Here is a 57671-nt window from a genome sequence, read left to right on the forward strand (position 1 = left end):
AATAAAATGAGTATTTTAAATGCTATCAGAAATAAAATTATTCATAGAATTTTTGCCTTAATAAATAATGAAACTATTTATCAAAAAGATTTTGTAATATCATAGAAATCGAACTGACGAAAAATTTCATTAAAAACTAATTACATCTAAAGATTATTGTTTGATAATTTTTGACGTTACGCTATTTCCAGTTTGGGTTTCAACTGTTACAAAATACATTCCTTTTGATAAATTAGAAATGTTTATCGAACTCAATTGTGAGTTTTGATAGGCAACTGTTTTTCCAGTTAAATCGGTTATTTTTATAGCAGATAATTCGATGCTGTTTTCATTTTTTACAAATAATTCATCCGAAGCTGGATTAGGATAAACAGCAATTCCGCTTTTTTGAAATTCATTTGTATTTAAAGAAGTATCGATTACTCTGTATAAAATTCCGCTACTTGCTACATATAATTCGCCATTTACATCTTCGCCAAAAGTGGTTATAAATCCAGGTGAATCATACGACCAAACAACTTGATTCGCATCGTTGATATAACCAACTTCACCCGAACAATAATCGGCAAAAACATATTTGTTTTGTAAATTTGGATACGTTGTTCCTGTATAGAAAAATCCGCCAGTTATAGAACATCTTCCCGAAGCATGAGTATATTGTGCTTGAGGAAAAGTCATAGTATTCATTGGTTCACAACCCGAAGTTAAGTAAGAAACATTTCCTTCATAACATCTCCAACCGAAGTTTAAACCTGTATTTGGAAACGGATAAGCAATTTTATTGATTTCTTCAATGTCATATTGACCAACATCGGCAATCCATAAATCGCCATTTACTTTACTAAATGAAAACTTCCACGGATTTCGTAAACCTCTTGCCCAAATTTCTTCTTTTCCAGCTTGACCAATATAAGGATTAGTTGAAGGAATTCCATAAAGTGTTCCTGAATCAACATCAATTCTAAGCATTTTTCCTAGGAAAACTCTAGAAGGAAATGACGCATCGATTGTCATGTTTTGAGCATAACCTTGTGGATCATCACCTGAACCGCCATCGCCCATTCCAATATAAAGATAACCATCGGGACCAAATTTTAAAGTTCCACCATTGTGATTGGAATATGGTTGATCGATTGTCATTAAAATCGTTCCTGTTGGATTGGCAACATCTGGATTGGAAGAAACAGAATATCGAGCAATTACCGTATCGCCGTCAGTATTGGTATAATTTATAAAAAACAAACCGTTTGAAGCATAATTTGGGTGAAATGCTAAACCAAGCAATCCTTGTTCGTTTCCGCCGCTTAAACCCGAAACGGTTAAAAAAGGTGTTGCATTCACGGTTCCATTTGCATTCACAATTCGGATTAAACCGCCTTTTTGAACCACAAATAATCGAGAGTCATTTGGCGCATGAGTAATTTCTACCGGAGATGAAAATCCGGTGGCAAAGCTTTGTAAATTCAAGGTTTGGGACTGTGAAACGCTACAAAGTAATAATGAGAATGAGAGTAAAATTTTTTTCATAGTAGGTTGATTTTCTTGTAAAGTTAGAAATAAAAACTTTATAATCAAATGGTTGTAAATTAAAAACGCAATCGGTTAGGATTGCGTTTTGTGTTTAAAGATTATCGATAACTTTGTCTTTTGGATATTTGACTTTATAACTTATTCGGATTTTTTTTGTCTCGTTTGGATTGAGTTTTAAATCCCATGTTAGAATTCCGGTTTCTTTGTTTTCTTTGGCGTTATTGCTTTCGAGTAATTCCACTTCAATTTCTTTATCGGTGCTTAACGGATATTGATCTTTCAACAACATGTTAACCATTTCTTTTTTGTTATTTCTAACCGTAATGTCAAACGTAAAAGTTTGTTCTTTTTTGGACGATAAAAATTTAGTTCCTGATTTATCGACTACTTTTTCACGCTTGATAGAAACTTTTTTGTCTCTTCCCATGCTTAAATTTAGCGTATCCGAAGTTTGATTAGGATTGATATTTGTTTTACCCACATACATGCCTTCAAAAATGATATTGGCTTCGCCTGGCAACAAATTATACTTAGAATAATCATTGATTTCAGCCAATAAAAACGCTTCTTTTTCTACTCTTGGCGCAGCATAATATTTATACGTAGCCGGAAGTTTGATGTCTTTTAACGCAACGCTATGCGGTTTACTATTCGATAAGATATCATACGGAATGTCGATATCGAAAGAAACATTGAGTTGGTTTTCTTGGATTGTGGTATAACCAGAAACAGAAGCAACATTGTAAACAGCATTATCTTCTTCAACAACAACTCCTGCTGCACTTCCTTGAATTTGATTATAAACGTTTTGTTTATCACCATCTTTATATTTAGAATTAACATTTCCGCGATAATAATTAAAATTTCCATACCTCAAAAACCACGGACTCAAAATCGGTGCTTGATTATTTTGATTAGGATTTCCCGATGATAATGTTAGGTTTACTTTTTTCCAATCAATTCCTGTCCATTGGGTTACTTGTGCTTTATACATCATATTGATGGGTGAATTTACATTGTCTGCACGCAAATCATAAAACGGTTGCCACGAAGCATTATTGGTAATATAATTGATGTCTAAATTCACTAATCCAGCCACTTCATTCATTACTTGGATGATTAACTTTCCTTTGGAATTTTTCTCTTCTTTTTGCGTATTGATTTCCAGTTTGGACTTCAACGCACTTAATTTTTGACCAAGTTTTGTTTCTTTTTCTTTTAAGGCAACGATATTGTTGTCCAATTCGGTTCTTTTGGCTTTGTAGTAATCAACGAGTTTCATCAATTCGGCTACATTCAAACCTGAATTTGCGCCAGCTACATTTTGATTTCCATCTAATAATGCAATGGTTTGCTGATGCGAATAAGCATCAATTTGAGTTTTCTTGATTTCTTTTTCGGTCCAAGAAATGCTGTCACGCACTTTTTTAATCGCAGGATTGGTTTCGTCAATTTCGTATTCTGAAATATAATTTTGGGTAAATTGAACAGACAAAACAGTTACAGAATTTGGTGCGCCAATTTGAACTGTATTTTCATTCAAATAATCGGCTACGTTTTTAATCACGATTTCGCTCGTTCCAGCAGGAAGATTGACCGATGTAGTTTGTGATAACTCGGCAGCATTAAAATAAACCGTTGCCGATTTGACTTTGGCAGTCGTGAAAATTGGTTTTTGAGCAAAAGCAATTGCTGAAAACAAAACAAAAAGGAGGGTTATTTTTTTCATACGAAGTAATTTATATCCTAATAGATAACAAATAACGAAAAAAGGTTGGAAATAGTATGAAAAATTATTCTAATGTTGCTAAAAGTTGTTCAATTTCAACTTTTTGCGAAGCGTATTTTCGTTGTAATTCGCCGTCTTTTTCCATTCGATTATAATACTCAAAAGCTTTGTTGGCAAAGAATTTTCTATGAAAAGTACTTGCATTTGGAACTTGCGGATAGACTTTGTGAAACAACATTTCATAATAGGCTTGCCATTCGCGTTCGTTTCTGTCTGGGAATTTGTTGAGATAGCTTTTTTGCTCCACGTGTATCATTTCATGTGCAATCAGGTTGAGCATTAAAATCAATTCAAATTGAAAGGTGTTTTCGGGAATTCTAATGATTTGTTTTTCGCCAAAATTTCCTTCGGCAGTCATCATAATGTAATCGGGTTTGGCTTTTTCCCGAAGTTCAAAACCTTTCAAATTAGGATGTTTGATGCCATATTCTTCGATTAAAAATTCTGCCGCTTGAATGGTTTCACCCAATTCGTGGTAGGTTTCTATTTTTTGGATGATTTCGGAATAAGGTTTCATCTACAATTTATTCAGAAAGTGTAACTTCTAAACCTAAACTTGAAATATTTGGCAAATAACTGTTGTTGAAATCATGCGCTACAGAAATGACATAATTTCCTTTTATAAGATTTACATTTTTCTTGAAAGTTTGTTTCAAGTCGCAAATATCACCAAGACAATCACCTTTGTCTTTTCCAGCAGAGTCTTTTAGAATCAAATCAATATTTATAATTTCAGTTTCTCCTTTAGGATTTTTGACACTAATAATAACAGGAACTTGGTCAAATTGATAGTCATAAACGTGACTTAAAATTAATGTCAAATCATGGTTCTTGCTTTCATCATCAATGGTTATATCAAATGATTTGACGTCACTTTTTTGCCATTGATTTGATTTGAAATCGGTTTTATACTCAGAAAAAACTTTTTTGTCATTACAAGAAATGAATACTAACATCAATCCTAATAAAAATATTTTTTTTGTTTTCATGCGATTTAATTTTAACCAAACAATTGTTCTACAACTTCTTCAATTTTAGAGACCAAAATCACTTTTATTCCAGGAAATTGAGTTGCAATTTTATTATATTTTGAAACAAAAATGGTTGAAAACCCTAGTTTTTCGGCTTCTTGAATGCGTTGTTCTACTCGATTTACCGGACGAATTTCTCCCGAAAGACCAACTTCTCCGGCAAAACAAACGTCTTTGCCAACGGCAATATCTTCATTAGAAGAAAGAATGGCAGCAACAACGGCTAAATCAATAGCTGGATCATCAACCGAGATTCCGCCAGTAACATTCAAGAAAACGTCTTTTGTACCTAATCTGAAACCAGCGCGTTTTTCTAAAACTGCCAAAATCATGTTTAATCGTTTGGCATTATAACCGGTTGTGCTTCGTTGCGGTGTTCCATAAACTGCGGTGGAAACCAATGCCTGAATTTCTATCATTAGCGGTCGCATGCCTTCGAGTGTTGAAGCAATTGCCGTTCCCGAAAGTTCTTCTTCTCGATGTGAAATCAATATTTCTGATGGATTGGAAACTTCTCTTAAACCTGAACCTTGCATTTCATAAATTCCGAGTTCGGCAGTGGAACCAAAACGGTTTTTTAAACTGCGTAAAATTCGATACACGTGATTTCTATCGCCTTCAAATTGCAAAACGGTATCGACCATGTGTTCCAAAATTTTCGGTCCGGCAATGTTTCCGTCTTTGGTAATATGTCCAATTAAAATAACGGGAACGTTGGTTTCTTTGGCAAATTTTATCAACTCGGCAGTACATTCTCGAATTTGAGAAATACTTCCAGCAGTTGATTCAATATAATCGGTATGAAGCGTTTGAATGGAATCGATGATGACAATATCGGGTTCGGTTTCGAGAATATGACGAAAAATATTTTGCGTTTTGGTTTCGGTTAGGATTAGACAGTTGTCGCTGTTTGGATTTATTCTTTCGGCACGCATTTTTATTTGCTTCTGGCTTTCTTCGCCCGAAACGTATAAGGTTTTATAGGGTAATTTTAGAGAAATTTGAAGTAATAATGTACTTTTTCCAATGCCAGGTTCGCCGCCAAGAAGAATTAACGAACCAGGAACAATTCCGCCACCAAGAACTCGATTGAGCTCGCCATCGGTTGAATCCATTCGAACTTCTTCGGCAGAATCAATTTCTTTTATTTTTAATGGTTTGGAAATGCGTTTTACTTCAGAAGTGGCAGGTTTCCAAGCCGTTTTTTCTTCTTTTTGAATAATTTCTTCGGCAATAGTATTCCACTGTTTACATGAATTACATTGTCCTTGCCATTTGGCATATTGAGTGCCGCAATTTTGACAAAAAAAAGTAGTTTTTAGTTTGGACATTTATCCGTAATCTTTGTTTTATTATTCTTGTTTTTTTTCTTCGGTTGGTGTTTCGGTTGGTACTTCTTCTACAGGAGTTTCTTCAATTACTGGTTCTTCTACTTTTTGACCTTTTTTAGGTAGAGTAGCTTTCAATTCATCGGCACGATTAATCATCATATCTTTAGTCAAATCGCCAATTTCTTGCATTTGAAAAGCTTTCATATACGATTTAACGGCTCGAGCGTTGTCGCCTTTTTTCTCATACATTTGTGCCATGTGATAATCCGCCAACATTGTTTTTGGATAATCTTTACTAGCTAATTGTGCTAATTGATCAAACTCATTGTAGGCTTTATTTTTAATAATAGCTGCTTCAATAGCTTTAAAATCATTCATTCTAATTTGAAGTTTTAAGCCTAATTCTTTTTCTAAAACATCATATTTTGCAATTAAATAATCTACATATCCCGAAGGCAAAACGGCAATTTTCTCTTGAAATTCGGTTGTTGAAATAGGTTGATATACTGAAAATATTTGATACAAAGCACTTGGAATGGCGTGTGGAACCAACGAATAATGTGACGCACCTTTAAAATCTTCGTAGCGGTAATTCAAGTTGGGTTTGTTGATTTTTTTTATTTCTTCATCCATCGCTTGAATGCGAGCTCTCATTTTTTTTAAATCGCCATCGGCTGTACAATGATAATAGAAAATATTTTTTGTTATGGCAGCCAATCTTTCTGGAATTTGTTCTTCCATTCCAACAGGAAGTTCAGGACTTAACGAAATATAAGCGTTAAAAATTGGATCGTCTTTGTAGAGATAACAATTCATAAATCCGGCTGTTACATCTAATCCAGCAACGATTCTAAATGGTGCTGTTCTAAAGTTTTTTTGAATTGTTGGGATCAATTCCATCCCAATGAATTCAAAGAATTTTTCTCCTTTCTCAGTTGGTAATCCAGTTACGCCATCAGTAGCAGAATCATATTCGCGTTCGCCATTTTTATTTTGACTAATGGCTACAATGATTACTTCGGGTAAATCATCCCAATAGTAACCATAGCTTAATGTTCCATAAAATGGATCAAAAAGAAAATCGCCATCCAATAAAATTAGTAATGGATATTTTTGGGCTTTATTTTTGGAATATGATGGCGGAAGTGAGATTTTTATTTCTCGTTCTTCACCTAATTTTTGAGAATTTATGGTGTCAGTAATCGTTTTTTGGGCAAATAAACTGTTAGAGCAAAGGAATATCACTAAAAGGAAAAACAGTTTTTTCATGTATATTGGTTTTTGGTTAAATAGAAATGTTGCTAAAATAATCAGCAAGATAGTAAATTATTTATTTCTATTTAAAATAGGTAATAAAACATAGGAAATCAAACCAAGAAGTATGGTTAAAATGGTTTGCGATGTCCAAACTAGCCAACCAAAAGCAGTTCCAACATTATTTGAAATTCCGTAAAGCGAAAAAATTAATGCGATAGAAAACGGAAATGCGCCCAAACCACCGTTTGAAAACCCGATAGCTAAACTACCAAAAACAAATCCCATAATGATGATGTCAAAATTAATGTCATAAGTTTCGGGTAAAGCAAATTTGGCAACATAAAACATCAAAAGATAGGAAAACCAAATGAAGAACGAATGAAATAAATATTTCCATCGATCTTTCATTTTGTAAATAGTTGTCATTCCTTCTATTAATCCAGCTAGTTTTTTCTTGAGTTTTTTGATGATTTTCCATTCGGCATAAATCCAAATTAGAATAAAAATAATCATCATCACTATTCCAGCTATTCCAAGATAAACGAGTGATTTTACAGGAACTTTTTTGTCAATTAAAAATTGGTAAATCGTATTGTATTGTGAAATAAATCCAATAAAAACAAAGAGAAGGAAAATTGCTAAGTCAACAATTCTTTCGGCTACGATGGTTCCAAAAGCTTTGTCAAAAGGAACATCTTCATATTTTTTTAAAAGTGCTGCTCTAGAAATTTCTCCCGAACGTGGAACGGTTAAATTCACCAAATAGGAAACACAAACGGTAAAGAAATTATTGTAGAGTTTGGTTTGATAACCCAAATGATTGAGCGCATATTTCCATCGATACGCTCGTGACCAATGACCAATACAAGCAATAACAAGCGTTAACAAAATGTAGTTGTAATTGGCTTTTTGAAAACTGACTTTTATTTTGGCTATTTCTTCGCTGGTTAACGTGGTGAATTGATAATAAATAATTCCAATCCCGATTAAAAGCGGAATAAGAATCGTTAGCCATTTTCGAAGTTGTTTTTTCAAAATTTTAGGTCAGAGAATTGTCTTTTTCGTTAGGAAAAACCAACCAAGGTTTGAAGGTTTTTGCTTCTTCAAAATCCATAATGGCATACGACATGATGATGATAATATCGTCTTTTTGAACTCTTCGAGCTGCTGGACCATTCAATGTAATTTCGCCTGAATTTTTTGCGCCTTTGATAGCATAGGTTTCAAAACGCTCGCCGTTATTAATGTTAACGATATATACTTTTTCACCTTCGATAAGATTAGCGGCATCCATTAATGTTTCGTCAATGGTTATGCTGCCAATATAATTCAAATCGGCGCCAGTTACTTTTACTCGGTGAATTTTAGATTTTACTATTTGTATTTGCATGGGGCAAAGTTAAATTAATTTACTGAAATGGTATCAATCAATCGAATTTTGTTGACAAAAACAGCAATGAATATTCGATAGTTTTTATTTTTATTTTTTCTGATGCAAGGCAATAATGTTGCTTCGTCGGCAATTTGAAAATATTCTAGTTCAAATCGGCTTTGTTTGGCAAAAGTTTTTTCTACCCATTTGGTTACTTCACTAGCAGATTTTGTGCCAAATTGTTTTTTTGCTTCCAAAATGGTTTGATAAATCATTGCTGCTTCTTTTCGTTCTTCGGCAGAAAGTCTTTCGTTGCGCGAACTCATCGCTAAACCATTTGCTTCTCTGTATATAGGACAACCAACGATGTTGACAGGAATTTTGTATTTAGAAACCAATTTTTTTACAATTTGAAGTTGTTGAAAATCTTTTTCCCCAAAATAAGCATTGGTTGGTTTCACAATTTCAAACAAGCGTTTTACAACTGTTCCAACGCCGTCAAAATGTCCTGGACGAAATTTTCCTTCCATTTGATTTTCAATTCCATCATAATCAAAATGTTGAGAAACGGTTTTTCCATTATAAATATCATCAACTGTTGGAGCATAAACGATGATTTCGGGAGAAACGGTTTTTATTTTTTCAACATCGGCATCAAGTGTTCTTGGATATTTGGCTAAATCTTCGGGATTGTTAAACTGAGTTGGGTTAACAAAAATACTCATTACCACAATCTCATTTTGTTCCAAAGCTGTTTTTAATAATGACAAATGACCTTGATGAAGCGCGCCCATTGTTGGCACAAAACCTATGGTTTTTTTATCGTTTGAAATCGATTTTAAAAAAGCGGTTAGTTCGCTTTGTTTGTTAAAAATGCGCATACGCTTTTGTAAATGAGATGCAAACTTACTATTTTCATACATAACTGCATAAAATTTTGTACTTTTGCATGCTTTTTATTGCCAATAAATAAATTAGATTAAATTATGGAAGATAAGAGGATATTGTATGTATCATCTGAAGTTGTGCCTTATTTGGCTGAAAATGAGGTTTCTTTAATGTCTTATGATGTGCCAAAAATGATTAATGATCAAGGTGGACAAATAAGAATATTCATGCCAAGATATGGCAATATTAACGAGAGAAGACATCAGCTACATGAAGTTATCCGTTTATCTGGGATGAATTTGGTGGTAAATGATTTGGATATGCCTTTGATTATAAAAGTAGCATCTATTCCAAAAGAGCGAATTCAGGTTTATTTTATAGATAACGATGAATACTTCAAAAGAAAAGCCACTTTTACAGATGAAGATGGAGTTTTATATCCAGATAATGATGAAAGAGCTATTTTCTTTGCCAAAGGAGTTGTTGAAACAGTAAAGAAATTGAATTGGGTTCCAGATATTATCCATGTTCATGGATGGATGGCAAGTTTGTTGCCAGTTTACATGAAACATTTCTATAAAAACGAGGCGTTATTTTCTGAAACAAAGATAATAACTTCAGTTTACAGTCAATCATTTGATGGTAATTTAGACCTTGAAATGATTAACAAAGTTAAATTTGATGGTGTTCCTCATGAAGCAATTCAAGAATTGGAAACTCCTAATTATGAAAACTTAATCAAGTCGGCGGTTAATCATTCTGATGGGGTAATTATCGCTTCGTCGACTATTTCTGCAAGTTTAACAAAATTTATAGAATCTTCACAAAAACCTTTTCTACCTTTCACCACGAAAGAAAATTTTGCTTCGGCATACACAGAGTTTTATAAAAAATTGCTTTAATATTTTTAAAATAAATGAATTTAAATTCTATTACAAAACAGATTATATTATTATTTGTTATTGTTTCATTAGTGTCTTGTGATAAAGACTTTAATGAAATTGGAACCGATATCGTTGGTGGTGATAACAACCATTACCTTGGAGATAAAACAACAGAATATACTGTGCAAGCCTACAATCAAAAGCTTGGACCAGTTGCTACTAATAATTTACCTATTAATCCGTTAGGAATTTTTAGTAATCCTGCTTTTGGAACTACCACGGCAAATTTTGTTACGCAATTAGAGATTGCTTCTGCCTCTTTAAACAGAACTTTTAACAATGTTGATCCTACGCTTTATCAAACATTACCTATTGTGGATAGTGTGATTTTGAACATCCCTTATTTTAGTAAGTTAAAAGAAACTACAACCAATGAGGATGGTGAAATATTGAAAACATATCGATTAGATTCAATATATGGGGAAAGTGGTTCTAAGTTCAGATTAAGTATTCATGAGTCTAATTATTTTTTAAGAAATTTAGATCCTGAAACTCAATTTACTGAGCAACAATCTTTTTATAATGACAATCAAAGTGTTGAAAACAATATAACTCCAGGTCGTTTGAACAATGCACCATTAGTAAACACAGAGTATATAAAAAATGCTGATGGTCGCGAAAACGAAGCGTTTTATTTTAATAAAAAAGAACAAATTACAAAGACAAAAAATGATGACAATGAAGATGTTTTAGCAAGAAGCGTTCCATCTATGCGATTACACCTTGATAATAACTTTTTCTTAAACAAAATTATTAATGCACCATCTGGACAATTGGTTAATAATGATGTCTTCAAAAATTACTTCAGAGGATTGTATTTTAAAGTTGAAAGTTTAGGAAATTCAAATAGTTTGGCGATGATGAATTTTGCTGGCGGAACCGTTACAGTATATTATAGAGAAGATAGCAAAGTAACCGATGCTCAAGGGGTTGTTACTTTTAATAAGGTTGACAAGTCTTTTGTTATGAATCTTACTGGAAACACCATCAGTTTGCAATCAAATTCTAATGAAAATGCTGACTATATAACTGCGACAAATTCAACTACCGAAGCAACAAGTCTTTATCTTAAAGGCGGACAAGGTTCAATGGCAGTTATAGATTTATTTGGTCCAGATACTGATGGAAATGGAATAGCAGATGAGCTAGAAGAAATTAGAACTAGAGGTTGGTTAATCAATGAAGCAAATCTTATATTTAATATTGATAAAGTTAAAATGGGAAATGCACAAACTGTTGAACCAAACAGAATTTTCTTGTATGACTTAAACAATAAAACAGTTTTAGTTGATTATATCTTTGACCAAACTACTTTTCCAGGTTATTCAAAACAAAATAAGTATGTCCACGGCGGCTACATTTTGGATGAAAACAATAAACATCTTTCTCAAGCTAAAAACGATGATGGAGTGATTACAAAAAAAGGGACTAAATATAAAATTAGAATTACCGATCATATTAAAAATTTAATTCGAAAAGATTCTACTAACGTTCGTTTAGGATTAGTAGTTACCGAAACTATTACAAATGTTGGTTTTACTAAATTAAAGACACCAATTGGAATCATTGACAAAATTCCAACAATGTCAGCGTTAAACCCATTAGGAACGGTGCTTTATGGTTCACATTCAAGTGTAGCAGATGATAAAAGATTAAAACTAGAAATTTATTATACCAAACCAGATTAATACTTATAAATTATGTGTGGAATTGTTGGCTATATAGGATATCGAGAAGCATATCCTATAGTTATAAAAGGATTGAAAAGATTGGAATATAGAGGTTACGATAGTGCTGGAATTATGTTGTATGAAGGCAATGAATTAAAAGTGTCTAAAACCAAAGGAAAAGTTAGTGACTTAGAAGAAAAATCAAAAGAATTAGCTTCTTTAAAAGCAACTATCGGAATGGGACATACACGTTGGGCAACTCACGGAGTTCCAAATGATGTTAACTCACATCCGCATTTGTCAAATTCAGGAAAGTTGGCAATTATCCATAATGGAATCATCGAGAATTATGAACCATTAAAGAAAGAACTAATTAAAAGAGGTTATTCTTTTCAATCAGATACTGATACTGAAGTATTGGTAAATTTAATTGAAGAAGTACAAAAGAAAGAAAACTTAAAATTAGGAAAAGCGGTTCAGGTAGCATTAAACCAAGTAGTTGGAGCTTATGCTATTTGTGTTTTTGACGTTCAAAAACCCGATGAAATTGTGGTGGCAAGATTAGGAAGTCCATTAGCAATTGGTGTTGGAAAAGATGAGTTTTTCATCGCTTCAGATGCTTCACCATTTATAGAATATACTTCAAATGCTATTTATTTAGAAGATGAAGAAATGGCAATTGTTCGTTTAAACAAAGGATTAAAAATCAGAAAAATTAAAGACGATACTTTGGTTGATCCTTATATTCAAGAACTTCAAATGAATTTGGAGCAAATTGAAAAAGGAGGTTATGACCATTTTATGCTTAAAGAAATCTACGAACAACCAAGCGTTATCAAAGATACATATAGAGGTAGACTTCATGCTAATGAAGGAATTATTCAAATGGCAGGTGTTGAAGACAATTTAGAAAAATTCCTTAACGCTGATAGAATATTAATTGTGGCTTGTGGAACATCTTGGCATGCAGGTTTGGTTGCTGAATATGTAATTGAAGAATTTGCAAGAATACCAGTTGAGGTTGAATATGCATCTGAATTTAGATATAGAAATCCAATTATTACTCCAAAAGATGTGGTAATCGCCATTTCACAATCAGGAGAAACAGCCGATACATTAGCTGCAATTAAGTTAGCAAAAGAAAAAGGAGCATTTGTTTTTGGGGTTTGTAACGTAGTTGGTTCATCTATTTCAAGGGAAACTCACGCTGGTGCTTATACACATGCTGGTCCAGAAATTGGAGTGGCTTCGACAAAAGCATTTACTACACAAATCACGGTATTGACAATGATTGCGCTTCGTTTAGCAAAAGCAAAAGGAACTTTGTCAAACTCTGATTTCTTTAGATATTTACAAGAATTAGAAATTATTCCAGAAAAAGTTCAAGAGGCGTTGGCAACTAATGAAGTTTCAAAAGAAATTGCAGCAAAATTTAAAGATTCCTCAAACTGCTTGTATTTAGGAAGAGGTTACAATTTCCCTGTTGCACTAGAAGGCGCATTGAAACTAAAAGAGATATCCTATATTCATGCAGAAGGTTATCCTGCTGCCGAAATGAAACATGGACCAATTGCTTTAATCGATGAGCAGATGCCAGTTATTGTTATTGCGCCAAAGCAAGGACATTATGATAAAGTAGTAAGTAATATTCAAGAAATTAAATCACGTAGTGGTAAAATCATTGCAGTTGTTACCAAAGGTGATACACAAGTAAAAGAATTAGCCGATCACGTGATTGAAATTCCAGAAACTTCTGATGCTTTATCGCCATTAATCACTACAATTCCGCTGCAATTATTGTCTTATCACATTGCTGTAATGAGAGATTGTAATGTAGATCAACCAAGAAATTTAGCAAAATCGGTTACGGTAGAATAAAAATTTGAAAAAATAATTTGAAAAAGGCGAGATTTTTTATCTCGCTTTTTTTGTGCAAAAAATTAAGATTAATGTAAAGAAAGTTCGAATTTTATATGTAAGCATACTATTTTTTAAAAATAATTGCAAAAACGTTAATAAAAACACAAAAAATAATAAATATTGAATTATCAAATAATTGGCTTAAAATTAAATAATTATGAAAAATCGATATGTTTTTTTGAAAATGTAAAAGAAATATTTGTACATTGGCTACATAAACCAACAAAATCAAAGACCAAATGAAGATTTATTTATGTATCTTGTCATTGTTTATTTGTAGCATAACTTTTGCTCAAACAACAGTTTCAGGTTCGGTAAAAGACAGTAAAAACGAACCTATTCCTGGTGCAAATATCAAAGTTGAAGGTGAGTCAACAGGAACCATTTCTGATGGAGATGGAAAATTTACACTTTCAACATCCAAAAAACCACCTTTTACTCTTGAAATTTCCAGCATTGGTTTTGGAACTCAAAAAGTAAGCGTAACTTCTAATAATCAAAATGTAACAGCTGTTTTGGCAGATGAAGAGACACAATTGGACGAGATTGTAGTTTCCGCTTCAAGAACGCCTGAGCGTTTAAGAGAATCGCCAGTAACAGTTGAAAGATTTACCACTGCTGACGTAAAAAGAACAGCTTCTCCAACTTTTTATGATGGTTTAGAAAATTTAAAAGAAGTTCAAATGAACACCAGTAGTATGTCGTTTAAATCGATAAATACTCGTGGATTTGCAACCGTTGCTAATACTCGTTTTATGCAATTGGTTGATGGCATGGATAACTCATCACCGTTATTAAACTTCGTTCTAGGAAACTTAATTGGAGTTTCAGATATTGATGTAGCTAGTGTAGAATTACTTCCAGGAGCATCATCTGCATTATATGGAGCAAATGCTTTTAATGGTATTTTATTCATGAAAAGTAAAAGTCCATTCATTAACGAAGGAATTTCTGCGTATGCTAAATATGGTCAAACTAGTCAAAAAGCGGCAGGAAACAACGAATATTATGATTATGGAGTTAGAGCTGCAAAAAAATTCAATGATTACTTCGCGGCAAAAGCCAACTTTACCTATATGAAAGGAACAGAATGGCATGCAACAGATTATAGCGACAAAACGGTTGAAGGACGTGATAGAAGTCATCATAACTACAATGGTATGAACGTTTATGGAGATGAAGCTTCAACCAATATTAGAGGTGTTGGACAAACACTTGCAGGAATGGGATTAATTCCAGCATCAGCTGTAAATTTACTTCCAAATGAAAACGTTTCGAGAACAGGTTATAATGAAGTTGATTTAACAGACAACGTTGTAAGAAATGCTAAAATCGATTTTTCATTACACGCAAGACCTTTTGGAAATGAGAACTTTGAAATTATTTGGCAAAGTAAATTCGGTTTTGGAAATTCAGTGTACCAAGGAGCAAATCGTTACTATTTGAATGGTTTCGAAATGCAACAGCACAAATTAGAATTAACGGGTAAAAACTTTTTCATTAGGGGTTATGTAACATCAGAAGATGGTGGAAATTCATACGATATGTTATTTACGGGGTTAAATATTAATAAAGCTTGGAAATCAAATGAAACTTGGTTTGGAGAATATGCTGGTGCATACATTCAATCTACTTTAGGTGGTGCAACTCCTACCCAAGCTCATGCTACAGCAAGAAATGTTGCCGATACAGGAAGATTAATTCCTGGAACACCTGAATTTAAAAATGCATTTAATCAAGTAACTTCAAATTCTGATGTTATAGTTGGTTCAAAATTAGTTGATAATTCAAAAATTTATCATTCAGATGCCAATTATAACTTTAAAGATCAAATCAAGTTTGCTGAAATTCAAGTTGGAGGTTCATACAGAAGATATGATTTGAATTCTTTTGGAAGAATTTATACTGATACACCACAGTTTGGCGGAATTAAATATGACGAATATGGTGTATATACACAAGTTCAGAAAAAATTCATGGACGACCGATTGAAATTTACAGGATCGATTCGTTATGATAAAGCTGATAATTTCGATGGAAATTATTCGCCAAGAGTTTCCTTAGTATATTCTGCAGGTGAAGCAAAGAATCATATTTTCAGAGGTTCGTTCCAAACAGGTTTCCGTAACCCAACCACGCAAGATCAATATATTGGATTTAATGTTGGTAACGCAATATTATTAGGTTCAGCTCCAGATAATTTAACTAGATATAATGAAACACTTCCTGTAACATCGGCTCTTGGTCAAGCTTTAGTAGGTGGAACAACAACAACTATTGACGGAAATAATGCATATTTTAATTCTTACACAAAAGAATCGGTTGACGCATTTGCTGCTTTGGCTTCATCTAATCCAGTTGCTGCATCAGCCTTATTAAGAAGAACAAATGTTGATTTGGTAAAACCAGAAACGGTAAAAGCATTTGAATTAGGATATAGAGGACAATACGAAGGTTTTAATATTGATATTAATGGATATTATAACATTTATAATGACTTTATTGGAAATCTAACGGTTGTTGCGCCATTGTATGGTACAGCACAAGATTCTCCAGATCCATTACTTGGACCAACTAACCCAGGAGCGCAATCTGTAGACGCACTTGCATCTGGAAACGTTAGAGCTTTCCAATTATATACCAATACTGATATAGAAATTAAATCATTAGGTTTTGGAGTTGGTTTATCTAAAAAATTACCAAAAAACTTTGAAGTATCGGCTAATTACAACTATGCTCAATTTGATTTTGATCAATCAAAAGATCCAAGCTTTGAAGCAGGTTTTAACACTCCAAAACACAGAGTTAAAGCATCTATCAGCAATGATAATTTATTCAAAAACTTTGGATTTAATGTTAGTGCAAGATGGAGTGATGAATATATGTGGGAATCAAGTTTTGCTGATGGTATGATTGACGAAGTAACCGTTATTGATGCTCAAATTAGTTATGGAATTCCAAGCTTAAAATCAATTTTAAAAGTGGGAGCAACTAATCTTGGTGGAACAGAATACAGACAATTACTTGGACCTGGATTGATTGGTCAACAATATTTCGTTTCATTAACGATTAATCCATAATTCTAACGATTAAAAATATACACTATGATAAAAAATATAAAATGGTTACTTATGGCTTCGTTAGTCATAGTATCTTGTAACAGCGATGATGAAGCGACTGTAGATCCAAATTCTACCGATGGAACACCGCTAACAGCTGGATCAGCAGATTTTTCAAAATATGTTGCCCTTGGAGATTCGTTTGCGGCAGGTTTTTCAGATAATGCACTATTTGCAGAAGGACAAAAAAATGCTTACCCAAATATTATAGCAACACAGTTTGCTCTAGTTGGCGGCGGAGAATTTACAACGCCTTTTATGGCTGATAACATTGGCGGATTATTGTTAAATGGTAACGTTATAAATGGGGTTAGACTATATTTTAACGGTTCTACACCAGTACCAGTTACTGGAACTCCTACAACAGAAGTTACTAATCACTTAAGTGGCTCTTTTAATAATTTTGGAATTCCTGGTGCAAAAAGCTTCCACTTAATTGCTCCAAATTATGGAAATATTGCTGGTTTGGCGGCTTCTCCTGCTACAGCAAACCCATACTTTGTTAGATTTTCTTCAAGCTCTTCTGTATCAGTTTTGGATGATGCTTTAGCACAAAATCCAACATTTTTCTCACTTTGGATTGGAGGAAATGATGAATTAGGTTATGCTACTGCTGGTGGCGACCCTTTGGTAAATCCTTTAACGCCTCAAGCTACTTTTGATTATGCTTACAATATGATTGTTTCTGGATTAGCTACAAATGGAAGAAAAGGAGTAATAGCAAATTTACCTTCTGTAACTACACTTCCACATTTTCATGTTATTCAATATAATCAATTAACCCAAGCAAACTTAACCATAAACGGAGTTAATATGATTTCTGGCTTGAATGCACAATTATATGGACCATTACACAATGCGCTTGCTTTCTTGGGACAAGGAGATAGAATTAATTTATTATCAACTACCGGAAACAATCCTATGCTTATGGTAGATGAAACCTTACCTAATCTTGCTACTCAACTAACAGCTGTTTTACAAGGCGGTGGCTTAGATGCTACAACTGCTACAGTACTAGGTCAGGTTTTTGGTCAAGCAAGACAAACTAAATCAACAGATTTAATTCCTTTGTCTGCATCTTCTAGAATTGGTCAATTACCTTCAGTTGCAGCAGATGGTGTCGCTTCACCTGTTCCAAGTTTATTAGGACAATTAGGAATTACGTTTCCATTACCAGATAGATATGTATTAATTCCCAGTGAAGTTGCAGAAATTGAAGCTGCTACAGAAGGATATAACGCAACTATTGAAGCTGCTGCAAATACACATGGTTTAGCTCTAGTTAATGCGAAAGAACTAATGAATCAATTAAACACTATAGGAATTACCGCTAATAACTATACACTAACAACAACTTTTGTTACCGGCGGAATGTTCTCTTTAGATGGAATTCATCCAAGTCCAAGAGGTTATGCCTTAATTGCAAATGAGTTTTTAAAAGCTATTAACGCAAAATACGGTTCAAACTTCAAAGGTGTAAATGTTGGAACATATAGAATTTTATACCCAAAAAATCCTGATAATTTCTAACAACTAAAATTTACATATAATGTAAAACCACCAATATTTTTTGGTGGTTTTTTTGTTTTGTGGCAATCCAAAGTTGCTTTAACTGTATTTTTTACAAAAAACAAAGAAAAAAACAAACTTAAATATTGATTATTATAATTTTAAAATTTACCTTTGCACTCTGAAAAAAGAGGTGTCTTTTTCAAACCTAAGTAGCTATTTAATAAAAACATAAACAATGTCAAAAGCAATAGGAAAAGTTTCGCAAATCATCGGTCCAGTAGTTGACGTAGTATTTGATACTAAAGATGTTGAATTACCTAAAATTTATGATTCATTAGAAATCGTTAACCCAAACGGCACAAAATTAATCCTTGAAGTTCAATCACATATTGGAGAAAATACAGTACGTACTATCTCGATGGAGGCTACTGACGGATTAAGCAGAGGAACAGAAGTTCATATGACTGGTGCTCCAATTCAAATGCCAATTGGTGCTGATATCTATGGTAGATTATTTAATGTAGTAGGTGATGCTATCGATGGTTTAGGAGATTTACCAAAAGAAGGTGCAAATGGAATGCCAATCCACAAACAAGCACCAAAATTCGAAGATTTATCAACTTCAACTGAAGTTTTATTTACAGGTATCAAAGTAATCGATTTGATTGAGCCTTATGCAAAAGGTGGTAAAATTGGATTGTTCGGTGGTGCAGGTGTTGGTAAAACAGTATTGATTCAGGAGTTGATTAACAATATTGCAAAAGGTCACGGTGGACTTTCTGTATTCGCAGGAGTTGGTGAAAGAACACGTGAAGGAAATGACTTATTGCGTGAGATGTTAGAATCAGGTATCATTAAATATGGTGAAGATTTTATGCATTCAATGGAAAATGGCGGATGGGATTTATCTAAAGTTGACAAACTTGGAATGAGAGATTCTAAAGCTACTTTCGTATTTGGACAAATGAACGAACCACCTGGAGCAAGAGCTCGTGTAGCTTTGTCTGGACTTTCTATCGCTGAATATTTCCGTGATGGTGCAGGTTCTGATCAAGGTAAAGACGTACTTTTCTTTGTTGATAATATCTTCCGTTTTACACAAGCAGGTTCAGAGGTTTCGGCTCTTTTAGGTCGTATGCCTTCTGCGGTAGGTTACCAACCAACATTGGCAACAGAAATGGGTGCAATGCAAGAAAGAATTACATCTACTAAAAAAGGTTCGATTACATCAGTACAAGCGGTTTACGTTCCTGCGGATGACTTAACCGATCCAGCACCAGCAACAACGTTTGCTCACTTAGATGCAACAACGGTATTGTCTCGTAAAATTGCTGAGCTTGGTATTTATCCAGCGGTTGATCCACTAGATTCAACTTCTCGTATCTTAACACCACTTATTTTAGGTGACGAACATTATAATTGTGCTCAAAGAGTAAAAGAAATTCTTCAAAAATACAAACAACTTCAAGATATCATCGCAATCCTTGGTATGGAAGAGTTGTCAGAAGAAGATAAATTAGCGGTATCACGCGCACGTCGTGTTCAACGTTTCTTATCTCAGCCATTCCACGTAGCGGAGCAATTTACAGGTATTCCTGGAGTATTGGTTGACATTAAAGACACTATCAAAGGATTCAACATGATTATCGATGGTGAATTAGACCACTTGCCAGAAGCAGCTTTCAACCTTAAAGGAACAATTGAAGATGTTATCGAAGCAGGACAAAAAATGTTAGCAGAAGCTTAATCAGTTAGCAGTTGGTAGTTGGCAGTTTTCAGGGCTAATTACTAATTACTAATTACTAATCACTAAAAAAAATGATTTTAGAAATAGTATCACCAGAAGCTACATTATTCAAAGGCGAAGTTACTTCGGTATCATTGCCAGGTGTTGACGGTTCATTCCAAATATTGAACAATCACGCACCAATAGTTTCTATTTTAAAACAAGGAACAGTAAAAATTGCTGCCACTAGTTTTAAATTTGAAAAAGACGTAGTAGAAAAGTTTACCAAAGTAAACGACCAAAACTACACTTTGGAAATCAATTCAGGAACTATTGAAATGAAAGATAACAAAGTAATCGTATTAGCTGACTAATCACGATAAAATGATAAGAAAAAGCCCGATAAAATTTTATCGGGCTTTTTTATTTATACTAAATTCATTTCAGTTTTGTTGAAGCTAATCCAACTATTCGTTTCAAGATTTTTAATTTCATCCCTTTTTATTACTTTTTAAAAGAGCTTCCGTTGGTCGCTTTTTAAAAAGTATAAAAATTGGTCTTCAATTTTAAAAATGCTTTCACTACTATCTGGGCTAAAATCAGTAGAAGTAAGATTTAAAATCCTAAGATTAACTTGGCGATAGAAAAGTAAATCAAAATTCCACAAATATCATTACTTGTTGTGATAAATGGACCAGTTGCTAACGCTGGATCAATTCCAAATTTGTTTAAAAGTAACGGAATAGAAGTGCCTATCAATGATGCAATGATAATTACGGAAACCAAAGCAATGGTAACAATTATACCAATATTGGTTTCAACACCAAGTAAAAAATGACTTCCTAAGAATAGTATAGAAGCTAAAATAACACCATTTAACAAACTCAAAGAAATTTCTTTTAATAATCGATTTACGATTGAACCACTAATGGAATGATTAGCTAAACCTTGAACAATAATTGCCGAAGATTGTACGCCAACATTTCCTGCCATAGCGGCAATTAACGGTGTAAAGAAAAATAATTTGTAATGTTCTTTCATTGCGCCTTCAAATAATCCGAGCATTTCTACCGAAATAAATCCGCCCAAAAGAGCCAAAACCAACCAAGGCAAACGCGCTTTGGTCAGTTCAAGAATGCTATCATCAGCTTCAACGTCTTGCGAGATACCGGCAGCTAACTGATAATCTTTATCGGCTTCATCCTTAATTACATCAACGATATCATCAATGGTAATTCGACCAACCAATCGTCCCATTTCGTCCACAACAGGAATGGCTTCAAGGTCATATTTTTGCATAATTCGAGCTACTTCAACATTGGAGTCGTTTACTCGAACGGAATCTACTTTTTTAATATAAACTTCACTGATGGGTGTTTTGGTAGAAGTTGTCAATAAATCTTTAAGCGATAATCTTCCTTTCAATCGGTTTTCATCATCAACAACATAAATTGAATGCACTCTAGTAACATTTTCGGCTTGAATACGCATTTCTTTTACGCAAGTCAAAACATTCCAGTTTTCGTTAACTTTTACTAACTCTTTTCCCATCAAACCACCGGCAGAATCTTCATCGTAGCGTAATAAATCAACGATGTCCTTAGCGTGTTCAACGTCTTCAAGCTCCGAGATTACTTCTTCTTTTTTACTTTGAGGAAGTTCCGCAATAATATCGGCAGCATCATCAGTATCTAGTTCATCAAGCTCTTCAGCAATCTCTTTGGCAGAAAGTCCACGAAGAATTTTTTCACGAACATCTTCTTCTAACTCGGTTAGAATTTCAGCCGTTTTTTCGCTATCTAAAATTTTGAAAATATAGATAGCTTCTTCGGCTTCTAATTCGTCAAAAATCTCGGCAATATCAGCATGGTGTAAGTCATTCAATAGAATCTCAAGCTCATTATCATTTTTAGCATGAATGAGTTGCTCGATTTGTTCTAAGAGTTCTTTGCTGATTTTAAACTGCATTGGCTTCTATTTTTTGAGTTAAATCAATAAATTGTTCTACCGAAAGTTGTTCCGGACGCAGGTCAAAGATAGCATCTTCTTTTAAATTATCCGATAAGGCAAACGATTTTAAACTATTTCTTAACGTCTTTCTTCTTTGTTGGAAAGCCGTTTTTACAACGTTGAAAAACAATTTTTCGTCACAGGGTAACTGGAAATTCTCTTTTCGTTTCATTCGCATTACACCCGATTTTACTTTTGGCGGAGGATTAAAAACATTTTCATGAACCGTAAAAAGATAGTCAACTTCATAAAATGCTTGTGCTAAAACCGAAAGAATACCATAGGTTTTACTTCCTTTTTTTTCACAAATGCGTTCGGCTACTTCTTTTTGAAACATACCTGAGAATTCAGGAATTTGATTTCGCATTTCAAGACATTTGAACACAATTTGTGATGAAATATTATAAGGATAATTGCCAATCAAAGCAAAAGGTTTTCCATTGAAAACTTCGTTGAGATTGTATTTTAAGAAATCTTTGGAAATGATTTTTCCATGTAATTTTGGATAATATGCATTCAAATATTCCACCGATTCGGTATCGATTTCAATCACATAGGTTTCGATGTCTTTTTCTAAAAGATATTTGGTTAAAACTCCCATTCCTGGACCAATTTCTAAAACCAAATCATAGCCTTCCAATTGTAAAGTGTCGGCTATTTTTTTTGCTATATTTTCATCGATCAAAAAATGTTGCCCAAGGTGTTTTTTTGCTTTTACTTTTTCCATTTTTCTTTCCATTTGTCATTCCCGCGAAGGCGGGAATCCATTCCAATCCGAAGAAAGGTCTTTCCATTCTTTGTTTTCTTCTTCGATCAGATTTATTTTCCACTGTCGGTTCCATTTTTTGAGTTGTTTTTCTCTGTCAATGGCATCATTTATATATTGAAACGTTTCATAATAAACTAAGATATTGACATTATATCTCGATGTAAAACTTTGTGGATTTAATTTGCTTTTATGTTCTTTAATTCTTCTTTCAATATTATTGGTAACACCTATGTAAAGCGTTCCATTTTTCTTACTCGCTACTATGTAAACAAAATATTGTCGGAACTGTTGCATAAGTTATCTATTTATGGATTCCCGCCTTCGCGAGAATGACAAATGCAGTGACAAATTACAATACGATTAATGTTCACTAATCAATTCCAATTCCGTTCTAAACGCAAGCATTTTTTCGCCAAATAATCGATAACCTTCATCACGAAGTCTTGGTGCATCTTCGTCGTAATATTTTTGTAGCGTTTCTTTGCTGTCGGTTGTATATTGAATGGAATAAGTCGTTCCGCCCATTTCTTCTTCGACTAAAACTTTCACCATTCGAGCAGATGAAAATTTTCCGGTTGCTAAAACGTCTTTAATATGTTTTTCTTGCATCCATTGCATCCATTGGTCGTGAACGCTTTCGTGTATATTGATGGTTACGTTGTATAATATCATGAGAAATTTGATTGTTTTTTGTAGTTTTTAAACTGCCAACTGTTACTGCTAACTGAACACTATAAATTATTGTCTCCACGAAGTTGACGGTATTTTTTCCTCGCTTCAACCGAGTAAATACTGTCTTCGTGGTTCAGAATTACCTTTTCATATAGCTGTTTGGCTTTTTCGTTGTCTTTTAAATGATCAGCATAGATTTCGGCAGAAAAATAAAGTGCTTCGTCTATATAAATTCCTTCTTTATGGTTGTTAATTATGGCTTCATAATTTTCTAATGCTTTACTGAAATCACTCAGTTTTTCGTAGATTTTTCCAATTCGAAGTAGCGTTACAGCTTCAATTTCTTCGCCTTTGTGTTCTTTTAGAATTTGCTGAAATTGAGCTAACGATTCTTGCTTTTTATTTTGATACAACAAGAAATCAGCGCGAGCAAATTTCTTCAAAGCTGTTTGTGTTGAATCTTCAACGGTATTATCACTAATTAGTAGAAATAAGTCCAGAGCATCGTTGGCAATCAATTGGGTTGAAGCTGATTTTAATACTTTCAATTGATGATTTGCCCATTCAAAATCGGCTTTATAATAGCTGGTTTTTGCCGTTTTTAAACTGGCTTCTTGACCGAGAATATCGCCACTCATATCATTTTCAACCTGCGAATAATAAATCAACGCCTGATTGAATTTTTCTTCAAATAAAAGAATGTCGGCTAATTCCATTTTAACTTCGGCAGTTTGATTTCGGCTTAAATCCATTTCCATTACATTTTTCAAAATGGTTTTGGCTTGTTCTGGTTTTTTCAGTTGAAATGCCGAAAAATTAGCTTGCAATCGAAGTAACGGCAACGTATATGGGCTAACGCCAAATTCGGTAATCAGTTTGTCTAATTCTTGCGAAATAGCAACATAATCTATTTCCTGACTGTTTTCAATTTTCATTTCCATCAAATAGGAATTGGCTTGAATAATCAAATCGATGTCGTTAGTATTTTGCAATACAAAAGTTAAGATTTCTGTTGCCGCTTCTTGGTCGTTATCTTCAATTGCCATTTGTCCTAAATTGACAATATTGGAAAACGATTCAGGTTCACGCTTGTAAATGGCTTTTTGCTGAATAAATGCTTTTCCGTATTCTTTCTGTTGAATAAAAAACCAACTTAAAAAATCATTCCAAAAAATATCTTGCGTTTTTTGCGCACGAATCAATAGCGATTTTCTAAGATTATCGTTAAAAGTTTCATCGGCATCTTCGTTCATAAATCGCGATAATTGACTTTGAATTAGCGGAAGATTTTGCGGATTTTGATAGGCTTCAATCAAATAGGTTTCAATCATCAAATCGGTTTTACCTTGCTGACCATAAATTACCGCCATTTGCGAATTAAAAGTCAGTCGTGGTTCAATTTCAGTGGCGGTTTTATAGGCTAACAAAGCATAATCTAACAATGATTTTCGTTCAAAAGTATAGCCAATTCCATAAGCTTCGTTGACATTTTTGGCTATTTTATCAATGGCTTGTTCGTAGTATTTTTTGGCTTTTGCTTCGTCTTTTTGCAGTTGATAGTTGTAACCTAATTCGATTAAAAGATTACTTTGTTTGAATTTTTCTAATCGAGCTTGCAGTGCTTTTTCGGCTTTGTCAAATTGTTGTAACTGCTGATAACATTCTACGGTTCGTTGAAAAAACAAAGAATTCCCGGGATTATTTTTTAACAGTTCTTCATAGCTTACTACTGCTTTTTCAAATTCGCCACGGTCGTAATAATTTTGCGCCAATTGTTCGTTTTGAGCATTTGCCCAAAGCGAAAGGAAAAGAAAAACAAAAGCGATGATTTTTTTCATGAATTTCTGTTAAAAGAACAATGTACTAAAGTAACACTTTTTGTGCCAAATTAGTACATCGTTTACTAAAGATTAACTTTTTTAGTTAATGATATCGAAACCAGTATATTTACGCAATACTTCTGGAACCACAATTCCTTCTGGTGTTTGATAATTTTCTAAAATTCCGGCTAAAACTCTAGGCAAAGCCAATGAACTTCCGTTTAACGTATGTGCCAATTGTGTTTTGCCATCTTTTCCTTTGAAACGCAATTTTAAACGATTGGCTTGGAAAGTCTCAAAATTAGAAACTGATGAAATTTCCAACCAACGATCTTGTGCGGTTGAAAACACTTCGAAATCATAAGTCAATGCCGAAGCAAAACTCATATCGCCACCACAAAGGCGTAAAATTCTATAAGGTAATTTTAATTCGTCCAAAATAGTTTTTACGTGGTCAACCATTCCGTCCAATGCTTCATACGATTTATCAGGATGTTCAACACGAACGATTTCTACTTTGTCAAATTGATGCAAACGGTTCAATCCGCGAACGTGTGCACCATAACTTCCAGCTTCTCTGCGGAAACATGGCGTGTAACCTGTACAAAGAATTGGCAATTCGTTTTCTTGCAAAATCACATCACGGAATAAATTTGTTACCGGAACTTCGGCAGTTGGAATTAAATATAAATCGTCAATGCCTACATGATACATTTGTCCTTCTTTGTCTGGCAATTGTCCTGTTCCATATCCAGAAGCTTCATTTACCAAATGTGGCACTTGCACTTCTTGATAACCAGCTTCGGTATTTTTGTCTAAGAAATAAGAAATCAAAGCGCGTTGTAATTTGGCACCTTTTCCTTTATAAACTGGAAATCCTGCGCCAGTAATTTTTACCCCTAATTCAAAATCGATGATGTCGTATTTTTTTACCAATTCCCAATGAGGTTGCGCGCCTTCATGCAAAACAGGGATTTCTCCAGCTTGAAATACATTTAGGTTTTCTTCTGGAGTTTTTCCTTCGGGAACAATCTCGGCAGGAAGATTAGGTAACAAATACATTTTCTGGGTAAGTTCTGAGGCAAAACCATCTAATTTCTCCGAAAGTTCTTTACTCGTTTCCTTTAACTGCGCTGTTTTTTGTTTTAATATTTCGGCTTTAGCTTTTTCGCCATTTTTCATCATTTCGCCAATAGATGACGAAAGTTTGTTGGCTTCTGCTAAAGTATTATCAAGCGCAACTTGTGTGCTTCTTCTATTTTCGTCTAGTTGGATTACTTCTTCTACAATTTGTTTGGCATCCATATGTTTTTTTGCCAAAGCAGTAATCACTTGCTCTTTATTTTCTCTGATGTAACCTATTTGTAACATGGCTTTTTCTTTATAAGTCCGCAAATTTAGTGAAATGTTTGTAATAAACTTTAGATATTTTTAAACTTATAAAGGCAAGTAAATATGTAGCTTCCAAGGGAATAAATCAGTTTTTTACCATTTGTTTATCATTAAAATCATATCGGAATTAGTATATTCGCAAAAAAATAGGCTAAACACAATGAAAAAGATATATTTTGTTTTGTTTCTTTTCAATATATCAATGCTTTTTGCTCAAGAAGATATTTTGGAAATCGAAAAAATTGCTGAATCCGAAATGAAATCAGCCTCAAGAACGATGGAGTTTCAAGCCAATCCTAACACGGCAAACTATGATGTTACTTATCATAAACTAGAATTTACGGTTGATCCGGCGGTTTATTTTATCACAGGAAAAGTTACAACTACCTTCAAAGCATTGAGTGACATGACTACCGTAACGTTTGATTTAACCAATGAATTAACGGTTAGTTCCGTAAAAATTGGCGTTACTAATTTGTCTTTTGTACAAAATTCAAATAACGAATTGGTGATTACTTTGCCGTCAACGGTAACAACGGGAAGTTTCGCAACGGTAGAAATTAATTATTCTGGTCAACCTGCAGCAGGCGAAGATGCTTTTTCTCAAAGTGCACATAACGGAACGCCAATAATTTGGACATTATCTGAACCTTTTGGTGCTCGAGATTGGTGGCCTTGTAAACAGGATTTGAACGATAAAATTGAAACTATTGATGTTTATATTACTGCACCATCACAATATGTTAGCGTGTCAAATGGTGTTGAAATAAGCGCTATTACTTTGGGTTCCAATAAAACGACACATTTTAAACACGAATATCCAATTCCAGCCTACTTAGTTGCGATTGCGGTTACTAATTATCAAATTTTTACCCAAACTGCTGGAACTGCACCAAATACTTTTCCTATTGTAAATTATATTTATCCTGAAAATTATACGTCTGCGGTGAATTCATTGGCACAAACTTTGCCTATTATGAATTTCTTTGAATCTACTTTTGAAACCTATCCATTCAGCAATGAAAAATATGGTCATGCCCAATGTGGATTTGGCGGTGGAATGGAACATACAACGGTTTCCTTTATGGGAAGTTTCAGTCGAGGATTGATTGCTCATGAGTTGGCACATCAATGGTTTGGAGACAAAATCACTTGCGGAACATGGAAAGATATTTGGTTAAACGAAGGTTTTGCTACTTATCTATCGGCAATGGTTATTGAGCATTTAGATGGTGCGCAACCATTTGTAAATCACAAAAGAAGTTTGACGAATAATATTACCTCAAGTCCTTCGGGCAATGTATATTTGACTGATGCTCAAGCAACTAATGTAAGTCGAATATTTAGCAGTAGATTGAGTTATAATAAAGGTGCAATGGTTCTGGAAATGCTACGATTTAAAATGGGCGATACTGCTTTTATTCAAGCACTTAAAAATTATCTAGCCGATACCGATTTGGCTTATGGCTATGCCGTAACAACCGATTTAAAAGAACATCTTGAAGTAGTTTATGGACAAGATTTAACGGAGTTTTTCAATGATTGGGTTTATAACCAAGGTTACCCAACCTATTCAATAACGGCTCAAAATTGGGGTTCAGGACAAGTTCGTTTTGTAATCAATCAATCCCAATCGGATGCTTCGGTAAGCTTTTTTGAAATGCCAGTTCCCGTTCGAGTATTTGGTGCCAATGGCGAACAGCAAGATTTTATCCTTGAAAATACTACCAATGGACAAGTTTTTATAGAAAATATAGCATTTCCTGTTGTAGATATAGAATTTGATCCCAACGCAAATTTAATCTCTAGAAATTCAACAGCAAACTTAGCTTCAGAAGTTTTTACAACCGAAAAAGCAATTGTTTTATATCCAAATCCAACAAAAGATGTTTTCTTCATCCAAAAGCCAACTTCAACCGAAGTACAGTCTGTAACAATATTCAACTCGTTAGGACAAATGGTTCAGGAAAGTTTTTCAACCGAAATGAATGTTAGTCCGTTGCCAACAGGAATTTATGCAGTAGCTATCAAAACATCGGAAGGAACTTTTTATAAAAAAATCATAAAAGAATAAGCACTTATAAAATAATTTAAAAAAGGCAAAGTGGAAAACCTTACTTTTGCCGCTTTCAAATAAAATACAATTTAATAATGATTCAAGTCGCTCAAATATTATTCATATTATCAGTACTAGTTATTTTACATGAATTTGGTCACTATATAACGGCCAGATGGTTTAAGGTTAGAGTAGAAAAATTCTATCTTTTTATGGATGCTGGTTTCTCGTTGTTCAAAAAGAAAATCAAAGATACCGAATGGGGAATTGGCTGGTTGCCTCTTGGCGGATATGTAAAACTTGCTGGAATGATTGACGAAAGTATGGATACAGAACAAATGAATCAAGAACCACAACCTTGGGAGTTTCGTTCAAAACCAGCTTGGCAACGATTAATTATAATGTTGGGTGGAATTATTGTAAATATTATTCTTGCAATAGCTATTTATACCATAATGTTTTCTACAGTTGGACAAAAATATACTTCTCTAGAAAAAGTTCAGGAAAATGGATTGGCTTATGGCGATGTTGGACAAAAAGTAGGTTTCAAGAATGGAGACAAAATAGTTTCTATTGATGGAGAATTTATTCCAGATTTAAAATATGCTGTTATGGGCGTTTTATTCGGGGATAATGTACAAGTAAATAGAGATGGAAAAATCATTAATCTTCATTTAACCGATGCTCAGAAAGGTGAAATTATTAAAAAAGAAGGTAAGAGTTTTATACAGGCAAGAATTAAGTTAAATGAAATTTTTATCGACTCTATTACAAATCCAAAAATAACCGATTTAAAAAGATTTGATAAAATTGTAGGGATTGATAGTTCTAGATATACCTATTATGATGAGATTCAAAGTAAATCAAAATTGCATAAAAATAGTTTTGTAAATCTTTTGATTAACAGAGATGGTAAAGACATGCAAGTCAAAGTGAAAACAGACTCTTTAGGAGTTTTCACAGGAGATAACGTTTATATTAATCAAAACTTTAATCTTTCAGATTTAACAATCAAAGATTCAAAAAACAACGAATTGTTACAATCTGGCGATATCATTCTTTCCGCAAATGGTGCAACAACCAATATGGATTTTAAAAAACAATTGGAAGAAAATAAAGGAAAATCCATTCTGTTAAAAATAATGAGAGGCAATCAAAAAATGGATGTCTTATCAAAAGTTAATAAATCAGGAAAATTAGGGATACAATTTGACAACACTAAATCTAACGAATATTTAGTGGTAAATAAAATGACTTTTGGAAATTCAATCAAAGAAGCTGTTCATCAATCATGGAACCAAATTGTTTATAACATTAATAGTTTTAAATTAATTTTAAAACCTGCAACTGGAGCTTATACACAGGTTAAAAGCCCAATTGGAATTGCTAGAATGCTTCCAGATGCTTGGGATTGGGAATTCATTTGGAGTTTCACAGCGCTATTTTCAATCGGTTTAGCCTTCATGAATCTACTTCCAATTCCAGGATTAGATGGCGGACATGCACTATTTACTACCGTAGAAATGATAACAGGTAAAAAATTAAGCGACAAAGCAGCAGGATATGTTCAAACCTTTGGAATGGTTATTCTGCTGAGTTTAATGGCGTTAACTTTTGGAAAAGATATCTATCAATTAATAGCCGATAAATTTTTCTAATTTTTTTTAAAATTTGTTTGCAAATAAGAAAATCAGTCTTATATTTGCAACCGCTTAAAAGATAGAAATCTTCCTCCTTAGCTCAGTTGGTTAGAGCATCTGACTGTTAATCAGAGGGTCCTTGGTTCGAGCCCAAGAGGGGGAGCTTTTAAAAATCCAGTTTATTTATTTAGACTGGATTTTTTGTTTTTCTCCCAATTAAACACAATCTGAAAACTTTGCAACTCTGAAACTTATAAACTATCTTTGCACCTTTAATTTGAAATCCTAAAAATGAATAAACTTTTAATAGTAGGAACAGTAGCTTTTGATGCTATCGAGACACCTTTCGGAAAGACCGATAAAATCCTTGGCGGTGCAGGAACTTTCATTGGTTTATCAGCATCACATTTTAACCTACAATCAGCTATTGTTTCAGTAGTAGGAGATGATTTTCCTCAAGAATATATCGATTTATTGACAGCAAGAAACATCGATGTTTCTGGTCTTGAAATAGTAAAAGGTGGAAAAACTTTCTTTTGGAGCGGTCGTTACCATAACGACATGAACTCAAGAGATACATTGGCTACAGAACTAAATGTATTGGCAGATTTCAACCCAATCGTTCCAGAAAATTTCAAAAATGCCGATGTAGTAATGCTAGGAAATCTTCACCCTATTGTTCAAACAGGTGTTTTAAATCAAATGACACAAAAACCAAAGCTTGTTGTTTTAGACACCATGAACTTTTGGATGGATTGTGCACTTCCAGAATTATTGGATGTAATTAAACGTGTTGACGTAATTACCATCAACGATGAAGAAGCACGTCAACTTTCTGGAGAATATTCATTGGTTAAAGCTGCTGCTAAAATCCATACAATGGGACCAAAATATGTCGTAATTAAAAAAGGAGAACACGGAGCATTAATCTTCCACAACGAACATATTTTCTTCGCTCCAGCATTGCCTTTGGCTGATGTATTTGATCCAACTGGCGCAGGAGATACTTTTGCAGGTGGATTTGCAGGTTTTATTACACAACAAGGAGACATTTCTTTTGACACTATGAAAACGGCAATTATTCAAGGTTCAAACTTAGCTTCTTTCTGTGTAGAAAAATTTGGAACCGAAAGAATGCTAACACTAACCAAAGAAGATGTAAACAAGCGCTTGAAACAATTCAAAGCTTTAACACAATTTGAAATAGAATTACAATAACTTTATGCCTCGAAATTTTCGGGGCATTTTTTGTTTTAATATACAACATACAAACTACTTACAACAACACAACACTAATATGAGCGACGCAATTAAACACGAATGTGGCATTGCACTACTTCGATTAAAAAAACCATTAGAATTCTACAAAGAAAAATATGGTTCGGCTTTCTATGGCGTACAAAAAATGTATTTGCTAATGGAAAAACAGCACAATCGTGGTCAAGATGGCGCTGGATTTGCTTCTATAAAATTTGATGTCGAACCAGGCGAAAGATACATCAGTCGGGTTCGTTCTAACAAAGCACAACCTATTCAGGATATTTTTGCCCAAATTAATGACCGCATCAACGAAGAACTAGCTTTGCATCCCGAATATAACGATGATGTGCAACTTCAAAAAGACAACATTCCTTATATAGGAGAATTGTTTCTTGGTCACGTTCGTTATGGAACATTTGGCAAAAATAGCATCGAAAGCGTTCATCCGTTTTTACGTCAAAACAATTGGATGCACAGAAATCTTATCGTTGCTGGAAACTTCAATATGACTAATGTTACGGAACTTTTCAATAGTTTAGTCGAATTAGGGCAACATCCAAAAGAAATGGCAGACACCGTTACGGTAATGGAAAAAATTGGTCATTTTCTTGATGATGAAGTAACCGATTTATACCAAGAATGTAAAAATAACGGCTTGTCAAAAAGAGAAGCTTCGCCAGTAATTGCCGAAAAACTTAATCTAGTTCGAGTATTAAAACGTGCTTCTCGTGGTTGGGATGGCGGTTATGCTATGGCAGGATTGTTAGGTCATGGCGACTCGTTCGTACTTCGTGATCCAGCAGGAATTCGTCCAACTTATTTCTACGAAGATGATGAAGTTGTAGTTGTGGCTTCAGAAAGACCAGTTATACAAACCGTTTTCAATGTTTCTTTTGAAAAAATTCAGGAATTAAAACCTGGAAATGCCTTAATCATCAAGAAAAACGGAACGGTTTCCGAAGAAGAAATCAATACGCCAACAATAAAAAAAGCCTGTTCTTTTGAACGTATTTATTTTTCTCGTGGTAGCGATGCTGAAATCTATCAGGAACGAAAAGAACTTGGAAAACTAATTCTTCCAGCGGTTCTTGAAGCCATCGAAAACGATACGGATAATACGGTTTTCTCTTATATTCCAAATACAGCCGAAACATCTTTCTACGGAATGATTGAAGCTGCCAATGATTTTCTAAACCAAAGAAAAAATAAATTTATTCTTGACAACCGAAAAACATTAACCAAAGAAAAGCTAGAAGAAATCCTTTCGGTAAAAATTAGAACCGAAAAAATAGCTATAAAAGACGCAAAACTGAGAACTTTTATTACCGACGATGCTAATCGTGATGATTTAGTTGCCCATGTTTATGATGTTACGTATGGCGTAATCCAACCGTCGGATAATTTGGTTATCATTGATGATAGTATCGTTCGCGGAACTACTTTAAAGAAAAGTATTCTTAGAATGATGGATAGATTAAACCCAAAACGCATTGTAGTCGTTTCTTCTGCACCACAAATTCGCTATCCTGATTGTTATGGTATCGATATGTCAACCTTGGAAGGTTTCATTGCTTTTCAAGCAGCAATCGAGCTTTTGAAAGAGCGAAAAATGACCAATATTATCGATGACGTTTATAAAAAATGTAAAGCTCAAGAAAATCTGAAAGATGCCGAAGTAATTAACTTCGTTAAGGAAATTTATAATCCATTTACCGATACAGAAATTTCGAATAAAATCGCCCAAATGCTTCATCCCGAAGACATTAAAGCTGAAGTAAAAATTATCTTCCAAACGGTTGATGATTTACACATAGCATGTCCAAAGAATTTAGGCGATTGGTACTTTACTGGAGATTATCCAACAGCAGGTGGAAACCGTGTAGTTAATAAGGCTTTTATTAATTTTTATGAAGGTAAAAATGCACGTTCCTACTAAAATTTTAACATTTTTTGAACTTAAACGATTATTGATGCATTTGGTCTAAATTATTTGTTTCTAGATTTATACACCGCATATATTTGCTCTACCATAGCATTAGTAGGTTAAGTTTATGGTAGATTTGGGGCAAAAAAGGAGAAATGAAAGTTTCTCCTTTTTTATTTTTATACATCAGAAAACCCTTTAAAAAAGGATTACTCTACTAGTATTTTCATACATTCTAAATATATTTTTAAGAAAATATAGAAAAAATTAACAAGAACTCATTAGATTTGCCTTACCATAGTATTTAGTGTAGGTTAAGTTTATGGTAGATTTGGGGCAAACAGGTAGAAGAAATTCTGCCTGTTTCATTTTATACCAGACACAAAAAAAAACCGACTGTTTTCACAATCGGCTTTTTTAAAAGAATAAATTCTCTCTTATTTTTCAGTAGCATATAATCGAGCAACTTCTGTCCAGTTAATCACATTAAAGAACGCTTCAATATAATCAGGACGACGGTTTTGATAGTTTAAATAATAAGCATGTTCCCATACATCCATTCCTAAAATTGGAAAACCACCACAAGCCGTATCTGGCATCAATGGATTGTCTTGATTTGCTGTTGAACAAACTTCTAGTTTTCCACCTTTGTGGACACATAGCCAAGCCCAACCCGAACCAAAACGAGTTGCACCAGCTTTGGCAAACTGAGCTTTAAATTCGTCAAACGATTTGAAATCTCTTTCAATCGCTTCTAATAATTCTCCAGTTGGTAATCCGCCACCATTTGGCGACATAACTCTCCAAAATAAATTGTGATTGTAAAAACCACCACCATTATTTCTAACTGCAGCGTTAGTCATGTCTAAATTGATTAAGATATTTTCAATCGTTAATCCTTCTAAATCTGTTCCAGCAATAGCAACATTTAGATTTGTGGTATAAGCATTATGATGTTTAGAATGATGAATTTCCATCGTTCTTGCATCAATATGTGGTTCTAATGCATCGTATGCATAAGGTAATTGTGGTAATTCAAAAGCCATAATTAGTTTTTTTAAAATTAATATTCGATTTTCAAATTTAAGGATTATAAATCTTTTTTTTGTTATAAAATTGATAAATCACTAAAGTGTTTCTACAGGAACTTGTTGCAATTTTCGCTCTAATCGATAGGAAATCATCACACAAGAAAGTATTAAAACAACACTGATATATCCCAAATAATTATAATTGTGTATCGCAAATTTTGAATCACTGTACGTAATCCAACCACTTAACAAGGAAGCAAATCCAGTTCCGAGTGATTGCACGCACGAATTTAAACTCATAAAACTTCCGCGTGTTTTATTGTCAACTGCTTGAGTAATCATGGCTTGTCCTGGAACAGTTCTTCCAGTTGAGGAACTAAACCAAAATCCAAAAATTCCCAAAACCACAAACAGTTGCCAATGTGGCATATTCGTTATCAAAACCACAAACACAATAGAAATTAAAGCTGCCCAAACAAAGACATTTCTTTTGCCATAACTATCAGCCAATTTCCCAATAATTTGTGCCGAAATCAACGAACACAATCCGCCAACAAGATAAATTAAAGGCGTATATTCTTGAAGCACGCCAACATTATAAACCAAATACGGATTAATCAGCGGAACGATAATAAAATGTCCTGTTATCAACAGAAAACTAAACAACAAAGCCGTTACCTGAGTTTTATTGCTGAAAATATCATAGAAATTGGAAATTCGTTCTTTCAGTTTTATAGGATTTTCCAAATGCGCATTTACATTGGGAACAAATTTGAATAAAAACGGCAAAAGCAATACGCCAAAAGTTGCTACTACCAAAAATGGATAATGCCAATCATAGGTATTGGCTAAATACAATCCAAACGGAACGCCAATAACCGAAGCCAATGCAAATCCGCCCATCAACAATCCCATCGCTCGACCACGACGTTCATAGGGAATAACATCGGCAATAATACTCAAAATCTGCGCACTGATTAATCCGCCAAAAATTCCAGTTACAACTCTTGCTAATATCATCGAATACGTTCCAAAAGCAAAAGCACAAGCAAACGTTCCTAGTAAAAATCCAGAATAAGCAAACAATAAAAGTTTTTTTCTATCAAATTTATCGGCGAAAAAAATAGCACAAAAACTACTCACAAAAGCCGACAACGAATAACTCGAAACAATAATAGCAAACTCTGATGTGGTTAAACTCCATTTGGGCATCAAAATATTCCCCAAAGGCATCATAATCATAAAATCGAGTATATGGGTAAAATTCAGCAACGCCATTAGCGCAACTAAAATGATTTCATTCTTTTTCAAAACGCATTTTTTAATTCAGTGCAAAATTACATATAGAAAAATTCCTTTTTCTTAATAAAGAATTAATTAATTACATTAGTACCAGAAATAAAAACTATAGGTCGAATGTTTGATTTGCAACCCAATCATCTGAAAAACAATATAATTTCGCTTTCGCCTTTGCAGGAAAATGATTTTGAGGAATTATATACCGTTGCCAATGACGAACTACTTTGGGAACAACACCCAAATAAACTGCGTTATCAACGAGATATTTTTCAGAATTTTTTTGAAGGTGCAATGCTTTCTGGTGGTGCATTTTTAATTCGTGATAGTAAAACCAACGAAGTTGTTGGCAGCAGTCGTTTTTATGATTACAATGAAAAAGAGAATTCAATATTGATTGGTTACACGTTCATCGGACGAAAATTTTGGGGAAATGATTATAACAAATCGTTGAAGAAACTAATGTTAGATTACGCTTTTCAGCATGTAAACAAAGTTTATTTTCATATTGGTGCTTTCAACATTCGTTCTCAAAAAGCCATCGAAAAAATTGGCGCTATTAAAATCGATGAATTTCAAGTGGAATATTTCGGCGAAGACAGTAAGTTGAACTTTGTTTATGAAATAACCCTTGATAATTGTCATTCCGACGAAGGAGGAATCACATAGTCCAATTTACTTATTCTGAGCCTAATAATATATATAAAATATGACAAATAAATTTACATTACTTTTTATTTTAATATCAATGACACAGTTTGCGCAAACAAAAACAGAATTTAAAGGTAAAAATGTTAAAGTTTCTTTTAACGAAAATATTGATAGTGAAAAAGTATCCATAAAATTAGTAGAAGGAACTTGGAATATGACGTTATTTCCTCTATTTGAAAATAACAGTATCGTTGAAAATGGATTTCCTTCAGAAGCTGGAATCTATAATCTTATTATCAATTATTCTGATAATTTATATTACAATGAAATAGCATTGTATAGAATGAAGCCAGAATTTGAAGAAATATCATTCGATTTTTATCATGATTCAGGAAAAATATTTTGTCGAATCAAATCTGATTATGCTCAAGAATTAAACAAAGAAATTGTAATGAATAAATTTGATGAAGAAACCCAAAAAATTATTAATTCTGTAAAACAATAAATGCAAAAAACCGCTTTCTCCATATACGACGCATCAGCAGGTTCTGGAAAAACCTATACATTAGTAAAAGAATACCTCAAAATTATTCTTTTGTCCAAAAAACCCGATGCCTATCGAAATATTCTCGCCATTACGTTTACCAACAAAGCGGTTCACGAGATGAAAAGTCGCGTGGTGGAAAGTCTTTCGGAGTTTGCCAAAGAAAATCCTTCGGAGAAAGCAGTTCAATTGATGCAAAATATTCAGTTGGAAACAGGTTTGAGTTTGGCAACAATCACTGAAAAAGCCAAAAACATCATCAAAAACTTGATACATAATTATGCGTCATTTGACATTTCGACCATTGATAAATTTACACACAAAGTCATTCGTGCCTTTGCACACGATTTGAATTTACCAATAACTTTTGATGTTTCGCTCGATACCGAAAACCTTCTAAATGAAGCTGTAGATGCGATTATTGCCGAAGCTGGAAATGATGAAACACTGACCAATTTACTCGTAGATTTCACGATGGAAAAAACCGATGACGATAAGTCTTGGGATGTTTCTCGTGAAATTATGGAAACAGGAAAGTTGATTTTAAACGAAAACAATCGCGAAGAAATCACCCATTTTCAGAATAAAAAAATTGAAGATTTTACAATTATCAAAAACAAATTAAGCGCATTATCTGATGAAATTGAAAATGAATGTGTCAATTTAGCCATCGAAGCCTTAACTTTAATCGAAAGCAACGGCATTGATTTGAAATCGTTTTCTGGCGGTTATTTTCCAAAACATTTGATTAGCATTCAAGAGAAAAAATTCAATCCAAATAATAAAACTTATCACGAAGCCGAAGACATAAAAATCAACAAAACGGCAAAAGATAGTGCTCAAATTGAAAGCATAATTCCTAATTTGTTAGCGATTTTGGCAACGATTTACGCCAAATTTGAGAAGAAAAATTTCTACGATGCTTTTCTGAAAAACATCACGCCACTTTCGTTGTTGAACACCTTGAGCAACGAGTTGACCAAAATTCAAACAGAACAAAACATTCTTTCAATTTCAGAATTCAATAAATTAATCAACGAACAAATTCAAAATCAGCCTGCGCCATTTATTTATGAACGTTTGGGCGAAAAATACCGTCATTTTTTCATTGACGAATTTCAAGACACATCCGAAATGCAATGGCAAAATCTTATTCCGTTAATTGATAATGCTTTGGCGAGTGAAGAAAACGGCGAAAGTGGTTCGTTGCTTTTAGTTGGCGATCCAAAACAGTCGATTTATCGTTGGCGTGGCGGAAAAGCGGAACAATTTATCGAACTCAGTAAAGACAAAAATCCATTTGTAAATCCAGATAAAAAGCTATTTTCTCTCGAACGAAACTACCGAAGTTATTCGCAAATCATCGAATTCAACAACGATTTTTTTAAATTTTTGTCCAATGAATTTGAAAACGAAGATTACAAAGATTTGTATGCCAATCATAGTCATCAAAAAACGAATGATAAAAATGGCGGTTATGTTTCGATTTCTTTTTTGCCAAAAAACGAAAAAAATACTGAAAATTATGGTGAAGAAACCACCGAAAAAGAAGATTTATTCCTCGAAGCCACTTTAAAAACCATTGAAAAAGTAAAATCCAACGGTTTTGCTAATAAAGACATTGTCATTCTTACCCGAAAGAAAAATCAAGGAACAGCAATTGCTAATTTTTTAACCGAAAATGACATTCCGATCTTATCGTCCGAAAGCCTGTTGCTCGGTTCATCGTCAGAAGTTCAGTTTATCGTTCATTTTCTGAATTACTTGAAAAATAAAAATGATTTAGAAGCAAAAGCCCATTTTTTATATTATTTGGCTCAAAAAAATACACCAAAAATTGCCGTTCACGACTTTATTTCGAGCGGAATGGAACAAAAAGAAGAAGCCGATTTTCAAAAATGGCTTTTTGATTTTGATTTCGAAATTTCGTTTACCACTATTCGAAAAAAGTCGCTTTATGAAGCCGTAGAATTGATTATTTCCAAAGCCATTTCTATCGAAAAAAGAAATGCTTATGTTCAATATTTCTTGGATGTAGTTTTGGAACGCGATTTAAAAAACCAAGCTGGAATTTCGGATTTTCTGAATTATTGGGAAACCCAAAAAGAAAAACTCAGCATTCCATCACCCGAAGGTAACGATGCTATTCGAATTATGACCATTCATAAATCAAAAGGATTGGAATTTCCAGTGGTAATTTTTCCATTTGCCGAAGAAGATTATAGCAAAGGTCCAAAAGAGAAAATTTGGATCAATGCCGATGAAGAAACTATTGGTTTGCCAAAAGCTTTGGTCGATAAAAGTAGTAAAGTAGAAAGTTTTGGAAAAGATGCATCAAAGGTTTACAATCAAAAAAAACAAGAAGATTTACTAGACGATATTAATATTTTGTATGTGGCGTTAACTAGAGCTGAAGAACAATTACACGTGATTTCACAAATGCAAAATATCAGTAAATCAACTGGCGAATATCCTAAAAACATGGCGTCGTTTTTCATCAATTTCTTAACTAACCAAAATTTATTTGACGAAAATAAACTGGACTACGAATTTGGAAATAGCAAAAAATTATCTTCTAAAAAAGCAAGTTCAGAAACGCCAAAAACAATTCCGCAATTAACCGAGATTTTAAATCCAAAAAACATCAAAATTGCACAACGCGAAAGCATAATGTGGAATACAACCCAGCAAAAAGCGATTGAATATGGAAATATTTTGCACGAAATACTGTCGTTTGTGAAAACCAAAAACGATGTGGATTTAGCCTTAACCAAAGCCATTGAAAACGGATTGATTATCGCTTCTCAGCGAGAAACTGTTGAAAAAACCATCTTCGAAATTATAAATCATCCTGATTTGATTGATTTTTTTGCCGAAGAGCATTTAGTTCTAAATGAAAAAACCATCATTCAAAAAGAAGGAAATTTGATAAAACCAGACCGAATGGTTTTAACGTCAACCAAAGAAATTTATTTGTTAGATTATAAAACGGGTTCACATCAAGCAAAATACAAGCAACAAATAGAGAATTATCAAGATGCTATTGAGAAAATGAACTATCGAGTGACTAAAAAAGCGTTGGTTTATATTGGCGAAACGTTGGAAGTGGTAAATTTGTAAACTAAAAATAAAACTGAACTACAAACTAAAATAAAATGTACGGAAAAATTCAACAACACCTACAAAACGAATTAAAAACTATTGAAGACAATGGTATTTTCAAAAAAGAACGCGTGATCACTTCGCCTCAAGGAGCAGAAATTACAGTAAATGGCGAAACGGTTTTAAACTTTTGTGCCAATAATTATTTAGGATTATCATCACATCCCGAAGTAGTTCAAGCAGCAAAAGACGCTTTGGATTCGCATGGCTTTGGAATGTCGTCAGTACGATTCATTTGTGGAACGCAAGACATTCACAAAACTTTGGAAAAAACTATCGCTGATTTCTATGGAACAGAAGATACAATTCTATACGCAGCAGCATTTGATGCCAATGGTGGTGTTTTTGAACCTTTATTAGGAGAAGAAGATTGTATTATTTCAGATAGTTTAAATCACGCTTCTATTATTGATGGTGTTCGTTTGTGTAAAGCAGCACGTTATCGTTATGAAAACAACAATATGGAAGATTTGGAAAATCAATTGAAAAAAGCCGTTGAAGCTGGACATCGCTTCAAGCTTATCGTAACCGATGGTGTTTTTTCAATGGATGGTTTAGTTGCGCCATTGGACAAAATTTGCGACTTAGCCGATAAATATGATGCTTTGGTTATGGTTGACGAATGTCACGCTGCAGGATTTATTGGCGCAACAGGAAAAGGAACTTTGGAAGCCAAAAACGTAATGGGACGAGTTGATATCATCACCGGAACATTAGGAAAAGCTCTTGGCGGTGCAATGGGCGGATATACTACGGCAAAAAAAGAAATTATTGAAATTTTACGTCAGCGTTCGCGTCCGTATTTATTTTCCAATTCACTAGCTCCAGCTATTGTTGGCGCGTCAATCAAAGTTTTTGAATTATTAAAAAAAGACACTTCACTTCGTGATAAATTAGAATGGAATACCAATTACTTCAAAGACGGCATGAAAAAAGCTGGATTTGACATTATAGATGGCGATTCAGCTATTGTTCCGGTAATGCTGTATGATGCCAAATTATCTCAAATAATGGCTGATGAATTGCTCAAAAAAAGAATTTATGTTATTGGTTTCTTTTTTCCGGTAGTGCCAAAAGAGAAAGCGAGAATCAGGGTTCAACTTTCAGCTGGTCACTCAAAAGAACATCTTGACAAGGCGATTAATGCATTTGTTGAAGTTGGAAAAGCATTAAATATCATTTAATTAAGTATATTTTAACAATAACATTTTGATATTATATTAATACGTATTACTTTTGCCTTATTATAATTATTATAATCTAATCAAATTAAGTATGAAACATCTTAACAAATTATTTGTTGCTGTGGCATTGTTAGCTGGACTAAGTTCTCAAGCTCAAGATAGCAACAACCCATGGGCAATCTCATTTGGGGTGAACGCAGTTGACACTAGATTTAGTGCAGCTTCAAAATTAGAAGATCAGTTTTCTGAATTTTTTAACGCTAAAGATCATTGGAATATCCTTCCTTCTGTATCTTATTTAAACGTATCAAAATACGTAGGTAGTAATTTCTCATTTGGTGTTACAGGATCTATCAACAAAATCAAAAAATTTGTTAATCCAAGAATTGGAGATGCAGATTACACAGTTGTTAATCCAGGAGATTTAAGTTATTATGCAGTTGATGGAGTTATCAACTATAGCTTCATGAACTTAATTGGTTCTAAAGTTATCGATCCTTCTGCTCACATTGGTGGAGGTTACACTTGGTTTGGTGATGCTTCTGCAGGTACAGTTAATGGAGGTTTAGGTTTAACTTTTTGGTTTGCTGAAAACGTAGGTTTATCTTACCGTGCGACTTACAAACATTCATTTGATGACACTAGAACTCCAGACGTAGATGTTGCTTCTCACGTTCAACATTTTGCAGGTCTTACTTTCAAATTTGGTGGTAAAGATACTGACGGTGACGGAATCTATGACAAAGATGATGCTTGTCCAGAAGTTGCTGGTTTAAAACAATTCAACGGTTGTCCTGATAACGACGGTGATGGTATTGAAAACAGCAAAGATGCTTGTCCAGACGAAGCAGGTTCAGTTGAAATGAATGGATGTCCTGATAAAGACGGTGATGGAATTGCTGATAAAGATGATGCTTGTCCAGAAGTTGCAGGTCCAAAAGCATTAAACGGATGTCCTGATACTGACGGTGACGGAATCGCTGACAAAAACGATAAATGTCCAGACGTTAAAGGTCCAAAAGAAAATGGTGGATGTCCATGGCCAGATAGAGATGGTGATGGTGTTCTTGACAAAGATGACAAATGTCCAGATGTTAAAGGTACTGTAGCTAACAATGGTTGTCCAGAAGTATCTGACGAAGTTGTTAAAAGATTAAATGATTATGCTAAAACTATTTTGTTTGACACTGGAAAATTCTCTTTCCAAAAACAAACTTTCCCAGTTTTAGAAGCTATTACTGCTATTTTAAAAGAATACCCAACTGCTAAATTCTCAATTGAGGGTCACACTGACAACGTTGGTAAAGCAGATTTCAACCAAAAATTATCTGACGGTAGAGCTAACGCTGTTAAACATTATTTAATTGACAACGGTATTGATCCATTCAGATTAACTTCTAAAGGTTTTGGTATGGATAACCCAATCGATACTAACAAAACTGCTAAAGGTAGAGCAAACAACAGAAGAGTTGAAGTGAAATTAGTTAAATAATTTCTTCTAAAATATTTTTTAAAAAACGCTCCGAAATTCGGGGCGTTTTTTTTATTTTTATAACATGTCAAATCCAACCTTTCTTCATCAACTTGCAAGTGAAATTCTGAAAACTAATTCTGAAAATTTATCAGAACTCGTTATTGTTTTACCCAACAAAAGAGCCAAAGTCTTTTTGCTTGACGAATTAAAGAAATTAGTTTCAACCAATGTTTTTGCACCCGAAATAATCAGTATCGAAGAATTTATTCAAGATATTGCGGGAATTCGCAGTATCGACTCGGTGGAAGTTTTGTTTGAATTCTATGAAGTTTATCTTTCTATTACAGAAAAAAATAAGCAAGAACCTTTTGAAACCTTTGCCAATTGGGCAAAAACACTGCTACAAGACTTTAATGAAATCGACAGATATTTACTCGAACCCGATAAGATTCTAAAATATCTTGAAAACATCAAAGAAATCGAGCATTGGTGGGAAAAAGTAGAAAACCAAACGGTTTTAGTTGAAAAACACCTTGCTTTTTGGAAAAAACTACCCGAATATTATCATTCACTATATCAATATTTATCAAACAAAGGAATTGGTTACCAAGGATTAATTTATCGCGAAGCGGTTGAAAATCTCAATCATTTTTCAGAAAAAAAATCGAACACCTATATTTTTGCTGGTTTTAATGCACTCAATCAAGCCGAAGAAAAAATTATTCAGCATATGTTAGCTTTAGGAACAGCTAAAATTTATTGGGATATCGATGAAACCTTGCTTCACGATACTTTTCATGATGCAGGTTTGTTTCAAAGACGTTTTAAATCAAGTTGGAGTTACTATAAAACCAATCCGTATGAATGGATTTCTAACGATTATTCTGCAGAAAAAAGCATTCATGTCATTGGAACTTCAAAATCAATTGGTCAAGCCAAAATTGCTGGCGATATCATCAAAAAACACATCGACAATAACAATTCTAACTTGCAAAATGTTGCCTTAGTTCTTGGTGAAGAAAACCTTTTATTGCCTGTTTTGCATTCGCTTCCCGCTGAAGTTGATGCGCTAAATATTACGATGGGTTTTACCAGCAAAAATAATCCTGCGCAGTTGTTGATTGCAAAACTTTTTAAGCTACATGTAAATGCTTTTGAGCGAAATGCGACCAATTATGTGATGTATTACAAAGACGTACTCGATATTTTGACACATCCGTTAATTGAACCCTATTGCAAAGCCGATGTCGTTGTAAACACTATTAATCGCAATAATTTTACGTTTATTTCCCATAAAAAACTGAATGAATTATATCCGTTTGAAAACGAACTTTTCAGCTTATTATTTCAAAAATGGGATACTAATTCAGTTGCGGTTTTGGAGAATTTATCTCAAATTTTACTCAAAGTAAAAGCCAATTTAAGTTTAGACCAAAATCCCGAAGTTTCCGAAGAAAAAATAACCAATGCGTTTGTTTTTTCTATTTTCAAAATCATCAATAAAATGATTTCCTATTTTAGTGAACATCAAAAGATTGATAATATCAAAACGCTTCATGCGATTTACAAGCAAATTATCGATTTAGCCGAAGTTTCATTTGAAGGCGAACCTTTGAATGGACTTCAAATTATGGGAGTTTTGGAAAGTCGTGTGCTCGATTTTGAAACCGTAATCATCACATCGGTAAATGAGGGTAAATTTCCAGCAGGAAAAAGCACCAATTCGTTTATTCCGTATGATGTGAAACGTGAATATGGTTTACCTACTTTCAAAGAAAAAGATGCCATTTACACCTATCATTTTTATCACTTATTGCAACGTGCAAAGAATGTTTATTTGATTTATAATTCAGACAGCGAAGGATTTGACGCAGGAGAAAAAAGTCGTTTCATCACGCAATTGGAAGTCGAAAAACGACCAAGCCATAACTTAACTTTTGATTTTTATAATCCAAATGTTCCCAATATTGCTTATGAACCGATTGTCATCGAAAAAACCGAAAGCGTCATCAATCGACTGAAAGAAATTGCCGAAAAAGGATTTTCGCCATCAGCATTGACAACCTATATTCGAAATCCGATACAGTTTTATTTTCAAAGGATTTTAAGAATTTCTGAAACAGATGAAGTAGAAGAAAACATTGCGGTCAATACGCTTGGAACGATTATTCACGGAACGTTAGAAGAATTATACAAACCGCTAATTGGAAAAATTTTAATTGAAAACGATATTAAAATTTGCATCAAAAACATTGATGACGAAGTGTTGAAGCAATTCAAATTGGTTTACAAAGAAGGCGAAATTAAGAAAGGAAGAAATCTTCTCGCCTTTGAAGTTGCTAAACGAAACGTGTTGAACTTCTTAAAATTAGAATTAGAAGCTATCCAAAACGGAGATGAAATTCAGCTAATTGCTTTAGAAAAACCATTATCACGAAAGCTTGAACATCCAAAATTGCCTTTTGCCGTAAGAATTGCAGGAAATGTAGATCGAATTGAAAATAGAAACGGAAGAATTCGAATTATCGATTACAAAACGGGAAAAGTAGAACAGAAAAACGTTATGCTAAAAGACTGGAATGGTTTAACGGAAGACATTAAAAACGACAAAATCATTCAAATTTTGGCGTACGCATTCATGTATGAAGAAGAAGCAAAAGGATTAGATATTGAAGCCGGAATTATTTCGTTTAAAAACCTAAAATCAGGATTTCTACCCTTTAATTTTAAACCCGAAAAAGAAGCTTACGATGTTATTTCCCCAGAAATTATGGAAAATTACATTGAAGAAATTGTGGTTTTGTTAAATCAGATTTTGAGTGAAAATGTAGCTTTTGAGGAGAAAGTTTAACCACAAAAGGTACAAAAGAAAACAAAAGAATTTATTTTTAGAATTATAACAGAATAAAACTAACCGTTAAGAAAAATTAAATGGCTTTGACAAAATCATATTTAAAAGATTTGACCTATCAAATAAACGGAGCTGCAATTGAGGTTCATAAATTTCTTGGTCCTGGTTTGCTTGAAAGTATTTATCACAAATGTTTCAAGAAGGAATTAGATGTTAGGGGAATTTCCTTTAAATCCGAATTGTTAGTTCCAATTAATTTCAAGGGTTTAGATGTAGATACTAATTTGAGATGCGATTTATTTATTGAGAATTGTATTGTTTTAGAACTTAAAACTGTTGATAGTTTTGCGCCTATTCATCAAGCACAATTATTAACTTATATGAAATTACTTGAAGCTCCAAAAGGAATTTTATATAATTTCAATTCTGTAAATTTATATAAAGAAGGACAAATGACTTTGGTCAACGAGTATTTTAGAAATTTAGAGGATTAAATTGTCAAAAAACTTTTGTTTTCTTTTGTGCCTTTTGTGGTTAAATCTTTTTCAAAAAACTCAAAAAAACTTTCAATAATTCTTCTTGGTTTTCAATATGCGACATGTGTCCATCAGGAAAAGTAGTAAGTTCAACTTTGGTATTTTCTATTTGGTCAAGATTATCATCATAATTTAAAACACCATCATTTTTACCCAAAACCAGTTGCATAGGATAAGGTGCAAAATGCAAAATCACTTCACGATCTTTTCTAATTTTCATGCCTTCGAGCGATGCAACAATACCTTGCAACGGTGTTTTTAAGGCTTCAAGTTTTACTTTTTCAATTTGTTCGGCTAATCGTTCTCGATTGTTTTCACTGAAAAGATTGGCGATACTCATTCGAACAAAATTGGTGTAATTCTGTTTTACAGCAACAATTGCTCGGTCGCGATTAACTTTGCGTTCATCACTATCAGCTCGCGAAGTAGAATTTAACAAAAACAAACCTTTTACATTATCAGGATACAATTCGGCGAAAGCCAAAGAAACATAACCGCCCATTGAATGACCAATAAAAACTGCTTTTCTAATCTTTAGTTCGTGCAAAACATGATGAACCATATCAGCTTGATCTTCCATCGAATGCACATATCCAAGACATTCTGTTTCGCCATGACCAAGTAAATCAATAGTGATAACGCGATGTTTCTTTGAAAGTTCAGGAACAAAAGCATTCCACATGGTTTGATTTTCCAAAAAACCGTGTAATAGCAAAACTGCCGTACCTTTTCCTTGTTCGGTATAACTGATTTTGATATTCTTGTAAATAGTCGTTTTCATTGCTACAAAAATAGATTTTAACCGCAAATTCACGAATTATTTTTTCACAAACTTTGTCATTTTTATGCTCCATGAAATGACGAGTTTTTCTATAAAATGGATTGTTGTAATGGAAAAAATCCCGACAGTTTAATTTTTTATATCATTCAAAAACCACTTTACTTTTCTCTACAGTTACTTCCATCATAATTTGTTTCCCGAAAATCAAAGCGCGATTGTCTCGAATATGTCCAGCTGGAAAATTATAAATCACCGGAATATTCAATCCTTTGATGGTTTCTTCAATGATTTCCAATGCATTTTTTCCCCATGGAATTTCGTTGTCTTTCATATCAGTCATTCCGCCAACGATGATTCCTTTCAAACTTTTTAAACAGCCGTTTCGTTTCAAGTTCATCATCATTCGGTCGATATGATACATGTATTCATCTAAATCTTCGATAAAAAGGATTTTGTCTTCGCAGTCAATAGCAGATTCCGAACCTAACAAACTATATAAAATCGATAAATTCCCACCAACCAATTCGCCTTTGGCTTTACCAACATGATTTAAAGCGTCACAATCTAATTCGTATTCGAGTTTATCGCCAAACAAAGCCGTGCAAAGTGAATTTTTCGCCTCATCGGTTGCTCTTGCCACACTTACTGGCATAATTCCGTGAATGGATTGAAAACCCATTCGGTTTAAATGACTATGCAAAACCGTTACATCACTAAAACCGATAATCCATTTTGGATTTTGCTTGAATTTGGTAAAATCGAGTTTGTCGATAATTCGAACGGTTCCATAACCGCCACGAACACACCAAATAGCTTTGATATTTGGGTTGTCCATTTGTTCTTGAAAATCTTCGGCACGTTGATCATCAGTTCCAGCTAATTGGTAATGATCCAAACCTATGGTTTTCCCTAATTTGACTTTTAAACCCCAACCTTCGAGCATAGCAATGGTCGGTTTTAAATTGTCTTCAATGTTTTTTCGAGCGGTAGAAACGATGGCAACGGTATCGCCGGGTTGCAAAAATGGTGGTGTAATCATCTTTTTTTGAGAATGAAGATTATGAAAGAATAAAGAAAATAGAATATAGAGAATAGACTTTTTCATTTTGGAATTGAATCTGAAACAAATGTATAAAAGTTCTTAATAGTTATTTAATTTTTTAAGACACGAATTGCACAAATTTTCACGAACTATTTTACCTTTTAGATTTCACGAAATCTGCTTTTAGCAGATTAGAATTTGTGTAATTATTTTGTAATTTCAATAATTTGTGAAAATTCGTGAGATTCGTGTCAACTTTTTATTCACTGATGAAATGGAAAGCTGGAAATTGCTTTAAATAAAACTTATAAACAATCGATTGTAATGCTTATTTTTGCAAAATATATTTTGAATTTACAATGTTAGAAAACCCAAAAAGATATACCATTACGGCAGCTTTGCCTTATACCAATGGACCAATCCATATTGGTCATTTGGCTGGAGTTTATGTGCCAAGCGATATTTATGCGCGTTATTTACGTTTGCAAGGAAAAGACGTGGCGTTTATTTGCGGAAGCGATGAACACGGCGTGGCGATATCGATGAAAGCCAAGAAAGAAGGTATTACACCGCAAGAAGTGATTGATAAATATGACGGGATCATTAGAAAATCATTTGAAGATTTCGGAATTTCGTTTGACAATTATTCGCGAACTTCGTCCAAAATTCATCACGATACAGCACAGAAATTTTTCAGAAAATTGTATGATAACAACGATTTTATTGAAGAAGTTACCGAACAATTGTATGATGCTAAAGCCGAGCAGTTTTTGGCAGACCGATTTGTAACCGGAACGTGTCCAAAGTGCGACAATCCGGAAGCATACGGCGATCAATGTGAGAAATGTGGTTCGACTTTGAATGCAACCGATTTGATTAACCCAAAATCTACGATTACTGGCGAAACTCCAATTATAAAAGAAACAAAACACTGGTTTTTACCTTTGGACAGATACCAAGATTTTTTACAAAAATGGATTTTGGAAGATCATGCGAAAGATTGGAAAACCAATGTTCTTGGACAAGTAAAATCATGGTTGGACGACGGATTGAAACCTCGTGCCGTAACTCGCGATTTAGATTGGGGAATAGACGTTCCGGTTGATGGCGCAGAAGGAAAGAAACTTTATGTGTGGTTTGACGCACCAATTGGATACATTTCGGCAACCAAAGAATGGGCTGAAAGAGAAGGAAAAAACTGGGAAGATTATTGGAAAAACGATGACACCAAACTCGTTCATTTTATTGGCAAAGACAATATTGTTTTTCATTGCATTATTTTTCCGGCGATGTTGAAAGCCGAAGGAAGTTATATTTTACCCGATAATGTTCCAGCGAATGAGTTTTTGAATTTGGAAGGAAACAAACTTTCTACGTCTAAAAATTGGGCCGTTTGGTTGCACGAATATTTACAAGATTTTCCAGAAAAACAAGATGTTTTACGTTATGCTTTAACGGCAAATGCTCCCGAAACTAAGGACAATGACTTTACTTGGAAAGATTTTCAGGCGAGAAACAATAATGAATTAGCTGCAGTTTTTGGAAATTTCATCAATCGTGTGGTTGTTTTAACTAACAAATATTATAACGGAATTGTTCCAACGCCAAATGATTTTACCGAAGTTGATGAGCAAACTTTAGCCGAATTAAAAGCATATCCAGCGGTAATTTCATCTTCAATTGAAAGATACAGATTTAGAGAAGCGCAAGGTGAAATGATGAATGTAGCTCGTTTAGGAAACAAATATTTAGCCGACGAAGAACCTTGGAAAATGGTAAAAACCGATCCAGAACGAGTGAAAACTCAAATGTACGTTGCGTTGCAAATTGCGGCTGCATTACAAATTTTGTGCGAACCATTTTTACCTTTTACATCAAATAGATTGGCAACGATTTTAAATTTAAATGATTTAAAATGGAATTCCGTTTCTGAGACATCAGAATTGCTAAAATCTGGTCATCAAATTGGACAAGCCGAAATATTATTTTCTCAAATAGAAGATGCCGAAATTCAAAAACAAATAGACAAACTAGAAGCAACGAAAGTTGCCAACAAAGCTGAAAACGCCGTGATAGAACCACAAAAAGAAACGTCAACATTTGAAGATTTCTCAAAATTGGATTTGCGTGTTGGAACGATTATTGACGCTGAGAAAATGCCAAAAGCCAACAAACTTTTAGTTTTGAAAGTGGATACTGGAATTGATGTGCGAACAATCGTTTCTGGAATTGCAGAACATTTTTCTCCAGAAGAAGTGGTTGGAAAACGCGTGACTGTTTTGGTAAATTTAGCACCAAGAGCATTACGTGGCGTTGAAAGTCAAGGCATGATTTTGATGACAAATAATGCCGAAGGAAAACTGGTTTTTGTAAATCCAGATGCTGATGGCGTGAAAAATGGAGCGTTGATTTCTTAAAAAACATTACCGCAAATTCGCGAATTTTAATTGAAATTTGATAAATGTAATTTGCGAATTTGCGGTCAAATAAAATATCATGAACCCAAAAATAATTGCTTTTGATGCCGATGATACACTTTGGCACAACGAACCTTATTTTGACGAAGCGCAAGCCAAATTCTGTGAACTTTTTGCCGATTATGCTTCCAATCAAGAGATTTTACAATTGATTTTAAGCCATCAAGTAAAAAATCTTCCGCTGTATGGTTTCGGAATAAAAGCGTTTGTATTGTCGATGATCGAATCCGCATTAGAATTAACTAATCATCAAATTTCCGGAGCCGGAATTGAAAAAATTATCAAAATCGGGAAAGATTTACTGCAAAAACCTGTAGAACTTTTACCAGAAGTAGAAGATGTTTTGCAACAATTAAAAGGAAAATACAAGTTGGTTGTAGCTACCAAAGGCGATTTAAAAGACCAACATAGAAAATTACACGATTCGGGAATTGGACATTATTTTCATCATATCGAAGTGATGAGCGATAAAAAAGAATTGGATTATGAAAAAATGCTCGGTCGTTTAGACATCAAACCCGAAGATTTTATTATGATTGGAAACTCTTTAAAATCGGATGTTTTACCGGTTTTGAATATTGGCGGACACGGTTATCATATCGGCTATCATACGACATGGGAATACGAAAAAATTGATTTTGAAATTGTACACAACAACTTCAAATCACTGCAAAAAATCTCAGACGTTCTGCCAATTCTATTACAATAATTAAAAATTATGCAACCGCAAATTCGCAAATTATTTTAAAATGAAAAAAGTGAAATTTGTGAATTTGCGGTAAATTATTTTATGAAACAAAAACTAAACCTCGATACTTGGAATAGAAAAGAACACTTCCTTTTTTTTAAACAAATGGAAGAACCTTTTTTTGGTATGACAACCCGAATTGATTGTACCAAAGCGTATGAAAAAGCAAAACAACTCGGCGTTTCGTTTTTTACTTATTATTTGCATAAAACGTTGGTTGCCGTGAATCAATCAGAACCTTTTCGTTACCGAATTATCAATGACGAAGTGTATATTTTTGACCAAATCGATGTTTCGGCTACCATTTTAAGAGACGACAAAACGTTTGGTTTTTCCTTGATGGAATATGTTGAAAATCTGACTGTTTTTGCCGAAATTACTAAAAAAGAAATTGAACGAATTCAAAACACAACTGGATTAATTACCCGAGATTTTGACATCAATTTAATTCATTTTTCTGCCGTTCCGTGGATTGATTTTACGTCTTATTCTCATGCGCGAAGTTTTACTTTTCCGGATAGTTGTCCGAAAATATCATTTGGAAAAATGACTGAAGAAAATGATAAAAAAACCATGGCAATGGCTATTCATGTTCACCACGGATTGATGGATGGTTATCATGTGGGCGAATTTTTAACGTTATTTCAACAATTGATGAACGAATAAATTGTTAACTTTACCAAAAAAGAATTTTTATGTTACAAACAAATATCGAAAATGCGCTGAACAAGCAAATTAGAATCGAAGCCGAGTCATCTCAAATCTATTTATCTATGGCTTGTTGGGCAGAATCTCAAGGACTTGAAGGTGTTGCACAGTTTATGTATGCACAATCTGACGAAGAACGCATGCACATGTTGAAATTGGTAAAATATGTAAACGAAAGAGGTTCGCTTGCAGAAATTACCGATTTGAAAGCACCAAAAACCAAATTTGGAACTTTCAAAGAAATGTTTGAAGAATTGTACCAACACGAATTGTTTGTTTCTAATTCCATCAACGAATTGGTTCACATTACGTTAGGCGAAAAAGATTATGCTACTCATAATTTCTTGCAATGGTATGTTGCCGAACAAATTGAAGAAGAAGCGCAAGCCAAAACAATTTTAGACAAAATCAACTTAATTGGTGAAGATCGTGGCGGATTATATTTGTTTGATCGCGATATTCAACAATTAACAGTAACAAGTTCTATTTCTTTGAATCAAAATCCTTAATATTTTTATTTAGATTGTTTAAAAATAATTATATTTGTACCGAAATTAAATTCGGCTGTTTTGAGCAAGAAGGAAAAAGATAAAAAGAAGAAGAAAAAGGACAAGAAAGAAGCCTTAAAAAAAATTAAGGTCGCCGAAAATTGCAAGTCCAAATGTTGCGAAAAATATAAGAAAAGTGAAAGCAAGCGATGTTCACGTTGCCCAATGTTTGACCTTTTTAAAAAATAAATCCTTCAAGTTATTTGAAGGATTTTTTAATTTATATACGTCCAGTTTTGTCCATCACTAATCACTATTACAGTTCTTAAATTTCCTTCATACATGTATATTTGAGCGCTTCCAACTGTTGAGTTTTTTGGAAATAAAAGATTTGTTGTCGTTGTAAGCTGAGCGGTGACTGCATTTTGGATATTTCTGATAATGTAAACTCTTCCTGGGAACAAGGTAGGATTTGGTAATTGAAATTTATCATCTGTTGCAAGTGGATTTATGGAAATATAAATCCCATCGTCTATTAAAACCGCTGCACCACCATTTCCTGTACCATTTCCGTTTAAGGTAACTGTTTTTAAAGATAAATTTCCGTTGATGTCTAAAGTACTCAAGGGATTATCCGTATTAATTCCAACTTGTGAAAAACCAAAATTCACAGCAAAAAATACTGTAAATAAAATCAACATCAGTTTTGACTTATTCATGACTACAATTTTAATTTTGACAGAAACAGAAATTAAAAGTAATTATTTTATTTTGTAATCATTATCTTAATATTACAGAAATAGTTTCCAAAACGTTTTCGTGTTGAAAACTTCTTGATTTTTAAGTAATTATTATACGAAAATGACAAATAAAAAACGGCAAAATTAAAGTTTTGCCGTTTTAATTTATTCTCAATTACAATTTAAAAAGCATTTAAAACTGAAATTATATCATCTCCATATTTTTCTGTTCTAGCTTTTCCAAAGCTTGAAATATTTTGTAATTCTGAAAAAGTTTTTGGATTTGATTTAGCTATTTCCAACAAATGAGAATTATGACAAATTCTAAAAGCCGACCAATTTAATTTTTCTGCCAAATCGTTTCTCCAACTTCTTAGTGCTTTGAAAGTTTTAAGTTCATCGGTTGATAAATCATCTAGTTGTAATCTATTTTCTGATTTCTGAGCTTTCACTACTTTGGGTTGATAGAAAACTACAGCCGACCAAAAATCGATAGTTCCAGTTGTTACAAAATTAGTTGACGTAAGCTTCACTTCTACTGAGTCTAAAAACTCATTCATTTTAGCTTGATCATTTTGACAATGTTCTTTGCTTAATCGAATATTAAATACCTTGATATTCATAATTACTCGTTTTAGAAATTATTTCCCTAACAAAAGAATATCATTGGCAACAACTTCTGTAACATAACGTTTAACTCCATCTTTATCTAGATAATCGCTGTACGTAAGTTTTCCTTCAATGCAAATCTCTTTGCCTTTTGTTACATATTTTTCAATAACATCGGCAACTTTTCCCCAAGCTTTAACTTTATGCCATTGTGTATCTTCTACTTTTTCACCTTTGGCGTTGATGTAATAATCATTTGTTGCTAAAGTAATGTTAGCTACTTTTTTTCCTTCTCCAAAAGTTTTTACTTCTGGTTCTTGTCCTACGTGACCAATTAACTGTACTTTGTTTTTCATTGCGTTCATGGCGTTTAAATTTAAAATGTTAATGTTAAAATATTTTGTCTTGGTGAAATTTATATAGTCATTGAATTTGATTTTTGCAATTGCTATTGTATTTGTTTCCTTCCGACGATGCAAAGTTGTGACAAGTGCAAAATGTTATTCGGTTGATAAACGTTTACTTTCGTTTGTAAGTGTTTGTTGTCGTTTGTTATTGAATTTATTATTGATAATCAGTGTTTTATTTGTTTTTAACTTGAGTTTGTTTTTTTGTTATATTGCAGTAATAAATGAGTTAGATGCAATTTTATTGAAACCCTTGCAATTTTTGACTACTTAACTAAAAAGCAAAAACAATTAAAACATGAATATAAAACCAAAAGATAAGAGTATAAAATCATTATTTATTTCTGGGAATCAATTTTCAATTCCGAGATTTCAAAGAGAATATTCTTGGGACAAAAAAAATTATCAAGAATTTTTCAATGATATGGTTAATTGCTTAACTATTAAAGATGGAAAGCTAGAAGCAAATAGTTATTTTTTAGGAACAATGTTGTTTGTTGGAGATTATTCTGAAGTTCAAGAAAATACTAAATCAATCTTAGTTGTTGATGGTCAGCAACGCATCACTACTATAACGATATTATTTTCAGCGCTATCTGACATATTTAGAAAAATAGGAGAAGAGAAACTAAGTGAACAGATATTTAGATACATAATGACAAAAGATGATGATGGCGAAGAAGTAAGAATTTTAGAAAGCAAAACACATTATCCGTACTTTTCATTTTTCATACAAGACTTGACAAAAAAAGATGTTATTGAAACAGCTACAGAAGAAGAGGAATGTATTAAAGAGTCTTTTGATTACTTGTATTCAAATTTAGACGAAAAAAAGCTAAGAACTCTTTTAAAGAAAAAACTAGGAAGTGATGCAGTAGATCAAATATTGTATGTTGATATTTTAAAAGCAATCAGAGACCAAGTCTTAGGAACTACATTCATTTCAATTTCAACTCCTAATAAAGAAAACGCAAATATGATATTTGAGATTCTTAATGCCAAAGGGAAAAAATTATCTCACGTAGATTTAATAAAGAATAAAATTTTTGAAATAGTAGATGACAAAGGTTCGGCTGATTTTGCCGAAATCAAATGGTCAGAAATCAAACAAAATTTAATTTCAAGAAATGAGACAATTGGTTTAGCAACTTTTTATAGACACTTTTGGATTTGCAATTACAAAAAAACATCTGCTACCAAATTGTATGATGATTTTCAGAAAGAAGTTAAACCAAAAACTAAAGATCGATATAAAGACTTTTTAAGAGAAATAGAAAAAGATTCTAAAATTTATATTCAAATTCTCAATCCAAGACGTGATGACTACGAAAATAGGAAAGAATATTTTTGGCTGGTTCAGAGTTTAAATGTTTTGATGAACTTCTTTAATATCGTGCAAGTTAGGATTGCTTTACTGGCTTTGTTTAAGACAAAACAAAAAGGTTTAATTAATACAGACAAATTTAAAAGCACCATTATTTATTTAGAAAATTTCCATTTCGCCTATAACTCTATTATTTCGGGAAGCGCAAATAGATTTGAAAATATTTATTCAAAATTTGCAATCGAACTAAACAAATGCACGACTAAGGAACAAGTTGTTAAAAAAATTGATGATGATTTAATTAATCCGTTGAACAACCTTTTTCCTGATTTTCAAGAATTCTCCAAAGGTTTTATTGAGTTAACATTTTCAAAAAAGGATCAACCTAATAATGTCAAATCAAAATACGCCATTAATAAAATAAACGCTTTTTATGATGGACAAGAAGTTTTTCCAGATAATGGATCTATTGAACATCTAAACCCTGAAAAAGATGGTTCAGAATCATTAAAAATCGGCAATCTAATTTTATTAGAAGGGAATTTAAATAATGACGCCGGAGATTTGCAATATGTTGACAAGAAAACAATTTATAAAAAGTCTTCTTACAAATGGATTAAAGAATTTGTAAAAGAAAATGAAAATTGGACTAAAGAACAAATTGACACACGAGCTATCGAACTTGCCAAAGTCTATTATATAAATATTTTTGGGAGAAAAATCGAGGAAATAAATAAAACTGCATCTAACAGTAGTTTTACACCATAGCTAGTTTGTCTTTCTTGGAAAATAATCCGTTAATTCCATTTTGCTTATCTTTCGAATAATTATTAAAGTTCCGCCACTACGCAAAGCCGTGGAACATTACTTTCTAATAAATTTTTCTCAAAAATTAGCTTTTAAAAATGACCTCAACAACCAAAATCGCCAATCGTTTTCGAGAAGTAATCCTCAACGGAACTTGGATTGCCAATACCAATTTCAAAGCACAATTACATGATTTAGATTGGGAAACGGCAACAACAAAATACGATTCATTGAATACCATTGCTGTTTTGGCGCAACACATTCATTACTACATCAATGGTGTGAAAAATGTTTTCAAAGGCGGAACTTTAGACATAAAAGATCAATTGAGTTTTGACTTTCCTCCTATTCAATCGCAACAAGAATGGGACGATTTTTTACAGAAATTTTGGAACGATGCCGAAGAATTTGCTTCCTTAGTCGAACAAATGCCTGATGAGAAGTTGAACGAAGATTTTGTTAATCCAAAATATGGAACTTACTTGCGAAACATCGACGGAATGATTGAACACTGTTATTATCATTTAGGGCAAATATCACTAATCAAAAAGCTACTAAATAACAAATAATCAATTCTATTATTTTTTTACTAACTTCGTTGCATTCTGCTATAAACTCCATTTTTGAATGAAAAACTGTTTAGAATGTGGCGATAAAATTTTAGGACGCGAGGACAAAAAGTTCTGTAGCGATGGTTGTCGTAATAATTACAACAACCGCATGAACAAAGATTCTACCAATATCATGCGGAATATTAACAACAAACTCCGAAAAAATTACCGCATTCTTTCAGAAATTAACTCCGAAGGAAAAACAAAAACCACCAAAGCCAAACTGCTTACCAAAGGTTTTAGCTTTGACTATTTTACCAATATTTTAATTACCAAAACAGGAAACACCTACTACTTTGTCTATGACCAAGGTTATTTGTTGCTCGACAACGATTTCTATATGTTGGTCAAGAAAGATTAACCACCACAATTATGAAAAAAAACTACAACCCAATTCTCTCTTTCCTGCTTTTATTGCTCATTCTTTCAGGCATTTTTTATTTTATGATGCCACAAAATTATGATCAAACCGAAGCTTCACTTGCCGAATTTTCTACCAAACGAGCTTTAGAAAAAGTAAAAACAATCAGCCAAAAACCTCATTTTGTTGGTTCAAAAAATCACGAAG

General features: G+C 33.4%; 48 protein-coding genes and 1 tRNA gene (1 of these 49 running past the window's edge). 27 read left to right on the forward strand and 22 right to left on the reverse strand.

Annotated features, from left to right (window positions below; all coding sequences use genetic code 11):
* Positions 1-153 precede the first annotated feature (153 nt).
* The 9 genes from G6042_RS10320 to panC form a co-directional block, all read right to left on the reverse strand.
* The gene (locus G6042_RS10320; RefSeq protein WP_169524358.1) at positions 154-1527 is read right to left on the reverse strand and encodes a PQQ-dependent sugar dehydrogenase; all 1374 of its coding nucleotides are present in this window, start codon (positions 1525-1527) and stop codon (positions 154-156) included.
* A gap of 94 nt (positions 1528-1621) precedes the next feature.
* On the reverse strand, positions 1622-3259 hold the full coding sequence (locus G6042_RS10325; protein WP_169524359.1) for a DUF4139 domain-containing protein: 1638 nt from the start codon (positions 3257-3259) through the stop codon (positions 1622-1624).
* Positions 3260-3323: 64 nt separating this feature from the next.
* Complete coding sequence (locus tag G6042_RS10330) at positions 3324-3836, reverse strand: hypothetical protein (RefSeq protein ID WP_169524360.1); 513 nt, start codon at positions 3834-3836, stop codon at positions 3324-3326.
* 7 nt (positions 3837-3843) lie between these two features.
* Positions 3844-4308: a gliding motility lipoprotein GldH gene (locus tag G6042_RS10335; protein WP_169524361.1), complete on the reverse strand. Its 465-nt coding sequence runs from the start codon at positions 4306-4308 to the stop codon at positions 3844-3846.
* An 11-nt stretch (positions 4309-4319) separates the two neighbouring features.
* Complete coding sequence (gene radA, locus G6042_RS10340) at positions 4320-5681, reverse strand: DNA repair protein RadA (RefSeq protein WP_169524362.1); 1362 nt, start codon at positions 5679-5681, stop codon at positions 4320-4322.
* Positions 5682-5702: 21 nt separating this feature from the next.
* Positions 5703-6950, reverse strand: coding sequence for an alpha/beta hydrolase (locus G6042_RS10345; RefSeq protein ID WP_169524363.1), 1248 nt, complete (start codon positions 6948-6950; stop codon positions 5703-5705).
* A gap of 57 nt (positions 6951-7007) precedes the next feature.
* Positions 7008-7973, reverse strand: a complete 966-nt coding sequence (locus G6042_RS10350; RefSeq protein ID WP_169524364.1) for a lysylphosphatidylglycerol synthase transmembrane domain-containing protein — start codon at positions 7971-7973, stop codon at positions 7008-7010.
* Positions 7974-7977: 4 nt separating this feature from the next.
* Complete coding sequence (gene panD, locus G6042_RS10355) at positions 7978-8328, reverse strand: aspartate 1-decarboxylase (protein WP_169524365.1); 351 nt, start codon at positions 8326-8328, stop codon at positions 7978-7980.
* Between the two features lie 14 nt (positions 8329-8342).
* Positions 8343-9191 carry a pantoate--beta-alanine ligase gene (gene panC / locus G6042_RS10360; RefSeq protein WP_169524366.1) on the reverse strand — a complete coding sequence of 283 codons (849 nt, stop codon included), beginning with the start codon at positions 9189-9191 and terminating at the stop codon, positions 8343-8345.
* 105 nt (positions 9192-9296) lie between these two features.
* Between panC and G6042_RS10365 the strand changes: the two genes are divergently transcribed.
* The 7 genes from G6042_RS10365 to G6042_RS10395 all read left to right on the forward strand — a co-directional run bounded on the left by G6042_RS10365 (position 9297) and on the right by G6042_RS10395 (position 20463).
* Positions 9297-10100 carry a glycogen/starch synthase gene (locus G6042_RS10365; RefSeq protein ID WP_169524367.1) on the forward strand — a complete coding sequence of 268 codons (804 nt, stop codon included), beginning with the start codon at positions 9297-9299 and terminating at the stop codon, positions 10098-10100.
* Positions 10101-10114: 14 nt separating this feature from the next.
* The gene (locus G6042_RS10370) at positions 10115-11830 is read left to right on the forward strand and encodes a DUF4270 domain-containing protein (protein ID WP_169524368.1); all 1716 of its coding nucleotides are present in this window, start codon (positions 10115-10117) and stop codon (positions 11828-11830) included.
* Between the two features lie 12 nt (positions 11831-11842).
* The gene (glmS, locus tag G6042_RS10375) at positions 11843-13690 is read left to right on the forward strand and encodes a glutamine--fructose-6-phosphate transaminase (isomerizing) (RefSeq protein WP_169524369.1); all 1848 of its coding nucleotides are present in this window, start codon (positions 11843-11845) and stop codon (positions 13688-13690) included.
* Positions 13691-13971: 281 nt separating this feature from the next.
* On the forward strand, positions 13972-16812 hold the full coding sequence (locus G6042_RS10380; protein WP_169524370.1) for a TonB-dependent receptor domain-containing protein: 2841 nt from the start codon (positions 13972-13974) through the stop codon (positions 16810-16812).
* 24 nt (positions 16813-16836) lie between these two features.
* On the forward strand, positions 16837-18381 hold the full coding sequence (locus tag G6042_RS10385; RefSeq protein WP_169524371.1) for an SGNH/GDSL hydrolase family protein: 1545 nt from the start codon (positions 16837-16839) through the stop codon (positions 18379-18381).
* A 217-nt stretch (positions 18382-18598) separates the two neighbouring features.
* The gene (atpD, locus tag G6042_RS10390; protein ID WP_169524372.1) at positions 18599-20110 is read left to right on the forward strand and encodes a F0F1 ATP synthase subunit beta; all 1512 of its coding nucleotides are present in this window, start codon (positions 18599-18601) and stop codon (positions 20108-20110) included.
* A gap of 71 nt (positions 20111-20181) precedes the next feature.
* Positions 20182-20463, forward strand: coding sequence for a F0F1 ATP synthase subunit epsilon (locus G6042_RS10395; RefSeq protein WP_169524373.1), 282 nt, complete (start codon positions 20182-20184; stop codon positions 20461-20463).
* A gap of 241 nt (positions 20464-20704) precedes the next feature.
* Here the strand turns inward: G6042_RS10395 and mgtE are convergent, their stop codons facing one another.
* The 6 genes from mgtE to serS form a co-directional block, all read right to left on the reverse strand.
* On the reverse strand, positions 20705-22057 hold the full coding sequence (gene mgtE, locus G6042_RS10400) for a magnesium transporter (protein WP_169524374.1): 1353 nt from the start codon (positions 22055-22057) through the stop codon (positions 20705-20707).
* Entirely contained in the window at positions 22047-22826 is a 780-nt protein-coding gene (gene rsmA, locus G6042_RS10405) for a 16S rRNA (adenine(1518)-N(6)/adenine(1519)-N(6))-dimethyltransferase RsmA (RefSeq protein ID WP_169524375.1), read from the reverse strand. The genes mgtE and rsmA overlap by 11 nt, the downstream gene beginning before the upstream one ends.
* Before the next feature lie 15 nt (positions 22827-22841).
* Entirely contained in the window at positions 22842-23162 is a 321-nt protein-coding gene (locus tag G6042_RS10410) for a GIY-YIG nuclease family protein (RefSeq protein WP_169524376.1), read from the reverse strand.
* A gap of 66 nt (positions 23163-23228) precedes the next feature.
* Positions 23229-23540: a DUF4286 family protein gene (locus tag G6042_RS10415; RefSeq protein WP_169524377.1), complete on the reverse strand. Its 312-nt coding sequence runs from the start codon at positions 23538-23540 to the stop codon at positions 23229-23231.
* Between the two features lie 59 nt (positions 23541-23599).
* The gene (locus G6042_RS10420; protein ID WP_169524378.1) at positions 23600-25378 is read right to left on the reverse strand and encodes a tetratricopeptide repeat protein; all 1779 of its coding nucleotides are present in this window, start codon (positions 25376-25378) and stop codon (positions 23600-23602) included.
* An 81-nt stretch (positions 25379-25459) separates the two neighbouring features.
* Positions 25460-26731, reverse strand: coding sequence for a serine--tRNA ligase (gene serS / locus G6042_RS10425; RefSeq protein ID WP_169524379.1), 1272 nt, complete (start codon positions 26729-26731; stop codon positions 25460-25462).
* Between the two features lie 181 nt (positions 26732-26912).
* Here serS and G6042_RS10430 point away from each other — a divergent pair, with 181 nt between their 5' ends.
* The 5 genes from G6042_RS10430 (at position 26913) to G6042_RS10450 (ending at position 33644) form a co-directional block, all read left to right on the forward strand.
* Positions 26913-28826, forward strand: a complete 1914-nt coding sequence (locus G6042_RS10430) for a M1 family aminopeptidase (RefSeq protein ID WP_169524380.1) — start codon at positions 26913-26915, stop codon at positions 28824-28826.
* 77 nt (positions 28827-28903) lie between these two features.
* Entirely contained in the window at positions 28904-30466 is a 1563-nt protein-coding gene (locus G6042_RS10435) for a site-2 protease family protein (protein WP_169524381.1), read from the forward strand.
* A gap of 71 nt (positions 30467-30537) precedes the next feature.
* Positions 30538-30611 (forward strand) — tRNA-Asn (locus tag G6042_RS10440).
* A gap of 128 nt (positions 30612-30739) precedes the next feature.
* Positions 30740-31666, forward strand: a complete 927-nt coding sequence (locus G6042_RS10445) for a PfkB family carbohydrate kinase (RefSeq protein WP_169524382.1) — start codon at positions 30740-30742, stop codon at positions 31664-31666.
* 79 nt (positions 31667-31745) lie between these two features.
* Positions 31746-33644, forward strand: coding sequence for an amidophosphoribosyltransferase (locus tag G6042_RS10450; RefSeq protein WP_169524383.1), 1899 nt, complete (start codon positions 31746-31748; stop codon positions 33642-33644).
* 425 nt (positions 33645-34069) lie between these two features.
* On the opposite strand, the gene G6042_RS10455 is transcribed toward G6042_RS10450, so the two are convergent.
* Positions 34070-34678 carry a superoxide dismutase gene (locus tag G6042_RS10455; protein WP_169524384.1) on the reverse strand — a complete coding sequence of 203 codons (609 nt, stop codon included), beginning with the start codon at positions 34676-34678 and terminating at the stop codon, positions 34070-34072.
* Positions 34679-34759: 81 nt separating this feature from the next.
* Positions 34760-35974, reverse strand: coding sequence for an MFS transporter (locus G6042_RS10460; protein ID WP_169524385.1), 1215 nt, complete (start codon positions 35972-35974; stop codon positions 34760-34762).
* Between the two features lie 105 nt (positions 35975-36079).
* Between G6042_RS10460 and G6042_RS10465 the strand changes: the two genes are divergently transcribed.
* From G6042_RS10465 to G6042_RS10495, 7 genes are all read left to right on the forward strand, one after another.
* Positions 36080-36628 carry a GNAT family N-acetyltransferase gene (locus G6042_RS10465; RefSeq protein WP_169524386.1) on the forward strand — a complete coding sequence of 183 codons (549 nt, stop codon included), beginning with the start codon at positions 36080-36082 and terminating at the stop codon, positions 36626-36628.
* A 40-nt stretch (positions 36629-36668) separates the two neighbouring features.
* A complete protein-coding gene (locus G6042_RS10470) occupies positions 36669-37115 on the forward strand; it encodes a hypothetical protein (protein WP_169524387.1) in 447 nt (148 codons plus the stop codon).
* Complete coding sequence (locus G6042_RS10475) at positions 37116-40274, forward strand: UvrD-helicase domain-containing protein (RefSeq protein ID WP_169524388.1); 3159 nt, start codon at positions 37116-37118, stop codon at positions 40272-40274.
* Positions 40275-40309: 35 nt separating this feature from the next.
* Positions 40310-41500, forward strand: coding sequence for a glycine C-acetyltransferase (gene kbl / locus G6042_RS10480; RefSeq protein ID WP_169524389.1), 1191 nt, complete (start codon positions 40310-40312; stop codon positions 41498-41500).
* A 91-nt stretch (positions 41501-41591) separates the two neighbouring features.
* Entirely contained in the window at positions 41592-42992 is a 1401-nt protein-coding gene (locus G6042_RS10485; RefSeq protein WP_169524390.1) for an OmpA family protein, read from the forward strand.
* Positions 42993-43056: 64 nt separating this feature from the next.
* Positions 43057-45825 carry a PD-(D/E)XK nuclease family protein gene (locus G6042_RS10490; RefSeq protein ID WP_169524391.1) on the forward strand — a complete coding sequence of 923 codons (2769 nt, stop codon included), beginning with the start codon at positions 43057-43059 and terminating at the stop codon, positions 45823-45825.
* 80 nt (positions 45826-45905) lie between these two features.
* Positions 45906-46319: a GxxExxY protein gene (locus G6042_RS10495; RefSeq protein WP_169524392.1), complete on the forward strand. Its 414-nt coding sequence runs from the start codon at positions 45906-45908 to the stop codon at positions 46317-46319.
* Between the two features lie 40 nt (positions 46320-46359).
* Here G6042_RS10495 and G6042_RS10500 read toward each other — a convergent pair whose 3' ends face one another.
* Complete coding sequence (locus tag G6042_RS10500) at positions 46360-47142, reverse strand: alpha/beta fold hydrolase (RefSeq protein WP_169524393.1); 783 nt, start codon at positions 47140-47142, stop codon at positions 46360-46362.
* 142 nt (positions 47143-47284) lie between these two features.
* The gene (locus G6042_RS10505) at positions 47285-48247 is read right to left on the reverse strand and encodes a S66 peptidase family protein (protein ID WP_235933283.1); all 963 of its coding nucleotides are present in this window, start codon (positions 48245-48247) and stop codon (positions 47285-47287) included.
* A gap of 296 nt (positions 48248-48543) precedes the next feature.
* Between G6042_RS10505 and metG the strand changes: the two genes are divergently transcribed.
* The 4 genes from metG (at position 48544) to G6042_RS10525 (ending at position 52626) form a co-directional block, all read left to right on the forward strand.
* On the forward strand, positions 48544-50601 hold the full coding sequence (gene metG, locus G6042_RS10510) for a methionine--tRNA ligase (protein ID WP_169524394.1): 2058 nt from the start codon (positions 48544-48546) through the stop codon (positions 50599-50601).
* Positions 50602-50680: 79 nt separating this feature from the next.
* Positions 50681-51370: an HAD family hydrolase gene (locus G6042_RS10515; protein ID WP_169524395.1), complete on the forward strand. Its 690-nt coding sequence runs from the start codon at positions 50681-50683 to the stop codon at positions 51368-51370.
* Between the two features lie 81 nt (positions 51371-51451).
* A complete protein-coding gene (locus tag G6042_RS10520; RefSeq protein ID WP_169524396.1) occupies positions 51452-52075 on the forward strand; it encodes a chloramphenicol acetyltransferase in 624 nt (207 codons plus the stop codon).
* Positions 52076-52104: 29 nt separating this feature from the next.
* On the forward strand, positions 52105-52626 hold the full coding sequence (locus G6042_RS10525) for a ferritin (RefSeq protein WP_169524397.1): 522 nt from the start codon (positions 52105-52107) through the stop codon (positions 52624-52626).
* Between the two features lie 254 nt (positions 52627-52880).
* Here the strand turns inward: G6042_RS10525 and G6042_RS10530 are convergent, their stop codons facing one another.
* The 3 genes from G6042_RS10530 to G6042_RS10540 form a co-directional block, all read right to left on the reverse strand.
* Positions 52881-53324, reverse strand: a complete 444-nt coding sequence (locus tag G6042_RS10530) for a hypothetical protein (protein WP_169524398.1) — start codon at positions 53322-53324, stop codon at positions 52881-52883.
* Positions 53325-53527: 203 nt separating this feature from the next.
* Positions 53528-53968 carry an HRDC domain-containing protein gene (locus G6042_RS10535; RefSeq protein WP_169524399.1) on the reverse strand — a complete coding sequence of 147 codons (441 nt, stop codon included), beginning with the start codon at positions 53966-53968 and terminating at the stop codon, positions 53528-53530.
* 18 nt (positions 53969-53986) lie between these two features.
* Positions 53987-54319 carry a single-stranded DNA-binding protein gene (locus G6042_RS10540; RefSeq protein ID WP_169524400.1) on the reverse strand — a complete coding sequence of 111 codons (333 nt, stop codon included), beginning with the start codon at positions 54317-54319 and terminating at the stop codon, positions 53987-53989.
* Positions 54320-54659: 340 nt separating this feature from the next.
* Here G6042_RS10540 and G6042_RS10545 point away from each other — a divergent pair, with 340 nt between their 5' ends.
* The 4 genes from G6042_RS10545 to G6042_RS10560 form a co-directional block, all read left to right on the forward strand.
* Positions 54660-56453, forward strand: coding sequence for a DUF262 domain-containing protein (locus G6042_RS10545; protein WP_169524401.1), 1794 nt, complete (start codon positions 54660-54662; stop codon positions 56451-56453).
* A 137-nt stretch (positions 56454-56590) separates the two neighbouring features.
* On the forward strand, positions 56591-57061 hold the full coding sequence (locus G6042_RS10550) for a DUF1572 domain-containing protein (RefSeq protein WP_169524402.1): 471 nt from the start codon (positions 56591-56593) through the stop codon (positions 57059-57061).
* Between the two features lie 58 nt (positions 57062-57119).
* Entirely contained in the window at positions 57120-57464 is a 345-nt protein-coding gene (locus tag G6042_RS10555; protein WP_169524403.1) for a hypothetical protein, read from the forward strand.
* 11 nt (positions 57465-57475) lie between these two features.
* On the forward strand, positions 57476-57671 hold the 5' portion of the coding sequence (locus tag G6042_RS10560; protein ID WP_235933284.1) for a M28 family peptidase. 2195 nt of this gene lie beyond the right edge of the window; only the first 196 of its 2391 coding nucleotides appear in the window; it begins with the start codon at positions 57476-57478; its stop codon lies off the right edge, out of view.

Origin of the sequence: Flavobacterium solisilvae (genome assembly GCF_012911605.1) — a bacterium.
Classification (GTDB): Bacteria; Bacteroidota; Bacteroidia; order Flavobacteriales; family Flavobacteriaceae; genus Flavobacterium; species Flavobacterium solisilvae.

What these genes read in the sequence shown, in the direction of transcription:
- G6042_RS10555 (WP_169524403.1), top strand. Translation starts at nt 57,120, where the DNA reads ATGAAAAACTGTTTAGAATGTGGCGATAAAATTTTAGGACGCGAGGAC.
- radA (WP_169524362.1), bottom strand. Translation starts at nt 5,681, where the DNA reads ATGTCCAAACTAAAAACTACTTTTTTTTGTCAAAATTGCGGCACTCAA.
- G6042_RS10335 (WP_169524361.1), bottom strand. Translation starts at nt 4,308, where the DNA reads ATGAAAACAAAAAAAATATTTTTATTAGGATTGATGTTAGTATTCATT.
- G6042_RS10500 (WP_169524393.1), bottom strand. Translation starts at nt 47,142, where the DNA reads ATGAAAACGACTATTTACAAGAATATCAAAATCAGTTATACCGAACAA.
- G6042_RS10320 (WP_169524358.1), bottom strand. Translation starts at nt 1,527, where the DNA reads ATGAAAAAAATTTTACTCTCATTCTCATTATTACTTTGTAGCGTTTCA.
- metG (WP_169524394.1), top strand. Translation starts at nt 48,544, where the DNA reads ATGTTAGAAAACCCAAAAAGATATACCATTACGGCAGCTTTGCCTTAT.
- G6042_RS10345 (WP_169524363.1), bottom strand. Translation starts at nt 6,950, where the DNA reads ATGAAAAAACTGTTTTTCCTTTTAGTGATATTCCTTTGCTCTAACAGT.
- G6042_RS10515 (WP_169524395.1), top strand. Translation starts at nt 50,681, where the DNA reads ATGAACCCAAAAATAATTGCTTTTGATGCCGATGATACACTTTGGCAC.
- G6042_RS10485 (WP_169524390.1), top strand. Translation starts at nt 41,592, where the DNA reads ATGAAACATCTTAACAAATTATTTGTTGCTGTGGCATTGTTAGCTGGA.
- G6042_RS10380 (WP_169524370.1), top strand. Translation starts at nt 13,972, where the DNA reads ATGAAGATTTATTTATGTATCTTGTCATTGTTTATTTGTAGCATAACT.
- G6042_RS10450 (WP_169524383.1), top strand. Translation starts at nt 31,746, where the DNA reads ATGAGCGACGCAATTAAACACGAATGTGGCATTGCACTACTTCGATTA.
- G6042_RS10395 (WP_169524373.1), top strand. Translation starts at nt 20,182, where the DNA reads ATGATTTTAGAAATAGTATCACCAGAAGCTACATTATTCAAAGGCGAA.
- G6042_RS10410 (WP_169524376.1), bottom strand. Translation starts at nt 23,162, where the DNA reads ATGCAACAGTTCCGACAATATTTTGTTTACATAGTAGCGAGTAAGAAA.
- rsmA (WP_169524375.1), bottom strand. Translation starts at nt 22,826, where the DNA reads ATGGAAAAAGTAAAAGCAAAAAAACACCTTGGGCAACATTTTTTGATC.
- serS (WP_169524379.1), bottom strand. Translation starts at nt 26,731, where the DNA reads ATGTTACAAATAGGTTACATCAGAGAAAATAAAGAGCAAGTGATTACT.
- G6042_RS10490 (WP_169524391.1), top strand. Translation starts at nt 43,057, where the DNA reads ATGTCAAATCCAACCTTTCTTCATCAACTTGCAAGTGAAATTCTGAAA.
- G6042_RS10445 (WP_169524382.1), top strand. Translation starts at nt 30,740, where the DNA reads ATGAATAAACTTTTAATAGTAGGAACAGTAGCTTTTGATGCTATCGAG.
- G6042_RS10325 (WP_169524359.1), bottom strand. Translation starts at nt 3,259, where the DNA reads ATGAAAAAAATAACCCTCCTTTTTGTTTTGTTTTCAGCAATTGCTTTT.
- atpD (WP_169524372.1), top strand. Translation starts at nt 18,599, where the DNA reads ATGTCAAAAGCAATAGGAAAAGTTTCGCAAATCATCGGTCCAGTAGTT.
- G6042_RS10525 (WP_169524397.1), top strand. Translation starts at nt 52,105, where the DNA reads ATGTTACAAACAAATATCGAAAATGCGCTGAACAAGCAAATTAGAATC.
- G6042_RS10470 (WP_169524387.1), top strand. Translation starts at nt 36,669, where the DNA reads ATGACAAATAAATTTACATTACTTTTTATTTTAATATCAATGACACAG.
- G6042_RS10475 (WP_169524388.1), top strand. Translation starts at nt 37,116, where the DNA reads ATGCAAAAAACCGCTTTCTCCATATACGACGCATCAGCAGGTTCTGGA.
- panC (WP_169524366.1), bottom strand. Translation starts at nt 9,191, where the DNA reads ATGCGCATTTTTAACAAACAAAGCGAACTAACCGCTTTTTTAAAATCG.
- G6042_RS10435 (WP_169524381.1), top strand. Translation starts at nt 28,904, where the DNA reads ATGATTCAAGTCGCTCAAATATTATTCATATTATCAGTACTAGTTATT.
- G6042_RS10545 (WP_169524401.1), top strand. Translation starts at nt 54,660, where the DNA reads ATGAATATAAAACCAAAAGATAAGAGTATAAAATCATTATTTATTTCT.
- G6042_RS10520 (WP_169524396.1), top strand. Translation starts at nt 51,452, where the DNA reads ATGAAACAAAAACTAAACCTCGATACTTGGAATAGAAAAGAACACTTC.
- G6042_RS10535 (WP_169524399.1), bottom strand. Translation starts at nt 53,968, where the DNA reads ATGAATATCAAGGTATTTAATATTCGATTAAGCAAAGAACATTGTCAA.
- G6042_RS10540 (WP_169524400.1), bottom strand. Translation starts at nt 54,319, where the DNA reads ATGAACGCAATGAAAAACAAAGTACAGTTAATTGGTCACGTAGGACAA.
- G6042_RS10385 (WP_169524371.1), top strand. Translation starts at nt 16,837, where the DNA reads ATGATAAAAAATATAAAATGGTTACTTATGGCTTCGTTAGTCATAGTA.
- G6042_RS10495 (WP_169524392.1), top strand. Translation starts at nt 45,906, where the DNA reads ATGGCTTTGACAAAATCATATTTAAAAGATTTGACCTATCAAATAAAC.
- G6042_RS10455 (WP_169524384.1), bottom strand. Translation starts at nt 34,678, where the DNA reads ATGGCTTTTGAATTACCACAATTACCTTATGCATACGATGCATTAGAA.
- G6042_RS10550 (WP_169524402.1), top strand. Translation starts at nt 56,591, where the DNA reads ATGACCTCAACAACCAAAATCGCCAATCGTTTTCGAGAAGTAATCCTC.
- G6042_RS10420 (WP_169524378.1), bottom strand. Translation starts at nt 25,378, where the DNA reads ATGAAAAAAATCATCGCTTTTGTTTTTCTTTTCCTTTCGCTTTGGGCA.
- G6042_RS10370 (WP_169524368.1), top strand. Translation starts at nt 10,115, where the DNA reads ATGAATTTAAATTCTATTACAAAACAGATTATATTATTATTTGTTATT.
- G6042_RS10530 (WP_169524398.1), bottom strand. Translation starts at nt 53,324, where the DNA reads ATGAATAAGTCAAAACTGATGTTGATTTTATTTACAGTATTTTTTGCT.
- kbl (WP_169524389.1), top strand. Translation starts at nt 40,310, where the DNA reads ATGTACGGAAAAATTCAACAACACCTACAAAACGAATTAAAAACTATT.
- G6042_RS10430 (WP_169524380.1), top strand. Translation starts at nt 26,913, where the DNA reads ATGAAAAAGATATATTTTGTTTTGTTTCTTTTCAATATATCAATGCTT.
- glmS (WP_169524369.1), top strand. Translation starts at nt 11,843, where the DNA reads ATGTGTGGAATTGTTGGCTATATAGGATATCGAGAAGCATATCCTATA.
- mgtE (WP_169524374.1), bottom strand. Translation starts at nt 22,057, where the DNA reads ATGCAGTTTAAAATCAGCAAAGAACTCTTAGAACAAATCGAGCAACTC.
- G6042_RS10365 (WP_169524367.1), top strand. Translation starts at nt 9,297, where the DNA reads ATGGAAGATAAGAGGATATTGTATGTATCATCTGAAGTTGTGCCTTAT.
- panD (WP_169524365.1), bottom strand. Translation starts at nt 8,328, where the DNA reads ATGCAAATACAAATAGTAAAATCTAAAATTCACCGAGTAAAAGTAACT.
- G6042_RS10465 (WP_169524386.1), top strand. Translation starts at nt 36,080, where the DNA reads ATGTTTGATTTGCAACCCAATCATCTGAAAAACAATATAATTTCGCTT.
- G6042_RS10330 (WP_169524360.1), bottom strand. Translation starts at nt 3,836, where the DNA reads ATGAAACCTTATTCCGAAATCATCCAAAAAATAGAAACCTACCACGAA.
- G6042_RS10415 (WP_169524377.1), bottom strand. Translation starts at nt 23,540, where the DNA reads ATGATATTATACAACGTAACCATCAATATACACGAAAGCGTTCACGAC.
- G6042_RS10505 (WP_235933283.1), bottom strand. Translation starts at nt 48,247, where the DNA reads ATGAAAAAGTCTATTCTCTATATTCTATTTTCTTTATTCTTTCATAAT.